Below are 55,918 nucleotides of genomic sequence, written 5' to 3'. Positions count from 1 at the left end.
CACCGAATAGCGCTGGGCGAGCTCCTGGTGCTTGCGGAGGATCTGCTCGTGCGCGGACTCCGGGTCCGACAGCATCAGCTGGTAGTCCACGCCGATCGCGTCCTCGTAGGCCTGATCGACGGCGGGGTGGGCGAGGAGGAGATCGACGGACGAGTCCCTCGTGCTGGCGGACTTCACGACCGGTCGGAACACCCCGACGCGGTCCGAGCTGGAGGCCAGTGCCTCCAGCAGTCCGAAAGCCACGATGGACTTCCCGGTCATCCCCTCAGGGCTGGCGACGTACACGCTCTGCGACACGCTCTCCACCTTAGGCAACGGAGCGCGGCCGCGGAAAGGGAAGGAGTCCCGATCGACGGGGCCGGATCTGTGGTGGGGCCCGTCCGACGGTCGCGAACGTGAGGCAGGGCACCCGTCGGAGCCCTTCCTCAGGAGCCCCTCCTACCATGGGCCCATGCTGCGCGTCGCTCTCCGTCCCCGCTATCTCGGGCTGCTGGCCCTCATGATCGCGGCGACGCTGGTGTGCGGGCTCCTCGCCTCCTGGCAGTGGGATCGCGCCCATCGCAGCATGCTCTCCGAGGCCGCCAAGAGCGCCCTCAGCCAGGAGGACGCGACCGAGCTGACCGACGTCCTCGAGACCGGCGGCGCCGTCACCAACGACCTCGACGGGCTCACCGTCACCGTCACCGGCTCCTTCGCCGCCGACGAGCAGGTGCTCGTCGCGGACCGCAGCATCGACGGCAGGGACGCCGTGATCGTCGTGACCGCGCTCCACGTGACCCTGGAGGACGGCACCGAGGTCCGCCTGCCCGTCGCCCGCGGCTGGATCGCGCGCGAGGACGTCACAGGGGCCGACGGCGGCATCGACCGCTCGCTGGTCCCGGCCGCGCCCGCGGGCGAGGTCACGGTCGTCGGGCTCCTCGAGGCGAGCGAGGCCGCCAGCGCCGGCATCGAGGACGGACTCGCTCCCGAGATCGCGACCCCGCAGCTGGTCAACGTGTGGGGGAGCCCGATGTACTCGGGCTACGTCGGGCAGACCTCCGCGGCCGAGGGCCTGCAGCCGATGCCGGCGGCGGAGTCCTCGTTCTCGCGCGGACTGAACCTCCAGAACCTCGGCTATGCGGCGCAGTGGATCCTCTTCGGCGTCTTCTTCCTCTACCTCTGGTACCGCTCCGTGCGCACGGCATACCTCGACGAGGCCGCCGCCCGGCGCGAGGAGCTCGAGGCGGCCCTCGCCGTCCCGTCCGGCGACGCGGCGGCGTCGGACCCCGACGCTCCGTCGGACCCTGCAGACCTCGGCGCCGCGGGCGTCGACTTCCCCGCCGGCGCCCCGGGCGCCGGTCCCCTTCCCGGCGCCGAGGGCGCCGCCCGTTCACAGGAGGACGCCGATGCCGGCACCCCGGCCGCTCGATGAGATCCAGGCCCGCACCTCGTTCGCCCGCTTCCGCGTCGCGTCGATCGTCGAGGGCATCGCGCTGCTCGTGCTGTGCGTGATCATGGTGATGCGCTACATCGTCTTCTCGGGCACGCCGACGCAGGGGACGTGGGAGCACGTCTCCTCGATCTGGTCCCCGATCCACGGCCTGATCTACATGATCTACGTGATCCTCGGCTTCGACCTGTGGCTCAAGATGCGGTGGAAGCTGCCGCGCATGCTGCTGCTGATGCTCTTCGGCGTCGTCCCCGTCCTCTCCTTCATCGGCGAGCGCTGGACCCACGGCCGCGTCGACGACGACCTGCGCACGCGTCCGACGATCCAGGACGCCGAGCGCGCCGGCGCCTGACGGCGCGGGCCTGCGCCTGCCCCCTGCGGTCGGGCGCCTGACCTGCCGGGCGGGCTCGCGGCCGTCGGCCGGGCGCGGGGCCGACGGCGGAGCGTGACGAACGCGGCGCGTCCGGAAGGCGCACGGGGTCCCGCCCGGAGGCGTCGGCCCCGTACACTCGCGGGGTGACCGATACCGATCAGCGCCCCGTCCTCGTCGTCGACTTCGGCGCCCAGTACGCCCAGCTCATCGCCCGCCGCGTGCGCGAGGCCCGCGTGTACTCCGAGGTCGTGCCGCACACCATGCCGGCCGCGGAGATCCTCGCCAAGGAGCCGCGGGCGATCATCCTCTCCGGAGGCCCGAGCTCCGTCTACGAGCCGGGCGCCCCGCGCCTGGACCGGGCGCTGCTCGAGGCGGGCGTCCCCGTGCTCGGCCTCTGCTACGGCTTCCAGTCGATGGCCGCGGCCCTCGGCGGGACCGTCGCCGCGACCGGCGTGCGCGAGTACGGCGCGACCCGTCTCGACGCGCTCGAGGGCGACTCCTCGCTGCTGAACGCGCAGGACCTCGACCAGAACGTGTGGATGAGCCACGGCGACTCCGTCTCCGAGGCGCCCGAGGGCTTCCGCGTCCTCGCGACCTCCGCCGGCAGCCCCGTCGCCGCCTTCGAGAACACCGAGAAGTGCCTCTTCGGCGTCCAGTGGCACCCCGAGGTCGGCCACTCCGACCGCGGCCAGGAGGTCCTCGAGAACTTCCTCTACCGCGGCGCCGGCATCGAGCCCACCTGGACGACCGGCAACGTCATCGAGGAGCAGCTCGAGCGGATCCGCGCGCAGGTCGGCGAGGGCACCGCGATCTGCGGCCTCTCCGGCGGCGTGGACTCCGCGGTCGCCGCGGCCCTCGTGCAGCGCGCCATCGGCGATCGCCTCACCTGCGTCTACGTCGACCACGGGCTCATGCGCCAGGATGAGTCGGCGCAGATCGAGAAGGCCTTCGGCGAGTCCACCGGCGGCGCGAAGCTCGTCATGGTCGACGCCGAGGAGCAGTTCCTCAGCGCGCTCGCGGGCGTCACCGACCCTGAGACCAAGCGCAAGATCATCGGCCGCGAGTTCATCCGCTCCTTCGAGCAGGCGCAGGCGGACATCCTCCGCGAGCAGGGCGTCATCGAGGGCGCGGAGGGCGACGCGCACACCGCGGGCGAGACGAAGACCTTCCTGGTCCAGGGCACCCTGTACCCCGACGTCGTCGAGTCCGGCGGCGGCGAGGGCGCGGCCAACATCAAGAGCCACCACAATGTGGGCGGCCTGCCGGAGGACCTCTCCTTCGAGCTCGTCGAGCCGCTGCGCGCCCTGTTCAAGGACGAGGTCCGCGCCGTCGGCTCCGAGCTGGGCCTGCCCGACGAGATCGTCTGGCGCCAGCCCTTCCCCGGCCCCGGCCTCGGCATCCGCATCATCGGCGAGGTCACCAAGGAGCGCCTGGACATCCTCCGCGCGGCCGACGCGATCGCCCGTGCCGAGCTCACCGCCGCCGGCCTGGATCGCGACATCTGGCAGTGCCCCGTCGTGCTCCTCGCCGACGTCCGCTCCGTGGGTGTCCAGGGCGACGGCCGCACCTACGGCCACCCGGTCGTGCTGCGCCCCGTCACCAGCGACGACGCCATGACCGCGGACTGGGCGAAGGTCCCCTACGACGTGCTCTCGCGCATCTCGACCCGCATCACCAACGAGGTCAGCGAGATCAACCGCGTCACCCTCGACATCACCTCGAAGCCCCCGGGCACCATCGAGTGGGAGTGAGCCCGCGTCCCTGACGCAGGCTCCCGGCCCGCCTCGGCGGCGGGGCCCGCAGAGAGTCCGATCTCGTTCCCGAGGCATGCCTCGAAAAGAACAGGGTCGGACTCTCTGCGTTCGGTGGACATAGGTGCCCAGCTCGTCATCGATCTCTTCCAGTGAGCGTCAGCATCCGTCTGATGTATGCAGGCGCTCAACAGGAGCATCGGGTCCTTCTCAGGCCGACGGCGGTTCGAGCAGCCGCGAGGGGTGCGAGGGCGCGGTGGAGTGCCAGGAGCGGGTGCGCTCGTAGGTCTCCCAGCCCATCGAGGCGTAGATGCCGTCGGCGCCGGTGGGGGAGTCGTCGTCGACCTCGAGGTCCACGAAGCCGCGCCCCCGCTCGGCGGCGTCGCGCAGGGCGGCGCGCAGCAGGGACTTCGCGATGCCGTGGCCGCGAGCGCTGCGATGCACGCCCAGGTATTCGAGGTAGGTGCCCTCGCCGCGGGTCGCGGTGGCCCGGATCGGCGCGGCGACGAGGCCGCCCGCCGGGAGCCATCGCCCGTCGCGCTCGATCTCGGCGATCCACCAGTGGTCCCAGTCCGCCCGGTCCGGGTTCTCGATGAGGCGCTGGACGAACTCGGCGAAGGACTCCCGGTAGGAGTTGAAGTGGTCGGCGAAGGACTCCTCGAGCATCCGGTGCACGGTGCGGACGTCCTGTGCGACGGGCAGCCCTGAGCTGTGGCGGTGCACCCGTCGCACGCGCGTCCCCTCGCGCGGTGCGGGCAGGGCGGTCGCCTCGTCGGGCGTCACGGGCCGGCGCATGTGCAGCCAGGTGCGGACCATCTCGTAGCCGGCGACGGCGAGCAGCCGCTGCCGGTCCTCGTCGAGCTCGTTCGCATCGGTCGTGAGCTTCGAGGCCTCGACGCCGCGGGCACGCGCGAAGGAGCCGCCGACCTCGACGGCCCAGTCCAGCAGCGCGGAGGCCAGGGCGTCCCGCGCGGGCACGTCCTCGGCGATCACGAAAGCGACGTTCGTGCGTCCGCTCGCGCGATCCTCGAGGGAGATCCAGGCCAGCGGCGGCGCGGTGAGGGAGGCGGTGCCGTCGTCGGCGACCGGCACCACGACCACCTGGCGGCGCGACCAGGACTTCAGCCCCACCATCCGCGATCGCAGCGCTGCCTCGTCCTGGGCGGCGTCCGCGCCGGCCTCCGGATCGATGCGGCGCGCCGCGGCGGTCAGCAGCGCGGCGACGGGCGCGACGTCCTCCGGGAGCGGCAGTCGCGTGGTGAGCCGGCCCTCGAGGTCGGTGGGCATCGCTGGAGGGAAATGGTCGGCGAGCAGCATTCGCCCATCCTTCCACGCGTCGGCGCGGCGGCGCGGGCGCTGGTGAATGCGCGGGACAGCATCGGCCTCCACCACCCGGGGAGGGCGACGGGGGCCGATGCGCACACGATCAGCAGGATCAGCAGGGCCGATCCGCCGGTGCTGGTCAGCGTTCGACGGCGCCGACCGGATCCCGCCCGTCGGGCCCGCGATCGGGGTCGGTCGGATCGGCCGGCGCGGTCCCGGTGACGGAGAGCTCGGCGGCCGCGTCCGTGCTCGCGAGCACCGCGGTCGGGGCACCCGCCGCCCGCTCGTCGGCCGCGTGCTCGCCGTCGGTCGGCTCGCCGCTCGCGGAGTCGCCCGTCGTCTGCTCGGCCGGGTCGTGGAACGAGTCGCGCAGGGGGACCTGCTTGATGAACAGCGAGAGGATCAGCGCGGCGACCACGAAGGGGAGGGCGGTGAGGAAGACGTCGTGCATCGCCAGGCCCATGCCGGTGCGGATCGGCTCGATGAGGAACTCGGGGAGCTTCTCGAGCTCCGCCGGGTCCAGCACCGCGGCCTCGAGGCCGGAGGCGTCGCCGCCGCTCTGCTGGAGCGCGGCGAGCTGCTCCGCAGGGAGCTTCGCGAGCTCGCCCTGGATGGAGGAGGCCATCTGCGCGGTCATGACGGTGCCGAGCACGGCGGTGCCGATGGTCGAGCCGATGTTGCGGAAGAACTGGACCGCGGCGGTCGCGATGCCCAGCTCCCGCTGCGCGACGGCGTTCTGCACGATGAGCGTGTACACCTGCATCGACAGGCCGAGGCCGAGGCCGATGACGACCATCGCGAGGGTCAGCGCCCACTGGGAGTCCCCGTACTGGAGGCGGGCCAGCAGCAGGTATCCGGCGACGAGCACGACGCCGCCGGCGATGAGGAACGGCTTGTAGCGGCCGGTGCGGGTGATCAGCAGGCCCACCACGATCGAGGTGAGGATCATCGCGACCGACAGCGGGATCAGGATCGCGCCCGAGTTCGTGGCGGAGACGCCCATGACGCCCTGCGCGTAGACGGGGATGTAGATGATCGCGCCGAACATGGCGACGGAGATCGCGAAGGAGGCGGCCACCGACAGCGCCACGATCGGGCGGCCCAGCAGGTGCATCGGCAGCAGCGGCTCCTCCACGCGGGTCTCGATGGCCACGAAGGCGGCGATGAACAGCGCGGCGACGGCGTACATGCCGATGATGACGGGGGAGGACCAGTCGTAGGCGTTGCCGCCCCAGGTGGTCGCCAGCAGCGCGATCACCAGGCCCGGGGTCAGCGTGACCATGCCGAGCAGGTCGACCTTGCCGTGCTGGCCGGAGACCGGCAGGTGCAGGTAGCGCAGGATGAAGCCGAAGGCGAGGACGCCGATGGGCAGGGTCAGGTAGAACAGCCAGCGCCAGCCGAGGTTGTCGGTGACGGAGCCGCCGATGAGCGGGCCGATCACGGAGGTGACGCCGAAGACGGCGCCCATGATGCCCTGGTACTTGCCGCGCTGGCGCGGCGGGATGATGTCGCCGATGATCGTCTGGCTCAGCGGCATCAGGGTGCCCATGCCCAGGCCCTGCACGGCACGGGCGAAGACCAGGAACCAGAAGCCCTGGGAGAGGCCGGCGAGGATAGAGCCGATCATGAACACGGCGAGGCCGCCGAGGTAGAACCAGCGGCGCCCGTAGAGGTCGGACAGCTTGCCGACGATCGGGACGGCCACGGCCGAGACCAGCATCGCGGCGGTCGCGATCCAGCTGTAGTGCTCGACGCCGCCGAGCTCGGCGACGATGCGGGGCATGGCGGGGCCGACGATCGTCTGCGACAGGGAGGCGACGAACATGCCGAGCATGAGGCCGACGAAGACCAGCTTGCCCTGCCGGTCGAGGCCGGTGAAGGCCTGGGGCGCCGGGGCTGCCGGCGCCTGGGGGGTGGAAGTGCTCACGTGTACCTCGGGGGAGAAGCGGACGGACGGGTTCGACGGGCGCGCTCCGGCGCACCCGACGGCCTCGGCACGTCCTCGGGCGTCGACCGAGCCATGCTAGCCAACGTCTGCAGTCACTGCACTATTGCATCCACTGCAGAGTGTGAGGCGGGATACCGTCGCCCGTCGGATCGGCCCGGTCCGGGCGCTCTACGATGAGGAGGTGACCGAGACCAGCGCATCCGAGGACGCCCCCGCCCGCGAGGAGAGGGGGCTGCGGGAGCAGAAGAAGGCCAGCGCGCGCCTGGCGATGCACCGCGCGGCGATCGAGCTGGTCGCCGAGGAGGGCCTGTCCGGGGTGACGGTGCAGATGATCGCCCGTCGTGCCGGGGTCTCCACGCGCACCTTCTTCAACTACTGGTCGACGAAGGAGGCGGCGATCCTCGGCGCGGTCGGCGACGAGGCCCCGCGCGCCGTCGCCTCGCTGCAGGAGCATCTCGCCGTCCTGCCGCCCCGCGAGGCGCTGCGGGCGACCCTGCGGGAGGCGATCTCCAGCGTCCCCGTGGACACCGGGCTGCGTGAGCTGAAGAAGCAGATCATGGCCCGCGAACCGAGCCTGCAGCTCATGTCCACGGGCAACTTGCAGGCGATGCAGACGGAGCTCATCGAGGCCCTCGCGGCGGCGCTCGAGGGCGAGCATGCGCACGATCGCGCGATCATCATGGTGCAGGTCGCCTTCGGCCTCACCCGCAGCGCCTTCGCGATCTCGATGCGGCGGGGGACCGACGTCGTGACCGCCTTCGACTGGGTGCTCCAGCAGCTCCCGGACACCGTCTCCGCCGCTCCGGTCGACGCCGGCACCGCGGACGCCGGCACCGCGGCCGTCGGCACGGCGGCCGACGCCGGAGACGTCCCCTCGGTCTGAGCGCTCAGCGCACCAGGCGCCCGGTCCCGCCGGTCCAGCCGCGCCCGTCGGACAGGCGCTCGGCGACGCCCCGCTCGAGGCGGGTGCGACGGGGGAGCGCCGCGAGGTCGACCGGCGGACGCAGCCCGAACACGAAGAACAGCGCCGCATCGTCCATCCGTGCGCGCTCCATCGGCTCCCAGCGCGCCGCGAACCGCGCGAGGTTCGACTCCGCGCCCGCGATCTCCGCGAGCTCCTCGGACAGCAGCCAGGAGTCGCAGACGAGCTCATGCCCGATCCGCGGCTCCTGCGGACCCCGTCCCGCATCCAGATCCGCGTAGTGCGCGCCGAAGTGCGCGGCCGCCTCGTCGAGCGAGGCGTCCACCGCGCCGGGATCGAGCGGGCCGGTCGCCGGGATGTGCACGCCGACGACCCAGCGCTCCCGCCCGTCGGCCGACGACGCGACCTCCCCGTCGGCCGACGACGCGACCTGGCCGTCGGCCGACGGGCGTGCCGCGGCGTCGCCGCCCTCGAGCTCGACGATGCGGCGTCGGTGCAGGTCGAACTGCAGGCGCCCCAGGTGCACGAGGCGGCCCGCCCAGTTCCCGCTGACCCAGTTGCGCTGGTGCAGCCCCAGCCGGCCGGTGCCGGCACGGTGCACCCGCATCTGCTGGCCGAGGTCCGCGAGGACCCGGTCGGACTGCACGGGGCTCAGCCCGCGCGCCGCATGCCAGCGCTCGACGGTCCCGGTGGAGACCGTGAGCGCGAGGATCGGGATCAGCCCCTCCCCGGGCGCCAGTCGCCGCTGGAGCGCGTCGTGGTGCGCGGCGCGGGCCTCGAGGTCGACGGCGGGGACGTCGAGCCCGGCCCCGGCCCCGAGCAGGGCCGCGGTCGCGGTGATCTCGGCGAGGATCTCGGCATCCGCGGCGGCGGCGACGGCCAGCGGCAGCAGCTCCTCGGCGTCGGCGCCCACGATCCCGAGGCGCGCGAGGCGCTCCCTCCGCCGCTCCGGGGACCCTGCGGCGAGCCTCTCCCGGACCTCCTCGGCGCTCAGCGCCCCGTCGGCCCGCACCGCGACGGGCGGGACGGCGCGTTCTGCTACAGCGGGATCAGGGACGGCAGGATCAGGGACGGCGGGATCTGCGGCGACGGGATCTGCGGCGGACGGATGCGAGGGCATGGCGACACGCTAGCGGGTGATGCGCGCCACGATGGATACGATCACGGGGTCGCATCCGCGCAGCAGTCCCCTGAGCGCCCGAGGAGAGTCACCGATGACCAGCACGACGCCGGACCCCACGCCCGAGGCCGAGCGGATCCGCACCGCCTATGCGTTCGAGGGGGCCCGCATCCATCTCGGCGCGATGATCGCCGACGGCGAGCCCGATCCGGCCGTCGCCGTGAACCTCTCGGTCGCGATGCTCAACCGCCACGGCCTGATCGCGGGGGCGACCGGCACCGGCAAGACCCGCACGCTGCAGGTGATCGCCGAGCAGGCCGCGCACGCCGGCGCCGCCGTGTTCGTCGCCGACATGAAGGGCGACCTCTCGGGCATCGCCGTGCCCGGCGCCGCCTCCGAGAAGCTCACCGCGCGCGCCGCCGCGCGCGGCCAGGAATGGGTGTCCCGCGCCGCGCCCACGGAGTTCCTCAGCCTCGGTGGCCAGGGCACGGGCGTGCCGATCCGCACCACCGTCACCGACTTCGGCCCCGTGCTGATGGCGAAGGTGCTCGAGCTGAACGAGACCCAGGAGTCCTCGCTCGGGCTGATCTTCCACTACGCCGACGCGCAGGGCCTGGCGCTGCTGGACCTCAAGGACCTGCGGGCGCTGATCCAGTTCCTCACGTCCGACGAGGGCAAGGGCGAGCTCAAGGGCATCGGCGGCATCTCCACGGCGACGGCCGGCGTCATCCTGCGCAGCCTCACCGCCTTCGAGGCCTCGGGCGCCGACGTCTTCTTCGGGGAGCCCGCCTTCGACGCCCAGCAGCTGCTGCGCACGCAGGACGGCACCGGCATCATCTCCTGCCTCGAGCTGCCCGGGGTCGCGACGCGTCCGGCGCTGTTCTCGACCTTCATGATGTGGATGCTCGCCGAGCTGTACCAGGAGCTGCCCGAGGTCGGCGACGTCGAGGTGCCCAAGCTCGTGTTCTTCTTCGACGAGGCGCACCTGCTGTTCAAGGACGCCTCGAAGGCGTTCCTCGATCAGGTCGTCCAGACGGTGCGGCTGATCCGCTCCAAGGGCGTGGGCGTCTTCTTCATCACCCAGACCCCGAAGGACATCCCCGGCGACGTCCTCGCCCAGCTCGGCAACCGGATCCAGCATGCGCTGCGCGCGTTCACGCCCGACGATGCGAAGGCGCTCAAGGCGACCGCCTCGACCTTCCCGACCTCCGAGCACGACCTCGTGGAGGTCATCCCCGCGCTCGGCACCGGCGAGGCGATCGTGACCGTCATGAGCGAGGACGGCGCCCCCACCCCGGTCGCGATCACCGCGGTGCGCGCCCCGGAGTCCGCCATGGCGCCGGCCGGGGAGGAGGTCATCGCCGCCGCCGTCGCCGCCTCGCCCCTGCAGGCGACCTACGGCACCCCGATCGACCGCGAGTCCGCCCACGAGATCCTGCAGGCCCGGGCCGCCTCCGCCGCCGAGGCCGCGGAGGCCGCCGCCGCGGAGAAGGCGGGCACGGCAGGGGCGGCGGGCACAGCAGGGGGCTCCGCCGCTCCCGCCGCCGCGACGAAGAAGCCCGCTGCGGCGAAGAAGGACGCGGGGATCATGGACAGCCCGGCGGTGAAGTCGCTCCTGCGCTCCGCGGGCACCGTCCTCGGGCGCGAGATCACCCGCTCGCTGTTCGGCACGCGCAAGCGCCGCTGACCCGCCCGTGGGCGCGCTGACCCGCCCGTCGGCGCGCCTGATCGTCGGCCCGCCTGCTCGTCGGCCGGCGCCGTGAGCACGACGAGGCCCCCGGTCCATGGACCGGGGGCCTCGTGCGTCGGGCGGCGCGCTCAGCGCGTCAGTCGCCCGTGAGGGTCACTTGCCCTGGTTGGCGACGGCCTCGGCGGCGGCCTTCGCGGCGACCGGATCGAGGTAGCGGCCGCCCTTCTGGACGGGGCGGAAGTCCTCGTCGAGCTCGTAGACGAGCGGCTGGCCGGTGGGGATGTTCAGGCCCGAGATCTCGTCGTCGGAGATGCCGTCGAGGTACTTCACGAGCGCGCGCAGCGAGTTGCCGTGGGCGGCGATGAGGACGGTCTTGCCGTCGACCAGGTCGGGCTTGATGCCCTCCTCCCAGTAGGGGAGGAAGCGGGCGACGACGTCCTTGAGGCACTCCGACTTCGGCAGCTGGTCGCCGAGGCCCGCGTACTGCGGGTCCTGGTCCTGGCTGAACTCGGTGCCGAACTCGATCTCCGGCGGCGGGGTGTCGTACGAGCGGCGCCAGGCCATGAACTGCTCGTCGCCGTACTTGTCGCGGATCTCGGTCTTGTTCATGCCCTGCAGGGCGCCGTAGTGGCGCTCGTTGAGGCGCCAGTCGCGCTTGACGGGGATCCAGTGGCGGTCCGCCGCGTCGAGCGCCAGGTTGGCGGTCATGATGGCGCGACGCTGCAGCGAGGTGTGCACGACGTCGGGGAGGATCCCGGCCTCCTTGAGCAGGACGCCGCCGCCGGCGGCCTCGCCCTTGCCCTTCTCGGTGAGGGCCACATCGACCCAGCCGGTGAACAGGTTCTTCGCGTTCCAGTCGCTCTCGCCGTGGCGGAGCAGCACGAGTGTGTAGGTCATGCCCCCAGCGTACGTGAGACCGGCCGCTACGATCCCAGGATGACCACCGCGCCGCTCACCGCCCCCGTCGTCCTGCTCGATCTCGACGGGACCGTCGTCGACTCGGCCCCCGGCATCCTCGCCGGCCTCGACCGCGCCTTCGCCGCCTGCGGCGAGGAGAAGCCTGCGCCCGACGTGCTGCGGACCTTCATCGGGCCGCCGCTGAGCGAGTGCTTCGAGGGCGTCCTGGGCATGACCCCCGAGCGCTCCGAGGCGATGCGCCGCGCCTACGTCGCCTACTACGATGTCGAGGGGTACACCGCCTCCGTCCCCTATCCGGGGATGCCGGAGCTCATCCGCGCGCTCGCCGCCGACGGGCGGACCGTCGCGGTCGCCACCAACAAGCCCGAGCCGATCGCGACGGCGCTCCTCGAGCATGTCGGCATCGCCGGGGATCTCGCGCTGATCGGCGGCACCGACCGCGCCGTCGGCCGCAGCGACAAGGCGGCCGTGATCGGCAGCGTCCTCGAGCGGCTCGGCGAGAGCCGGGCCGTGATGGTCGGGGACCGCCTCCACGACGCCCACGGCGCCGCCGTGCACGGCCTGCCGACGGTCCTGGTCGGCTGGGGCTACGGCGGGGAGGCGGAGGAGGCCCATGAGGGGCCCCGCGCGGCGAGCGTGCAGGAGCTGTCCGGCCTGCTGCGCGGCTGATCGGGCCCCGACGGGGATCCTCGCTCAGGCCTCGACGAGGATCGTCATCGGCCCGTCGTTGACGAGGCCGACGCGCATGTGCGCCCCGAACTCGCCCGTCGCGACCTCCACGCCGCGGGCGCGGACCGCGTCGACCACCTGCTCGACGAGCGGCTCGGCGACCGGTCCGGGAGCGGCCGCGGACCACGACGGCCGTCGGCCCTTGCGGACATCCGCGTAGAGGGTGAACTGCGAGACCACGAGCACCGCGGCGCCCGCGTCGAGCACGGAGCGCTCGCCCTCGAGGATCCGCAGCTCGCAGATCTTCCGGGCGATCGTCGCGACCTGCTCCGGCCCGTCGCCGTGGGTCACGCCGATCAGGGCCAGCAGGCCCTCCCCGCGGATCGCTCCGACCTCGGTGCCGTCGACCTCGACGCTCGCGCCGTCGACCCTCTGCAGGACTGCTCGCATGCCCCGATGGTACGGCCCTCGGCCGACGGGTCGCGTCCGCCCGGGCCGACGGGTCGCGCCGCGCCGGCGCCGACGGGTCGGGTCAGGGCCGGTGGATCGAGTCGATCCGGCGCTCCTGGGTGGGGGAGTCGTCGTCGCCCGACGACGGCGGAGCCTGCCCGGCCGTCGGGGCCTGCCCGGCCGGCGGGGGCGTGACCGAGCCGGTGCGGGTCGCCTCCGCGAGCTCGGCCGCATCGAGAGCCGGGAGCGGCACGGTCGGCGGCTCGGCGCCCGGGCGCGCTCCGAGATGGGTGTTGCGGCTCTCGCGCGGAGGCACCACCTGTGGCGCCGCGGCGCCCTGGGGCGCCTGCCCGGCGGGGGCGGCCTGGGGAACGGGGGGCTCCGGCGGCGCCTGCCGCGCGGCCTGCGCCAGCGCCTGAGGCGGCGCGGCGGCGTCGTCGGCCGCAGGACGGCCCTGCGGAGCCTGCGCTCGCGGGGCCTGGTGAGGGGCGACCCGGGGCGGAGCGGACTGCGCCGGAGCGGCGTGGCCCGGAGCGGCCTGCGCTGGCGGGACCTGCGCTGGCGGGACCTGCGCCGGCGGGACCTGCGCCGGCGGGACCTGCGCCTGTGGGGTGGGCCCCTGAGGAGCGTGCCCCTGCGGAGCGGACGGGGGCCGAGAGCCGGTCGGCGGGGGCGCGTCCTGCACCGGCGCCGGAGGAGCGGTGCGGGAGGGCTGGCCCGAGCCCTGGGCGGGAGCCGACCGCGTCGGGAGCACGGGCGGTGCCGGCGCGGCGGATCCTGCGGAGGCCGCCGAACCGGCCGACGGGGCCGCGGCCCGGGCGGCGCGGTGCGCGGCCTCGGCGGCGCGAGCGCGCTCGACCCACTGCTCGGCGACGCGGACGATCGCCTCCGTCGCCGCCTCCCAGGAGGACTCCTGCTGCCGGTGCGGACCGGTGGCCAGGGACAGCACCACCCCGGCGGAGCGCAGCGCCAGCTCGGTCGGGTCGACCCGGTCCACGAAGACGCCGTGCCAGGTGCGGATGGCCTCCTCGACGCGCTGCTGCATGGCACGGTCGATCCGGCCCGTGTTGCCGTAGTCCGCCAGGACGCTGAGATGGGCGAGGAGACAGGCCAGATCGTCCGAGCGACGGCCGGGGCCGACGGTGTCGATGTCCAGCAGACCGACCACCTTGCCGCCGTCGACGAACACCTGCGCCTCGTAGAAGTCGCCGTGGACGACGTCGTGCGCCTGCGTGTCCATCCGCCGGTCGAGCGCCGCGAGGCCCTCGCGGATGGAGCGCACGAGCGCATCCAGCCGCGGCCCCAGCGACGGCAGGGAGGAGGCCACGATCCCGGCATAGAACTCGACCGAGTCGGTCCACGGCGGACGCAGCGGCAGCGAGTACATCGACGCCGGGAGACGATCGAGCAGCGCGACCAGATCCGCGCCGCTGCAGGAGTCGACGCCCTCGTCGACGACCGCGCGCGCGAGCGGCCGGCCCGGCAGCTCCTTGAGGACCACGAGCCCGTCGTGATGCGCGAGCACCTCCGGCACCGGCACCCCGGCCGACAGCAGGCGCTGATGCCGCTCGACGATCTCGCCGCTGCGATGGGGCTGCATGACCTTGAGGAACACGCCGACGGGGCCCTGGCTCGCGCGCAGCACGGCGCGACGGCCCGGACGGTAGGAGACGACGTCGATCGCGATCGGGGCCGACGGATCCGGCCCCAGGGCGACGCCCAGATCGTGCAGGGTGCGGCCGACGACGTCGGGATAGCAGACGTGGGGGAGCATCGGCAGCCACGGATCGTGGGGGTAGCGCCACACCCGGACGTTGATGTCGCCGTCGGTCATGACGAGCGTCTGCTCGGCGACGTAGAGATCCTTCTCGCGCTCGCCGATGTGCGCGCTGGCCCCGAAGAGCTCCTCGCGCGCGGGCGCCTGCGGGCCGTCCAGCTCGGGCCAGGAGACCATCGTGCGGTACAGCGCCTTGGTGCTGCGACCGGGGCGGTGATCGACATGGTCCAGCTGCCAGCTGTGCAGCACCCCACCGGAGTTGCTGACGGCCGAGCGGAGCAGACCCCCCGCGCCGGGCCCGGTGAGAAGCTCCGAGCCGTCCTGCGTACGTGACATGTGGGTGTTTCTACCAGGTGTGAAGGGTCATCTGGGCGTCTATGCCTACGATGCTTGCATGGCTGATCGTACCGACAGCGCCCTCGGCGCGAACCTCCTCGGCATTCCTGAGACCCGCCTTCCCGACGACTTCGTCGACGTGGAGGTCGCCCAGCGGCTCTCCGACGGCGAGGATCCCCTGGAGGCGGCGCGCCGCCATCCTGACTCCCCGCTCGCCTGGGCGACCTGCGCGGAGGAGGCGCTCGCCGACGGCGAGGACGTCACCGCCTACGCCTTCGCCCGCACCGGCTACCACCGCGGACTGGACGCTCTGCGCCGCGCGGGATGGCGCGGCCAGGGCCCGATCCCCGCCGCGCACGCCCCCAACCGCGGCTTCCTGCGGGCGCTCGCGATGCTCGGCGAGGCCTCCCGACGGATCGGCGACGACATCGAGGCCGAGCGCATCCAGGACTTCCTGCGCGAGGCGGATCCGAGCCTGCTGGGCTGACGCGTCGGCCGGATCGGGCCGGTCCGCCGGCTGTTCGGCATGATCCGCCTCCCGGGCGTGTCGGGGGAGACTCTCCCCACGCGCCCGGGACCGCGCCTCGGGAGAGTCGCCCGGCTTGGTACGATCCCCAGGTCCTCAAGCCGCCCTGCCCAGGAGTCGCCATGCCCGCCGTCGTGATCGTCGGAGCCCAGTGGGGAGACGAGGGCAAGGGGAAAGCCACCGACCTGCTCGGAGAGCACGTCGACTACGTCGTCAAGCCCAACGGCGGCAACAACGCCGGGCACACCGTCGTCGTGGACGGCGAGAAGTTCGAGCTGAAGCTCCTTCCCGCCGGCATCCTCTCGCCCCGCGTCACCCCCGTCATCGGCAACGGCGTCGTCGTGAACCTCGACGCCCTGTTCGAGGAGATCGCCACCCTCGAGAGCCGCGGGGTCGACACCACCCGTCTGCGGATCAGTGCGAACGCGCATGTCGTCGCGCCGTACCACCAGACGATGGACAAGGTCACCGAGCGCTTCCTCGGCAAGCGTGCGATCGGGACCACGGGCCGCGGCATCGGCCCGGCCTACATGGACAAGATGGGTCGCCTCGGCATCCGCGTCCAGGACCTCTTCGACGAGTCGATCCTGCGCCAGAAGGTCGAGGCCTCGCTGCGGCAGAAGAACCAGCTGCTCGTGAAGATCTACAACCGGCGCGACATCGACGCCGACGCGATCTCCGAGGGCCTGCTCGCCTACGCCGACCGCCTGCGCCCGATGGTGGTCGACACCGTCGAGCTGCTCAACTCCGCCCTCGATCGCGACGAGGTCGTGCTGATGGAGGGCGGCCAGGCCACCTACCTGGACGTCGACCACGGCACCTACCCGTTCGTGACGAGCTCGAACCCGACGGCCGGCGGCGCCTGCACGGGCTCCGGCATCGGCCCCACCCGCATCGACCGGGTGATCGGCATCGTCAAGGCGTACACCACGCGCGTCGGCGCCGGCCCGTTCCCCACCGAGCTCGAGGACAAGTGGGGCGAGTACCTGCAGACCGTCGGCCACGAGGTCGGCGTGAACACGGGCCGTCCCCGTCGCTGCGGCTGGTACGACGCCCTGATGATCCGCCACGCGGTGCGCATCAACGGCTTCACCGACATCGTGCTGACCAAGCTCGACGTGCTCACCGGCATCGAGGAGGTGCCGATCGCGACCGCCTACGACGTCGACGGCGTCCTGCACCGCGACATGCCGATGACGCAGACCGAGTTCCACCATGCGGTGCCGGTGTACGAGACCCTCCCGGGCTGGACCGAGGACCTCTCGCAGGCCCGCACCTTCGACGAGCTGCCCGAGAACGCGCAGAACTACGTGCGCCGCCTCGAGGAGCTCGCCGGCTGCCGCATCAGCGCGATCGGCGTCGGCCCGGACCGCTCGGACACCATCGAGGTGCACCCGCTGCTGCCCGGCGCCGACGGCTGACCTCGGCGGAGTCGAGCGTGGCGACCCGTCGCACCGACCCGGAGATCGGCCGCGCGGCCCTCGTGCAGTGGGCGCGGGACCCGGCGGCCGCCCGCCGCGCGGTGCTGGCCCCGGCGGTGCGGCACACCCTCGAGCTGTTCGCCGAGGAGTTCCCCGGGGGAGCGGTCGAGCTGCGCGTGCCGCCCTACGCGGCCGTGCAGGCGATCCCGGGCGTTCGTCACACCCGCGGGACCCCGCCCGCCGTCGTCGAGACCGACGCCGGCACCTGGCTCGAGCTCGTGACCGGGTCCCTGGCCTGGTCGAAGGCGGTCTCCGACGGTCGCCTGCGGGCGAGCGGGGAACGCAGCGACCTCGCGGAGCTGCTCCCGCTGACCGGCCCGCGCCGCGTCGTCCGGGATGCTCTCAGGCCGCACGGGGACGATGATCAGGACCGTTCGCAGGACCGCGGACGGCGCGAGGAGAAGGAGCCCGAGGCGTGAGCATCGCCGTGGAGATCGCCGTCGAGGACCTCGCAGGCCTCGAGGTCGCCGCCACCGGCGGAGCCGACCGCGTCGAGCTCTGCGCCGATCTGTCGCGGGGCGGGGTCACCCCCTCCGCGGAGCTCGTCGCCGCGGCCGCCCGCCGCGCCCGCGAGCTCGTCGCCGCCGGTGACGCGCGCCCGCACTTCGACGTGCACGTCCTGATCCGCTCCCGTGCGAGCACCGACGACTTCCTCGGCCGGCCCGAGGAGTTCGTCGTCGCCGCCGCGGACGTCGACCTCATGGCGCAGCAGGCGGCGGAGTCGATCGCCGCCGGCGCCGCGGGCGTCGTCCTCGGCGCTCTCACGAGCACCGGCGCCCTCGACGTGCCCGCGCTGGAGACCATGCGCGACGCGGCCCTCGACGCCGCCCGCGGCCAGCTGCGCGGAGCCACCCTCTCCGCCCACCGCGCGGTCGACGCCCTGCCCGATCGTCGGGCCCGCACCGCGGCCGTCGAGCAGCTGCTCGTGCTCGGCTTCCACCGGGTGCTCAGCTCGGGCGGCGCCCGCACGGCGCTCGAGGGGGCCGACGACCTCGCCGCCATGGTGAGCGCCGGCGAGGACCTCATCAGCATCACCGCGGGCGCGGGAGTGCGACCGGCCGATCTCGCCGAGCTGGTGCAGCGCACCGGGGCGACGGACGTGCACCTCTCCGCCCGCCGACGCCCGGGCGCCGCCGTCGAGGCGGGCGCCCCCGACACCAGGACCGACCCGGCGATCGTCGCCGCGGCGGTCGACGCCGCAGGAGCGCTGTGAACCAGGACCACTCCATCGACCCGACCGCACCGGTGCAGGATCCCGAGGAGGCTGCGACGGCTCCCGCCGCCGCGCCGGCGCCGGAGCCCGCCGCCGCCCCGGACGCCGACGCCGCCGCGAGCGCTCCCGGCGCGACGGCGTCCGACGAGGGGGCGTCCGACGACAGCCCGTCCGACGACAGCTCGTCCGATGAGCCGGAGGCTGTGGAGGCGCCCGTGCTGGAGGAGACGTTCTACGTGCGGCGGCGCCGTCGGCCCACCCTCATCACCTGGGTGATCGCGGCGCTCGTGCTGCCGGTCGTCGTCGGCCTGGCGATCTCGCCGTGGCTGCAGCTCGGCGCTGCGAACGAGGCCCTGAACCTGGCTCTCTTCCTGGGGGTCGCCGTCGGCGTCCCGCTGGCCACGATCGCCTGCATCGTCGACGCCGTGCGGCATCGCGGCGGTCGCTGAGCCGCACGGACTCCCGTCGGGCGACGGCGCCCGGCGTCTCGCGACCGCAGGTCGGACGTGATGAAGGACGCCCCGGCGGACGCGGACGGCCTCCGTCCGCACCCGCGCGCTGTGGCATGATGAGCCGGTGGCACGTGGCGACGGCAATCTTTCCCACGACCTCCTCCCCGGTGAGAAGGGCCCGCAGGACGCCTGCGGCGTCTTCGGCGTCTTCGCCCCGGGAGAAGAGGTCTCGAAGCTCACCTACTACGGGCTCTACGCCCTCCAGCACCGCGGGCAGGAATCCGCGGGCATAGCGACCTCCGACGGCTCGCAGATCCTCGTCTACAAGGACATGGGTCTCGTCTCGCAGGTCTTCGACGAATCCTCCCTCGAGGCCCTGCAGGGGCACATCGCGATCGGGCACACCCGATACTCGACGACGGGCGGCTCGATCTGGTCGAACGCGCAGCCCACGCTCGGGCCGCGCCCCGACGGGACGGTCGCGCTCGCGCACAACGGCAACCTCGTCAACACCGACGAGCTGCTGCAGCTGGTGCAGGAGCGCCAGGGCGAGCAGCGTCGCGGCGAGATCGCGCGCGGCAACACCACCGACACCGCCCTGGTGACGGCGCTGCTGAACTCCGAGGGCTCCATCGAGGAGGCCCTGCGCGACATCCTCCCGCGACTGCGCGGCGCCTACTGCTTCACCCTCATGGACGAGACCACGCTGTACGCGGCGCGCGATCCGCAGGGCATCCGCCCGCTCGTGCTGGGCCGTCTCGAGCGCGGCTGGGTCGTCGCCTCCGAGACCGCGGCCCTGGACATCTGCGGCGCGAGCTTCGTGCGCGAGGTCGCGCCCGGCGAGATGATCATCGTCGACGAGCAGGGCCTGCACAGCGAGCAGGTGCTGCCCCCGCAGCCCAAGGGCTGCGTCTTCGAGTACGTCTACCTCGCGCGCCCCGACACCCGCATCGCCGGGCGCAGCGTCAACGACGCCCGCGCCGAGATGGGGCGCCAGCTCGCCCGCGAGCATCCCGTCGAGGCGGATCTGGTGATCCCGACCCCGGAGTCCGGCACCCCGGCGGCGATCGGCTACGCGCAGGAGTCCGGCATCCCCTACGGCCAGGGCATGGTCAAGAACGCCTATGTGGGCCGCACCTTCATCCAGCCCAGCCAGACGATCCGTCAGCTCGGCATCCGTCTGAAGCTCAACCCCCTGCGCGAGGTCATCGCCGGCAAGCGCCTCGTCGTCATCGACGACTCGATCGTGCGCGGCAACACCCAGCGCGCGGTGGTGCGGATGCTCCGCGAGGCCGGCGCCGCCGAGGTCCATGTCCGGATCTCCTCGCCGCCCGTGCGCTGGCCCTGCTTCTACGGCATCGACTTCGCGTCCCGCGCGGAGCTGATCGCCAACGGCCTGGGCATCGAGGAGATCGCCCGGTCGCTCGGCGCCGACTCCCTGGGATACATCTCCCAGGAGGGCATGGTCGCCGCGACCGGACAGGACTCCTCGAGCCTGTGCAGCGCGTGCTTCACCGGCGAGTACCCGGTGCGGCTCCCCGAGCCCCAGATGCGGGCGCAGGGCATCGCCCCGACGTCCTCGACCCCCGGCGGCGCCGCGGGCTCCGAGGCCGCGGCCGGCCCGTCGACCGTCGAGGCCGTCCCGGCCGCGCCCGCCCCCGTCAAGGAGGATGCATGACCGCCAGCGATCGCGCACCGCAGAGTGCCCCGATCACCTACGCCTCGGCAGGCGTCGACACCGCGGCGGGAGACCGCGCGGTGGATCTGATGAAGGAGGCCGTCGCGGCGACGCACGGTCCCGAGGTCCTCGGCGGGATCGGCGCGTTCGCCGGCCTGGTGGACGTCAGCGCGCTCAAGGACTACCGGCGGCCGCTGCTGGCGTCCTCGACCGATGGCGTGGGCACCAAGATCGCGATCGCCCGTGCCCTCGACGTGCACGACACCATCGGCCAGGACCTGGTCGGCATGGTCGTCGACGACATCGTCGTGGTCGGTGCGAAGCCCCTGGCGATGACCGACTACATCGCCTGCGGGTCGGTGGTGCCCGAGCGCATCGCCGACATCGTCCGCGGCATCGCCGAGGGCTGCCGCCTCGCGGGCTGCGCGCTCGTCGGCGGCGAGACCGCCGAGCATCCCGGCCTGATGGCCCCCGAGGACTACGACGTGGCCGGTGCCGCCGTCGGCGTCGTCGAGGCCGACCGCCTGCTGGGCGCCGAGCGTGTCCGCCCGGGCGACGTCGTCGTCGGCATGGACGCCTCCGGCCTGCACTCCAACGGGTACTCGCTCGTGCGCGCCGTCATCGCCGCCTCCGGTCTCGGCCTCGAGGCGCACATCGAGGACTTCGGCCGCACCCTCGGCGAGGAGGTGCTCGAGCCCACCCGCATCTACGCGGCCGACGTGCTCGCGCTGCTGGACGATCCCCGCACCGCGGAGGGCGTCCACGCCGTCAGCCACGTGACCGGCGGCGGTCTCGCCGCGAACCTCGCCCGCGTGCTCCCCGCCGAGGTCGGCGCCCGCATCGACCGCTCCCTGTGGGAGCCGTCCGCGGTGTTCTCCTCGGTCGCCCGCTGGGGCTCCGTCCCGCAGCTCGACCTCGAGGGCACGCTCAACATGGGCATCGGCATGATCGCCGTGGTGTCCCCGGACTCGGCCGACGCCGCGCTCGCGCTGCTCGCCGAGCGGGGGCTCCCCAGCCGAGCGATCGGCGAGGTCGTCGCACGGGAGATGCTGCCGGAGCCCGTCGGTGCGCTCGAGCGCACCCTCTCGGGCGCCAAGGGCGTCGAGGGCGGCGCCGTGCTCATGGCATCCCAGCATCCGGGGTGGGTCTGATCCTGCCCGTCGCGCATGACGGTCGTCCTGCCCGGAGCCTCCGCTCCGGGCAGGACGACCGTCATGCGTCCAGGGCGTCGTCCGTGCGTGTTGACGGGCGCGTGAGTTCTCGTGCCACCGGGCGCGCGACCACGCGCGACTCCGGGCGTGCGACCTCGGTGACCATCGGGTGCACGAACGATGAGGGCCGCCCCGTGGGGCGGCCCTGTGATTCATCGTGCCGACGACCTGCTGAGGGTCGGCGACCCGGTCCGCTGCCGGGAGGGGCTCGGGACCGGTGGGGTGCGGGGACGGAGCGGGGAGAGGCTCCGTCCGTCGTCGCTCAGCGTCGACGGGTCGAGGGAGAGTGCGATGCGCCCTCGTCGGCCCAATCGTCGCCGTCCTCCTCCGACCAGTCGTCGGAGGAGTCATTCTTCGTGGTGGACTGGAGCTCGCGCTGCAGAGCCGAGAGATCCGTCGGAGGACTGTAGTACTTCAGGTCCCGTGCCACCTTGGTCTGCTTGGCTTTCTGTCGGCCGCGACCCATGGATCTGACCCCCTGTGCGTCGGCTGGCGGGCGCTGTGAACGGGCCCGGAAGATGGCAATGTTTCGGAACCCAAGAGTACATGGAGAGCATGTGCCGAGGCCAACCGTCCGGAGGAGACATTGGCGACGTCGGCCACTGGAGGCTCGCCACCTGGGGTTTCGGTGCGCCAGGAGCCCTTCCGGCGCGCCCTGACGAGGGGCGGCAGAGCGCCCCGGGGGCGGAGTCGGCGGCGGAGGGCGCTCGGCCGCGTCCCGAGGCGTGGACACCGCCGGGAGGCGTCCTGGGCCGCTCGCAGGCCTCGGATCACCGGTTTCGTCAGTGCCTGCCACTATCCGCCCGATCTTTTGGTAGGAACAGGAAGAAGAGTTTGCGAAGGGGCGAACCTTCGTCGATACGCTGTTCCGACGCGTCCGGGCAGTCCGCCCATTGCGGACGCCCATGCTTCCCCTTGCGAAAGGCTTCCTGAGCTGATGAACGGATCCCCGGACCGCACCGCCGAGACCGACGAGCGCGCCGAGCTCCTGACCCCTGCCGAGGTCGCCCAGATGTTCCATGTCGACCCGAAGACGGTCACCCGGTGGGCCCAGGCGGGCAAGCTCTCCTACATGCGCACCCTCGGCGGGCATCGTCGCTACCACCGCAGCGAGGTCATCGACCTGCTCAAGGAGAGCGCCGGCGAGCAGGTCGCCCGAGGCGTGTGAGGCCCGATCCGATCTTCGGCGAGGGCTGCACCGCCCATCGCCTCGACCTGGGCGAGGACGCCGAAGGTCGGCTGATCGCCACCCTGATCCACCGCACGCCGCCTCCGGAGGGTCCGGGCCCTGATCCCGCGCTCGCCCCCGTGCTCGTGATGCACGGCTGGTCCGACTACGTGATGGACCGCGGGCTGCTCGACCATCTGGGGCGGAGAGGGCACGACGTCTTCGCCCTCGACCTGCGCAAGCACGGTCGCTCGCTGCTCCCGGGGCAGACCCCCACCGCGATCGACCACCTCTCGCGCTACGACCGCGAGATCGGCCTCGCACTGCGCATCATCGGCCGACGCCGTCCACCGATCCTGCTCGCGCATTCGACCGGCGGCCTGATCGCCGCGCTCTACGCGCAGCGTCATCCCCGGGCGGTCCACGGGCTCGTCCTGAACTCCCCGTGGCTCGAGATGCATCTCGGGTCGACGACCCGGCACCTGCTCACCGGTCCGATGGGCATGCTCGCCGGGCAGATCCGGGATCGCTCCTTCCTGCCGCTCGCGAAGGACCACGCCGCGCGTGCCACGCACCGCGACTTCGGCGGGCAGTACGACTACGACCTGGCGCTCAAGCCCCCGCAGGGTCATCCGCTGCCGGCCTCGACGCTGGCGGCGGTGCTCGAGGGGCAGGGGCGTCTCGCCGCCGCCGGGCCGCTGGCGATCCCCGTCCTCGTGCTGCACTCCGCCCGCTCGCTGATCGGCCTGCGCTGGCAGGAGGGGATGCGGCGCGCCGACACCGTGCTCGACGTGCGCTCCCTGGCCGCCGCCGCGCGGCGGCTGGGCCCGGACGTCGAGGTCGTCGCCCTGGAGGGCGCCCGCCACGAGGTCTTCCTCTCGGACGCCGACGTACGGGCCGAGGCGCTCGGCGCGCTCGACGACTGGCTCGACGAGAACGGTGCCGCCTCCCCGGGAACGCGGAGCCGGCGGACCTAGGATGAGCGTCGCCGGAGCGTTGCGCGGAGGGAGCACAGCGATGGGGACGAGCACCTCCGATCTGCGCCGCCAGGCGGCCGCGCTGCGTCGCGCCGCCGACCGGATGACGCTCCTGCGGCTGCGCCTCTCCGCCTCGCTGACGCGCCTGGCCGACGTCGAGGAGCCCGCGGCCGCCCGTAGCGGGGCCGCGCTGCGGGCGCGCTGGAACCAGCAGGAGGACGTCGAGCTCGGCCGCGTGGTCGCGGGCCTGCGCTCCTGCGCCGCGCACCTGGAGACGGCGGCGACGGCGGGGGAGCGCGCGAGCGGCCGGCGCATGGGCGGATACCAGGGGGCCGGGTTCCTCGGGCGCGGGGACGAGGCCGTCGCGCAGGTGTGGTCGGCCGTCCACCCCGAGGCCGGGGCGCAGGGCGCACTGATCGGCGGCTTCCCGCTGAGGCCCGAGGCCGAGGGGATGCGGTTCCTCCCGCAGGTCTCCCGGAGCCTCGGCGAGCCCACCCCGGAGTTCGACGACGAGGCCTGAGGGCCGGGAGGCGGGGCCTGAGGCCGGGCGGTGGAGCGCCGGCGCCTCAGCGCCGTCGGGCGAGAGCCGGCAGGGCGGCCGCGCCGCCGAGCACCAGCGGGACCACCAGGGTCGCCACCGCCGCCAGGAGCATGGCGGAGGCCGCGGCCTCCGCGCCCGCGCCGAGCGCGATCAGGGCGGCGGCGCCGGCGGTCTCGGCGATGCCCACGCCGCCCGGGGTGAGGGGCAGCAGCGCGAGGACGCGCCCGAGGGCGAACACGGCGATCACGAGCAGCAGGGGGACGTCGGCGCCGGTGGCGCGGACGGCGAGCGCGAGGGCCGCGCACTGCAGCGCGCGAGCGAGGATCGTCGGCAGCAGGAGGCCCGCGGTGCGGGTGCGCAGGCGCTCCACGAGGGCGTCGCGCTCGGCGAGCACGACGTCGACCAGCGGCCGCCCGCCCAGCGTCGACGGGGCCAAGGGGCCGAGCTGCCCGAGGAAGGCGGTCAGCGGTCCGCGCCGCAGCAGCACCGCCGCCAGGGCGAGGGCGATCCCGCCGACGACGAGGGCGACGAGGACCGCCCAGATCGCTCCGGGGAGGTCGATCGCCTCGGTGCCCGTCGGCCCCGCGAGGGCATAGGCGAGCAGTCCGACGACGGGGACGAGGACGGTGGAGACGACGGTCTCGACGAGGGAGGCCGTGAGGATGCCGGTGACGATCGCGGCGACGGCGATGCCGGTGCGCCGCAGCATCCAGCCCAGCAGCAGCGGGCCGAGCAGGGATCCGCCGGGGATCACCATCCCGAGCGCGCTCGAGGCCGCGTGTCCGGCCAGCGCTGACGGATAGCGGGCGCCGCGCACGGCGGTCCGCACCGTCATCGCCTCGAGGAGGACCGCGCCGACGCCGAGGAGGGCCACGGCGGGCACGGCCCAGGCCGGCATCGCGGCGAGGGAGGCGAGGATCCCGGGCCAGGTCGCGCCGGTGGCCCAGGGGAGCACGAGGCCGAGGAGCACGGCCACCAGGAGCAGGGAGCCGGCGGCGGTGAGGAGCCGACGGGACCCGATGCGCGGAGGGGTCTCGACGTCGATCTCCTCCGGGAGCCAGGACACGTCGCGGTCGGCGTCGTCGGGCTGCTCGCGGGGGTCGGCCATGGGTGAATTCTCGCACGTCACGGGCACAGGCCGTTTCACGACAGGGCGTCGTATCGTAGAGGCATGTCTGCGCTCTTCTCGGCCTTCATCGTCCTCCACATGATCTGCTGGGCGGTCGCCCTCGGCACCTGGGTCGCCGCCGCCAAGACCCGCCGCCCCAACCCCGGCATGGCCCACGCGACCGCCGGCGCGCTCGTCTTCGGCCTGGTCCTGATGATCCTCGCCTCGATCGGCGGGGACGCGAACCAGATGAAGCTGGGCATCAAGTTCCTCATCGCGCTCGCGGCGACGGCCTTCGCGTTCATCGCCAAGAACCGCGGCGAGGAGACTCCGGCGCCGATCTGGTTCGGCATCCCGACGCTGATCATCGCGAACATCATCATCGCGGTCTTCGTCTGACGCCGCCGCCGGAGAGCGCGGCGCTCTCCGGCCGGTCCGTCCGTTCGTCCCCAAGAGGCCCGGCCCGCCCCCGGCGGTCGGGCCTCCCGCCTATCCTGGTGCCCCCATGAGCTCACTCTTCGACGATCTCTCCCTGCCCGACTCCTTCCGCCGCCTCGACGGCGTCCAGGTCGCGCCCGCCGCCGACCGTGCGCCCGCCGACCGGCGCGATGAGCCGGCCTCCGACCCGCGGGCCGATGACGCGTCGCCGTTCGAGGAGCAGCCGTTCGGGGAGCCGTCGTTCGAGGAGCCGCCCTTCGACGACGAGGTCCCGCCCGAGGAGGAGCCGCCGCACGAGGAGTCTCCCTTCGCCGCGGAGCCCCCGGTGCAGCCGGTGCCGTCGACCGGCTCGTCGGCCGGATCATGGGCCCCGTCGTCGGCCCCGCCCGCGGCGTGGGCACCGCGCGCCTCGTCGGCCGAGCTCGAGGAGCTGGTCGCGGATCTGAACCCGCCCCAGCGCGAGGCCGTCGAGCACCGCGGCAGCCCGCTGCTGATCGTCGCCGGCGCCGGCTCGGGCAAGACCCGCGTCCTCACCCGCCGCATCGCCCACCTGCTGGGGTCCGGGCAGGCGCTGCCGGGGGAGATCCTCGCGATCACCTTCACCAACAAGGCCGCCGCCGAGATGCGCGAGCGGGTCGAGGAGCTCGTCGGCCCCGCCGCGCGCCACATGTGGGTCTCGACCTTCCACAGCGCCTGCGTGCGCATCCTGCGGCGCGACGCCGCGGCCGCGGGCCTGAAGAGCTCCTTCACGATCTACGACAGCGCGGACTCCCAGCGGCTGATCACGACGATCTCCAAGGACCTCCAGCTCGACACCAAGAAGCACGCCCCGCGGATGATCGCCTCGCGCATCTCCTCGCTCAAGAACGAGCTCGTCGACGACATCGACTTCGCGGACCAGGCGGAGAGCGCGAAGAACCCCTTCGAGAAGACCCTCGCGCAGATCTACACGGCCTACCAGGCGCGCCTGCGCCAGGCCAACGCCGTGGACTTCGACGACCTCATCGGGCTGACCGTGACGATGCTGCGGGAGAACCCGGCGATCCGCGAGGGCTACCGGCGCCGCTTCCGCCATCTCATGGTCGACGAGTACCAGGACACCAACCCCGCCCAGTACGCGCTCGTGCAGGAGCTCACGGGGGAGGACCCGACCGCGGACCTCACCGTCGTGGGCGACTCCGACCAGTCGATCTACGCCTTCCGCGGCGCGACGATCCGCAACATCGTCGAGTTCGAGCAGGACTTCCCCTCGGCCCGCACGATCGTGCTCGAGCAGAACTACCGCTCCACCCAGACCATCCTCAGCGCAGCGAACGCCCTCATCGCGGGCAACGAGGGCCGGCGCCGCAAGAACCTGTGGACCGACCAGGGCGAGGGCGAGCAGATCACCCTCTACGTCGCCGACGACGAGCAGGCCGAGGCCCGCTACATCGGCCGCCAGATCGACGCGCTGGTCGACGACGGCCGCAGCGCCGGGGACATCGCGATCTTCTACCGCGCCAACGCCCAGTCCCGCGCGCTCGAGGACCAGCTGATCCGCGTGGGCCTGCCCTACCGGGTCGTCGGCGGCACCCGCTTCTACGAGCGCCGCGAGGTCAAGGACGCGGTCGCCTACCTGCACGTCCTCGTCAACCCCGACGACGAGATCAACCTGCGGCGCATCATCAACGTCCCCAAGCGCGGCATCGGCGACCGCGCGGAGGCGGCGATCGCGGCGCTCGCCGAGCGCGACCGGATCTCCTTCGGCGAGGCCCTGCACCGCGCCGAGGAGGCCCCCGGCATCGCCACCCGCTCGCTGAACTCCGTGCGCGCCTTCGTCGCCATGATCGACGAGCTGCGCGCGATCGCCGACGGCGGCGAGGGCCCGGCGGAGCTCCTCGAGGCGATCCTCCAGCGCTCCGGCTACTACGCCGAGCTGCAGGGCAGCGACGACCCGCAGGACGAGTCCCGTCTGGAGAACCTCGCCGAGCTGATCAGCGTCGCCACCGAGTTCGAGGCCCAGCTCGAGGCCGCCGCCGCGGTCGCCAGCGAGATGGAGGACGACGACGAGACCGACGGGCCCGCCTCGCCCGCGACCGTCGGCACCGAGGTGCGCGGAGCGACCCTCGACGTCGCCGGCGACCCCGAGGCGAGCCTCGTGGACCAGTTCCTCGAGAAGGTCTCCCTGGTGGCCGACGCCGACCAGGTCCCCGGCGGCGAGGACCAGTTCGTCACCCTCATGACTCTGCACACCGCCAAGGGCCTCGAGTTCCCCGTCGTGTTCCTCACCGGCATGGAGGACGGCACCTTCCCCCACCAGCGCACCCTCGGCGATCCCGGGGACCTCGAGGAGGAGCGGCGGCTCGCGTACGTCGGCATCACCCGTGCCCGCGAGAAGCTCTACCTGACCCGTGCGCAGATGCGCGCGACCTGGGGCGCCCCCCAGTTCATGCCCGCCAGCCGCTTCCTCGAGGAGGTCCCCGAGGACGTCCTGGACGTCGCCCGCGCCGGCTCGACCCTCAGCGGCGTCGGCTACGGCGGAGGCTACGGGGGCGGCGGCTACGGAGGCGGAGGCTACGGCGGCTCCTCCCGGTCGGACGCGCAGCGCGGACCGTCCTTCTCCGGCGGCATCGGCGGCGGACGCAGCGACGTCAAGCGCACCAGCAGCTTCGGCTCCGGTCGGAAGCCGACCCCGGCCGCGGCGATGCCGCAGCTCGCCGTCGGCGACCGCGTCACCCATGACTCCTTCGGGATGGGCACCGTCACCGAGGTCGCCGGCATCGGCGACAAGACGCAGGTCGAGGTCCAGTTCCGCGACCCGCACGGCCGCAAGCGCCTGCTGCTGCGGTACGCGCCCGTCACGAAGCTCTGAGCTCACCAGGGCTCACGGAGCGGCGACGACCTCGACCTCCACGCCCTCGGCGCTCTCGCCGTACCAGGCGAACTGCTCGGCGCCCCCGGCGTGAGGATAGCGCTCGGCGAACAGCTCCGACCAGCCGTGCGCGGGGGCCTGCGCGCGCAGGGCGTCGAGGAGCTCGCGGGCCACGGCGGCGGGTGCGTCCAGGCGCAGCGCGACGTGGTTCATCCCCGGCCGGGTCCGCTCCGTGCGGGTGCCGGTGACGTCAGCGGACTGCTCGAGCACGACGTAGGAGCCGTCGGCGTGCCGCCAGATCTGGACGTCCTCCCAGCTCGGCACCTCCTCGGCCCTCCAGCCGAGCGTGCCCAGCAGCCAGTCCCAGGCGGGCTCCGCGGCGTCGAGGTCCGCCGTCCACAGCTCCAGGTGGTGCAGGCCCGTCGGGTCCTCCAGCGGCCGCGAGAGGATCGCCGCGGTGCTTGTGACGGTGCCATCCGCGAACGGCCGCACCTCGCCCGTCGGCCGGTATCCGAGCCGCTCCCAGAACGGGCTCGCGACCCGCGCGTTCGTCGCGACGATCCCGATCCGGAGGCGCTCGATGCCGCCGAGCCGACGCAGCTGCGCACGCAGGCTGTCGTGCAGCAGGCGGCCGAGGCCCTGTCCCCGGCGGTCCTCGCGGGTCAGCAGCAGGCCGATGTGGGCGGTGCCGGGCTCGGGCCAGTGCAGGACCACGTCGACCAGGCCCACGAGAGCGTCGGCATCGGCGGGGGAGAAGAGGCCCAGCACGAGCTTCGCCGCGGGGTCCACCCCTGGCGGCAGGGCGGTGAGCACCTCGGGACCGTCGCCGGGCGCGGGCGCGCTCCCACGGATCCGGTCGGTGTACCCGCCGTCCCTCTCGAGGAGCTGCTGCACGGCGTCAGCGTCGGCAGGGGTGAGGGGGCGGATGGTGCAGGGCATGCGGCGATCGTAACCGTGACGACCTCGGCACCATTCCGGAGCGTCGTCATCAGGTGACGGTGATCAGCGCCCGTGCCCCGCGCTCGAGGTCGGAGAAGGAGTGGTTCACGGCCGTGTACGTGCCGGGCTCGTCGAACACGAGCTCCACGAAGCCGCCCTGCGCGGCGCCGAGATGCAGCGCCTGCGAGCCGCCGCCGGTCTCCGCATCCGGACGCAGCAGGTACTCGCCCTCCTTGAAGACGGTGTCGAAGATCCCGCCGACGACGTGGAAGGAGATCCCGCGCGAGGGCCCCGCGGCGAGGACCCACAGCCGCACGCGCTCGCCGACCTTCGCGGTCAGCGGCGCGCCCACGTACTGGCTGGCATGGCCGTTGAACACGGTGAAGTCGGGGCGGTCGGCGGCGATCTTCGCGGGGCTCACCGGGTGCGCGCCCTCGTGCATCGCCTCGTCGGAGCCGGTGGCGCCGTCGGGCACGAGATAGTGGTCGGACTGGACGAGCACGTACTCGCGGTCGGCGGCGGCGAGGCCCGCGGGCGGGACGATCAGGGCGCCGAGCATGCCGGCGGCCAGATGCACCGTCATCGGCATCGTCGAGCAGTGGTAGAGCCACACACCTGCATGCTCGGTGGTGATCGGGTACTCGAGGGTCTCTCCGGGGGCGATGGTGCGCATGACCTGATCGGGGGCGATCCGGCCCGCGTGCATGTCCAGGGAGTGGCCCATGGAGCCGTTGTTGACGAGCTCGACCGTGAGCTTCGCGCCGAGCTCGGAGCGGATGACCGGGCCGACGACGGTGCCGTTGAAGGTCATCGCATCGAGGAGCACGCCCGGGGCGATCTCGAGGGCGGCCTCGGTGACCTCGAGGGTCAGCCGCTGGTCGCCGTCGACGGCCTCCGGGAGCCGAGCGTCCCGGACCGGGTGGTCGTCACCGGCGCCCTGCATGAGATCGGCCGTGACCGCGGTGAGGTCGTCGACCGTCGAGGAGGCGGCCTCGGAGGAGCCGGAGGAGTGGTCGTGCTCGCCGGCGCTCGCGCCATCGGCGACGATCTGGAGGGTCATGCCCATCGAGCGGTGCCCGACGATGGAGCACCAGCCGGCGAGATCATGGCCGATCACGCCGACCTCGAGGGTCGTCGAGGCGCCCGGCTGCAGGCGTCCCGAGTTCGCGCCGTTGGCGATCACGAGGTCGTGCACGTCATGCTCGTCGTCGTTGCTCAGCTCGATGACCAGCGCGTTCCCGGCGGGGACGCGGAGCTCATCGGGGGAGAAGCGCATATCCGCCATGCTCACGGCGATCGTGGTGGTCTCGCCGGTCGCGGCGGCCTCGCCGGTGCCGGCCGCGGTGCCGCCCGACGACACCGCGTCGACCGACCCGTAGGCGCGGTCCAGGGCGGAGCCGACGGCGTTGATGCCGAGCACCGAGCCGAGGCCGACGAGCGCGCCGGTCAGGGCCCGACGGTCGACCCCGCGGTCCCCCTCGGCGGCTGCGGCGCGCGTGCTCGCCGCGGGCGGCGCCGCGAGTCCGGCCGCCGTCGGCGCGGATCCCGCGGCCGTCGGGGGCGCCCCGATCGGCAGTCCGCCGGGTGCGCGTCCGCCGCCCGCCGTCGGCGCAGGGCGACCGATCGTCGGCATCCCGAGCGCGGAGTCCTCGCGGCGCGCCCGGGAGCTGGCGACGACCCCCAGCATCATCAGCACGAGGAAGGACACCAGCACGACGAAGCCCAGGAGCGAGACGAGGACGCGGGAGAGGGAGCCGAAGGAGGCGACGTCCCCGGTGCCGAGGGTGAGGCCCGCGAAGAGGGCGCCGCCGACGGCGGTGTCGACCCCGGCGAGCACGAAGAGCGCGACCACCAGGTTGTACGCGACGACGCGGGGGACGGCGAAGCGGTTCATGATCTCGTTCGCGGCCTTCACCGCCCGCGGCCCGCCGCGCATGCTCACCGGCAGCAGGTAGGTCATCGCCCCGAGCAGCACCTGCAGCAGGAAGCCCGCGACGAGGGGGACGGTGAGGCGCTGGACGTCGTCGGCGAGGAGCGAGGAGGTCAGCTGGCCGTCGGCGGACCCCCACCACATCGCGAGCATCCGCAGCTGGGTGAGCAGGAACCACAGCAGGCCCGCCGAGATCGACAGGATCGGGAAGGCGGGCAGCGGGATCCGGTGCTCCTGCCGGGCGGAGCGCAGGGCGAGGCGCACCAGCAGCACGGCGACCCACAGGAACGAGCCGATGTAGACCGCGAGGAAGACGACGCCGACGAGCACGGCCCCCGTGATGGCTCCCGCGGTCGCTCCGACGACGCCGATGACCATCCCGATCAGGCCGCGGGAGGCGCGGTGGGCGGAGGGCAGATCGATCTTCGTGCGCAGGATCGTCGGCCACAGGCTCAGCAGCGTGCCCGTGACCGTGATGCCCACGAAGCCCAGCACGTTCAGCACCTGGTGCGCGAGCAGGAGACGGCCCTGCCAGGGCTCGGGCGGGCTGAAGGCGAGGATCGCCCCGAGGGACGCGCCGATCGGGAGCAGGCAGGAGGCGGCGATGTACGCCTTGACGGTGAACACGAAGCGGGGGGCGATGGCCGCTCGCACCTGGGATCCCAGGGCGACGGCGTACCACAGGATCGCCCCGGAGATGATGAGCGCGCCCGCCACCACGAGCCACGGCCATCCGGGGAGCATGCCGACGATCGTGACGACGATGCCGCCGGTCAGCAGCCAGATCCGCCCGACCTGGATCGCCCGGGTCTCCTCGCCCAGACGGGTCTTCAGCAGCGCCTCGGTGAAATGCTGGCCCCACACCATGATCGAGGTGGTGATGAGCCCCAGCGTGACCATGTGGACCATCAGCCACCGCGACTGCGGGAGCCACTGGTGGATGAGGACCACGACGATCAGCGCGACCATCCACAGCGTCACAGGGCGGCTCGCGCGCCGGTGCCAGGACTTCCGCGAGGTCGACGCCGGCCGGGGCGGCCCGGAGGAGAGCCCCGAGGGCGATGCGGACGAACCGGCGGAGGGGGACGGAGCGGAGAGTTCGGGCACCCGATCAGGGTACGGCCGGTCCTGGACGCCCGTCCGGCGGAGGTCCCGACGGAGCGGGCGGCGAGCCCGCTGAGCCCGCCGAGGCCGACGGCGGCCCCGACGACGCGACGGCGCGGGCCGCGCGTCGTCCGAGGATCAGTCCTCGGAGCCCTCGTCGTCGGCGTCGTCGGATCCCGGTGCCGGTCGGCGCTTGAAGTTCGCGTAGAGGGTGCCGACGAGCGCGATCACCACGATCACGGCGACGAAGACGATCATCGCGGAGAACGGGATCGGGACGCCCGCGGCCGAGAGCACGAACCAGATCGCCAGGAGCGAGCCGCCGATGAGGAGCGCCTCGCGGATGGCCTTGAGGATCGTGCCGCCGATGTTCGCCTGCTTCGCATGCTTCCCGGCGACCGCCGCATAGGCGACGGCGTCCTTGCGCAGCTCCCCGGCGTCGAAGCGCGAGCGCTTCGACCCTGAGTCCCGCTCGTCCCGGTCCGCGCGCTCGCGGCGCTCCTGCTGGTCGAGCCGGTCGCGCTCGTCGCGGGGCTCCTCCCGGCGGGCGCCCTCGACCGCCTTGCCCGCGGCGCGGGCGTAGTCGCCCGTGCGGCGGGCCGCGCCCTCGACGCTCTCCTTGGCCGCGCGCCCGACCTCGGGCGCCTGCTTGCGCGCGGTGTTCTGCGCCGCCTTGACGTAGGTCTTCCAGTCGGCCACGGGGCCTCCTCCGATGCTCTCCGGCGTCGAGGACGGCGGCGTCAGCGCCGCTCGTCCTCGCTCCAGCGGATGTCGCCCCCGCCGCGGGCCGGTCGCGAGGGCCGACGGCCGCGCCGTGCGCGCTGGTCGTAGTAGTAGGACAGGCCGACGTTCAGCGCGAGGGTGATCAGGACGCTGAGGAGCAGACCCGTGAGGGTCGAGCGGAAGCCCAGCAGGCGCAGCACGACGAACAGGACCACGATCGCTCCGACGCTGAAGCCGAGATGGTCGCGGATGCGCTGGACGAGCCCGCGCTGGGGGGCGGGGCGGGGCCGGGTGCTCATCGCTCCATCGTAGCCGCGCAGGATGGGAGCGAGCAGGGGAGGTCGCCGGTCCTCACCGCATCGTGACATCGCGGCGGGAAGCTGGGAGGACGCCGCCCGTCGGAGGTTCGGGAAGCGTTACCCTGGCAGCGTTCACAGGGGCGGCCCCGAGGCCGAGTGCGGCCGGTCGCCCGCTGCCGAATTCGAGAGGAATCACCCCGTGGACCTGTATGAGTACCAGGCCCGCGATCTCTTCGAGAAGCACGGGGTTCCCGTGCTCGGAGGAGTCGTCGCGGAGGACGCCGCCACCGCCAAGGCCGCAGCGGAGCAGCTGGGCACGCCGGTCGTGGTCGTCAAGGCCCAGGTCAAGACCGGCGGCCGTGGAAAGGCCGGCGGCGTGAAGATCGCCAAGTCGCCCGAGGAGGCGGAGGCGCGAGCCTCCGAGATCCTCGGCATGGATATCAAGGGGCACACCGTGCACCGGGTGATGGTCGCCGCCGGTGCCGACATCGCCGAGGAGTACTACTTCTCGCTGCTGCTGGACCGCGCGAACCGCAACTACCTCGCCATGTGCTCCGTCGAGGGCGGCATGGAGATCGAGCAGCTCGCGGTCGAGCGTCCCGAGGCCCTCGCGCGCGTGGCCGTCGACCCCAACGTCGGGATCGACGAGGCGAAGGCGCAGGAGATCGTCGAGGCCGCGCGCTTCGACGCCGAGACCGGGGCGAAGGTGGCCCCGGTGCTGCAGAAGCTCTGGGACGTCTACCGCGAGGAGGACGCGACCCTTGTCGAGGTCAACCCGCTGGTGAAGACCGGCGCCGGCGACATCGTCGCCCTCGACGGCAAGGTCTCCCTCGACGACAACGCCGAGTTCCGCCACGAGGACCACGCGGCCCTCGTCGACTCCCGCACCGAGGACCCGCTCGAGGCGAAGGCCAAGGCCCTCGACCTCAACTACGTCAAGCTCGACGGCGAGGTCGGCATCATCGGCAACGGTGCGGGCCTGGTCATGTCGACCCTGGACGTCGTCGCGTACGCGGGGGAGCAGCACGGCGTCAAGCCTGCGAACTTCCTCGACATCGGCGGCGGCGCCAGCGCCGAGGTGATGGCCAACGGCCTCGACGTCATCCTCGGCGACGAGCAGGTCTCCGCGGTGTTCGTCAACGTCTTCGGCGGCATCACCGCCTGCGACGCGGTCGCCAACGGCATCGTCGGCGCCCTGCAGAAGCTCGGCGACGCCGCCACCAAGCCGCTCGTGGTGCGCCTCGACGGCAACAACGTGGAGGAGGGGCGCCGGATCCTCGCGGAGTTCGCCCACCCCCTCGTCACCCAGGCCGACACCATGGACGGCGGGGCGGCGACGGCCGCGCAGTTCGCCGCCGGAAAGTGAGGGACCGCCATGTCGATCTTCCTCGATGAGAACAGCAAGGTCATCGTCCAGGGCATGACGGGCTCGGAGGGCATGAAGCACTCCCAGCGCATGCTCGCCTCCGGCACGCAGATCGTCGGCGGCGTCAACCCCCGCAAGGCCGGCCAGTCGGTCGCCTTCGAGGGCGGCGCCGAGGTGCCGGTCTTCGGCACCGTCGCCGAGGCCATGGAGGCCACCGGAGCGAACGTCTCGGTCGTCTTCGTGCCGCCGAAGTTCGCCAAGGATGCGGCGCTCGAGGCCATCGACGCGGAGATCCCGCTGCTCGTGGTCATCACCGAGGGCATCCCCGTCAAGGACTCCGCCGAGTTCTTCAACCACGCCCAGGCGAAGGGCACCACCCGCATCATCGGCCCGAACTGCCCGGGCCTGATCAGCCCCGGGAAGTCCAATGCGGGCATCACCCCCGCGAACATCACCGGCGCGGGGAAGCTGGGCCTGGTCTCCAAGTCCGGCACCCTGACCTACCAGATGATGTACGAGCTGGCGGACATCGGCTTCACCACCGCCATCGGCATCGGCGGGGACCCGGTCATCGGCACCACCCACATCGACGCCCTCGAGGCGTTCGAGAACGACCCCGACACCGTCGGCGTCGTGATGATCGGCGAGATCGGCGGCGACGCCGAGGAGCGCGCCGCCGCGTACATCAAGGACAACATGACCAAGCCGGTCGTCGGCTACGTCGCGGGCTTCACCGCCCCCGAGGGCAAGACGATGGGCCATGCCGGCGCCATCGTCTCCGGCTCCGCCGGCACCGCGCAGGCGAAGAAGGAGGCCCTCGAGGCCGCCGGGGTCAAGGTCGGCAAGACGCCGACGGAGACCGCCGAGCTCATGCGCGGGATCATCGCCGCGCTCTGATCGCGAACGGCGCCGGGACCTCCGGGAACCGGTCCGACGCAGCGGCCCCGGGGCGAGAGCCCCGGGGCCGCTGCGCGTCCGGCTCCCGTGCGCCGACGACGGCTTCCCAGCAATCCGCCCGTCGGGCGTCGGACCCGGCACTAGGATGGACAGAGTCAAGATTCCGTGCCGTGGACCGGCAGAACGATGATGGAGGGGGAGCTCGTGAGCGGCGATCTCATCGACACCACCGAGATGTACCTGAAGACGGTCTTCGAGCTGCACGAGGCGGGGATCTCGCCGATGCGCGCCCGCATCGCCGAGCGGCTCGGCCACTCGGGGCCGACGGTCTCGCAGACCGTCGCCCGCATGGAGCGCGACGGCCTGCTGCACCTCGACCCGCAGCGGCAGATCCGTCTGACGGATCAGGGGCGCGCGGTCGCGACCGCCGTGATGCGCAAGCACCGCCTGGCCGAGCGCCACCTCCTCGACGTGATCGGGCTGGACTACGCCCACGTCCACGAGGAGGCCTGCCGCTGGGAGCACGTGATGAGCCTCGAGGTGGAGAAGCGCATCGCCGAGAAGCTCGAGCCGCCGTTCCTGGACCCCTACGGCAACGCGATCCCCGGGCTCGAGGAGCTCGGCATCCCGGCGGAGCGGATCGGAGATCGCAGCGCCGCGGGCCGGCCCGACGCGGACCTCCCCGAGGTCGTCGGCGATCGCCGGACCGTCCCGGTGCGCCTCGAGCGCATCGGCGAGGTGCTCCAGTCCGATCCCGAGCTCCTGGGGGATCTCGCCGAGCGCGGCATCGTCCCCGGGGCCGAGCTGACGGTCGAGCGGGTCGCGGACAGCTACCTCCTGCAGGGCCCTGACGGGGGCCAGCTCGCCATCGCGAAGGACAGCGCGAGTCAACTCCACGTGACCCCCATCACCGCAGGGTAAAGCCAAGGTCAAGTTCTCCTCCAGACACTATGTGTCCGACTGACCAGACGGCTTTCTCCCCCTATGGTCGTACTCGTGCCCGGGCGAGATCCTCGGGCATGTCCGACCGGGCCCCCGACTGCGCGCCGGTTCTGGACGACGAGAGGACCAACGCGCAGGGCGTCAGCCCGGGGGACGGGAGCCCAACGTGTCGAAGACTGCGAGCAACACCCACCGCCGCGCCATGCGGCCGGTGACCCCCGCCGTCCATGCAGGCCGCGTCGCCGCCGGCGCCGCGATCGCCGCCGGCGTGCTGCTGGGCGGCGCCTCCGCCGCGACCGCGGAGAACTCCGCAGACTCCGGCGCCGCGCCCCAGGCCGAGGGGACCACCACGGCCCTCCTGACCCCGGTGACCGCTCCGGCCGTCGGCATCCCCGCGGCCACCGCCTCCACGGACGGCGACTCCGCTGCGACCACCACGACGGCCCTGGTCGTCACCGCTCCGCAGGACGGCGACATCACCATCGCCGCCCCGGAGCCGGAGCCGGAGCCGGAGCCCGTCGTCGAGGAGACCGCCTCGACCGAGACGCGCGACGACTCCAGCACCTCGAGCCGCGACACCGAGCGCACCTCGACCTCCGAGTCCTCCTCGTCCTCCAGCTCCTCCTCGAGCAGCTCCAGCGACTCCTCGTCCTCCTCGAGCGAGTCCTCCTCGAGCGAGTCGTCCTCCTCGTCGAGCGACTCCGACTCGAGCGAGTCCAGCTCCTCCGCGTCCACCACCTCGAGCGCCTCCTCCAACGGCCTCAGCTCCTCGCTGCTGGCCACCGCCCGCTCGGGCATCGGGACCCCCTACGTCTACGGCGGCTCCTCCACCTCCGGCTGGGACTGCTCCGGCTTCGTGCAGTGGGTCTACGCCCAGAACGGCATCTCGCTGCCGCGCACCGCGAGCGCGCAGGCCGCGGCCGGCACCGTCATCTCCCGCTCCGAGGCGCAGCCCGGCGACCTGGTCTACAAGCCGGGCCACATCGGCATCTACGTCGGCGGCAACACCTTCATCGACGCCGGCAACACCCGCGTGGACACCTCCGAGCGCAACATCTACTCCGGCAGCTGGACCTTCATCCGCGTCAACGGCTGATCCTCCGGTCTCCGACACCCGGCCCCGCACCTCATGGTGCGGGGCCGTTCCCGTTCCAGCGCCCGACGCGTCGGAGGCATCGGATCCGTCGACCCGATTCCTTCACCGGATGCGCTCGTGCCCTCTCGATCCTCTCCGCGATCCGCAGGGCTCGGGACGGTAGCGTGACCCCGTGAGCGCTCTCCGTGACCTGATCTCCTTCGCCCTGCTGCTGGCGGCCCTCGTCCTCGGCACGCTGTGGCTGCCCGCCGTCTGGATCGAGGACAACGTCGTCGACCAGGACGGCTTCCTCGCGGTCGCCGAGCCGCTGGCCGACGACGCCGCCCTGCAGCGCACCCTCAGCGACTCCGCCGTCGACGAGCTCCTCGACAGCGATGTCGTGCCCGGTTGGATCACCGAGCAGCTCACGCCCATCGCGCAGGAGCAGGCCGCCAAGGCCGCCGACACCGAGGCCTACGCGACCACCTGGCGCACCACGATGGCCTCCCTGCACACAGCGCTGTTCACGGCGGGGGACTCGCCGCTGGACGTGGATCTGGCGCCGACGATCGACGTCATCCTCACCGGCGCCGAGGACTACCTCCCCATCGATCTCCCGCGGCCGGACAGCGCCGTCGTCACCCTGGCGACGGTTCCCGACGTGCCGCTGCTGCGGTATGCGACGGTGCTGGACCCCTGGGCGGGCCGCCTCGGGCCCATCGCCCTCGGGCTCGCGGTCGCCGCCCTGCTCATCGCCCGGCATCGCCGCACGATGCTCCTGCTGGCGGGCGTCGCGGCCCTCGCCGCGGGCGGCCTCACCTACGTGATGGCCGCGAACGTGGAGACGCTGATCCCGGATGCCGCGGACCAGGCGAGCTTCATCGGTCCGATCATCCAGGTGTTCGAGCAGCAGCTGGCGGCCGACGTCACGGCACCCGCCGTGATCCTGGCCGGGGCGGGTGCCCTGGCGGCCGCGGCAGGGCTGGTCCTGATGGGTCTGCACCGCCCCGACCGCCGGAGCTGACCCGCTCCGGCGGGACCCGCGCCGGCGCTCAGACCAGCTCGAGGCTCTCGAAGGCGGTGACGAGGCCGTGGCGCGCGGGCGGCGGGATGACGAGGTCGGCGACCTCCAGCAGCGGCGCCGGCGATCCCTCGACCGCGACCGCGGTGCCCGCGGTGCGCAGCATCCCGAGGTCGTTCATGCCGTCGCCGATGCCGATCGTCGCGTCGATCCCCAGCCCCAGGTGCTCGGCGATGCGCCGGACCCCGTCGGCCTTGTCGAGATGGCGCAGGAAGATCTCGCCGGAGCTGGTGCCGTCGTCGGCGATGGAGTTCGGCAGCGTGGCGAGCTCCGGGCCGACGGCCGCGGCGAGATCGTCGACCGGCACGGGCGAGCCCCACAGCGCGATCTTCGCGAAGGAGCGGGAGCGCAGGTCCTCCGCCTCGACGACGGCGTCGACGAGGTCGCCGATCCCGCCGCCGATGTCGCCGGGGCGGGCCTCGACGGTCCGCGGCCGTGCGGTCAGGTACGGGCGGGTGCTCGGCGGGCAGTACAGCGCCTCGGGGGCCTCGAGGGCGAAGACGACCTCGTGCTCCAGCATCACGTCGACGATGCGCTCGGCGACGCCGCGGGGGAAGCGCTCGTCGCGGAGGACCTCCCCGCCGATGCGCATGTGCGCGCCCGCCGAGGTCACGGCGCCGTCGAACAGGGCGAGGACCTCGTCGGCGACGATGGCCTCCGAGCGGCCGGTGCAGAGCACGACCGCATGGCCGGCGGCGCGGACGCGGGAGATCGCCTCCACGTGGGCGGCGGGCACGATGCCCTGATCGGCGATCGTGCCGTCGAAGTCGATGAGAACGCAGCGGCGTCCGGTCACAGCAGTCCCTTCCTCGCAGGAGATGTCCTCCCAGCCTAGGCGCGGTCCCGCCGCACTGCGCCGATGCCCGTGCGGAGGACAATGGCGTCATGATCGATCGCTCCTCGGCTCCGGCCCATGGCACCACCACGCTCGCCCTGCTGTCCCCGGCGCATGCGGAGCGGCTCGCCGAGCTGGAGCGGCGCAACCGCGAGGAGCTCCTGGTCGGCGCGCCGCTGCGCACGGAGTCCTGGTTCACGCCGGAGGGGCAGGAGTCCGCCATCCGCGGGCTCCTGCAGCAGAAGCAGGAGGGCCGCTGCCTGCCGCTGGTGATCCTCCATGACGACGGGTCCGGGGCGGGCTCCCGGGTCGTCGGCCGGATCAGCCTCAGCGGCATCCAGCGCGGTCCGGTCGAGGCGGCGTCCCTCGGCTACTGGGTCGACAAGCAGGTGACCGGACGGGGGATCGCGACGTTCGCCGTCCGGGCCGCGGTGGCGATCGCCTTCGGGGCGCTGGGTCTCCACCGGCTGCAGGCGGAGGTGCAGGTCGGCAACGACGCCTCCGTCCGGGTCCTCGAGCGCTGCGGCTTCGTGGAGTTCGGTCTCGCGCCCGGTTATCTGCGCCTCGGCGGGCGCTGGGCCGACTGCCGGATGCTCCAGCTCCTCAACGGCGCGTGGGAGGACCCGGCCGGGCCGACGGACTCGGCCGGGCCGACGGACTCGGCCGGGCCGACGGACTCGGCCGGGCCGACGGACTCGGCCGGGCCGACGGACTCGGCCGGGCCGATCGACCCGGCCGGGTCCCCTGCGGTCGGCTCCTGACGGGATCCTCAGGCCGCCGAGCGGCGTCCGAGGAGCAGGAGGCTCAGCACGGCGAGCGCCGCGCAGCAGACCATGACGATCGCGAGCGGCAGGGCGGTGATCCCGCTGCCGAGGCTCACCAGCGGCGAGACCAGGGCTCCGAGCCCGAACTGGAAGGCGCCCAGGACCGCGGAGGCGGTGCCCGCCGCCTGCGGCACGGCGCCGAGGGCGAGCGCCGTCGCGTTGCCGAAGATCAGGCCCATGGAGGAGATCGCGGTGAACAGGGGAACCATCAGCCAGATCGAGGGGGCGCCCAGCAGCACGAGCGCGAGGATCGCCAGTGCGGAGATCCCGATCGCGGCGAGGCCCATCCGCAGCATGCGGTCGGGGCCGACGGTGGTGACGCGCTGGGCGGAGATCGCGCTGACGATCATGAGCGCGATCGCGTTCACCCCGAAGGCGAGGCCGTAGCCGACGGTGCTGAAGCCCATCAGGTCCTGGTAGACGAAGGGCGAGGCCGAGATGTAGGCCATCATGACCGCGAAGGCGAAGCCGAAGCACAGCGCGTGGGCGAGGTAGGCCCGGTCGCGCAGGAAGTCGAGCGCGCTGCCTGAGTCGCGGCGCGCGGCGAGCAGCTCGGCGCGGCGGGCGGGCGGCAGGGATTCGCGCACGCCCGCGACGACGGCCACGAGCATGATGGCGCTCAGCGCGAGGACGATGCCGAGCAGGCCCCGCCAGCCGATGACGCCGGTGAGCACGCCTCCCATGACGGGTGCGACGACGGGGGCGACGCCGCCGATGATCATCATCAGGCTGAAGGCGCGGGCCGCCGCGGGCCCCTGGGCGAGGTCCGAGACGATCGCGCGGGCGAGGACCATGCCGGCCGCTCCCGCGAGGCCCTGGACGAGCCGGGCGGCGATCAGGAGGCCGACGGTCGGTGCGAAGGTCGCGGCGATGCTGGCGACGACGAACAGGGCGGAGCCCACCAGGAGCGGCAGGCGGCGTCCGGTGCGGTCCGAGAGCGGTCCGAAGACGAGCTGGCCGATGGTCAGGCCCGCGAGGAAGGCCGTCAGGGTCAGCTGGACCTGCGAGGCGCCGGTGCCGAGATCGGTGGTCATCTCGGGGAACGCCGGGAGATAGAGGTCGGTCGCGAGCGGGGCGGCTGCGCTCAGGAGCCCGAGGATGGCGAGCAGTCCGATGCTGATCGGGGCGCTCGGAGGGGCGGCGGCGTCGGCGGGCGCGACGGAGGCTGCGATGGCGGAAGCGGTCGGGGGAGAGGTGCTCATGGGTGGTTATGAAAGCATAATTATCGAGGTGATGTCGATACGATGGGACGGTGATCTCCACCGGCTCCGGCACCTCCGCGTCGTCGTCCCCCGAGGACGACGACCTCCTGCTCGAGCTGGGCGAGGCGGTCGTCGACCTCGCTCGACGCCTGCAGCTCGACGCGCATGCGCTGCCCGACGTCGTCCCGCTCACGGGCACCGAGGTGATGGTCCTGCGCTACGTCGACCATCACCCGGGGACGACGCCGAGCCTCGCCGCGGAGGGGACCGGGCTCCGGCGCTCGAACCTCAGCGCCGCGCTGCGGGCGCTGACGGCCCGGGGGTTCGTGGTGCGGGAGAAGGATCCGGAGGACTCCCGGATCACGCGCCTGCGCACCACGGAGCTCGCGGGGGCGAGCCGCGACGGCATCCGGGCGCACTGGGCGGGAGTGCTCGCCGAGAGCCTCCCGCGCCTCGATGCCGAGCAGCGCGAGATCCTCCGCCGCGCCGCCGAGATCCTGCGCGCCGCCGCCGACTGATCAGCTCGCGCCGCCGGTTGTCGTCCGCCGGCTGTCGTCCGCCGGCTGTCGTCCGTCGGCCGACGGACGCTGGCTGCGGATCGATCGGTGCGTCATGCCGCCCGATGGGCGCGGTCCGCCGACCGGGTCAGAGCGGCGCATGGGCGCTGATGATCATCGCCGCGCTCACCCGCAGGCCGTCCTCGAGCGATGCGGCGAGGAGGTCGGGATCCACGTGTCGGGCGCTCGGGGTCATCGCGACGAGGTCACGGGCGCTCTGCGCGGACAGGTCCATCGTGAAGCGCAGCTCGCGGACGGCGACGGTGCGGAACAGCGGATCGAGCGCCGTGCTCAGCCGCTCCTCCTTGCGGGGGTCGACGGCGACCATCCCGGGGATCGCCGCGCGCAGCTCCGCCAGATGGTCCGCGGCCGGGCGCGCGACGAGGAGGAGGCCGCCGGGCCGCAGCACGCGGGCGAACTCGGGCGGGTTGCGCGGGGCGAACACGTCCAGCAGGACGTCGACGGAGTCGTCGCGCAGAGGGAAGGGGGCGAAGGAGTCGCCGCGCCAGACCGCCGCGCGCTCATGGGCGCGGGCGGCGAATCTCAGGGAGCGCGGCGATGTGTCGAAGCCCACTCCCGAAACGTCCCGAAAACGTCTCAGGACGTGGGACAGATAGTGGCCGGAGCCACATCCGGCGTCGAGGATCCGAGACGGAGGGGCGTCCGACGGGCGCATCGCGCGGTCGTCCGCGGGCTCCAGGACGGGTGCGGAGAGCTCCGCGAGAGCATCCGCCAGGGGGTCGTAGGACCCGGCGGAGAGGAACCGCTCGCGGGCGCGCGCCATCTCGTCATCGTCGGAGGTGACGGCGCCCCGCCCGGTCAGCAGCGAGACGTAGCCGGCGCGGGCCACGTCGAAGCTGTGCCGGGCGGGGCAGGCCAGGGAGCCGTCGGCCGGGGTGAGCGCCTGGCCGCAGGCGGGGCATCGCAGGATGTCCAGCGATGCGGCCAGCGCCGGCGGGAGCGGTCGCCCCATGGGTGCGCGCCTCTCCGTCGCGGAGAGGGCTCAGCCCTCCTGGCGGGCGGCCTGCTCGCCGTCCTGCTCGGCGGCGGAGGTGGGGACGTCGTCGATGATGTCGGCGTCGACGGACTGCTCCTCGGCCGCGGGCTGCTCCTCGACGGCAGGCTGCTCCTCGTCGGACGCGGCCTCGACGGCCTCCTCGCCCTGGTCGGAGGCCTGCAGGATCAGGGAGAGCTCGAACTCCAGCTGGATGCGGTCGCCGATCAGCAGGCCGCCGCCGGCCAGCGGAGCGTTGTAGGTGATGCCCCAGTCGCGGCGGTCCAGGCGGCGGGTCCCCTCGAAGCCGGCGCGGACGAAGCCGAAGGGATCGGTGTTGATGCCCATGAAGCGCAGCGGGATCGAGATGTTGCGGGTCTTGCCCATGATCGTGAGGTCGCCGGTGACGATGTAGCCGTTCTCGTCGACCTCCTCGAGGGAATGGGAGATGAAGGTCATCTCGGGGTGGTTCTCGACGTCGAAGAAGTCCGCGCCGCGCAGGTGCTCGTCGCGCTGGGTGTTGCGGGTGTCGATGCTGGCCATCTGGACCGTCACGGAGACCGTGGCGCCTTCGGTGCCGGCGTCGGTGAACTCCGCGATGCCTGCGATGTCGTTGAAGGCGCCGCGCACCTTCGTCACCATGGCGTGACGGGTCGCGAAGCCGATCCGGGTGTGGGTCGGGTCGATGGCCCAGGTGCCGGCGAGGGACGGTTCGGTCATGGATGTTCCTCTTCAGAAGGGACGGCAGGGTACCAGAGCGCCTGCCGCGCTGAGGGTGCGACGGCGGCATCAGGGAACTGGCGATGCCCGCCGTATTTTTGGCTCGGACCGGAACCTATCAGGTCGACGCCCCTCATGCGCGAACGGATCTACTTTCCGGTCACTGTGGACGAATCGGTCACTCTACGCGAACTCCCTGTGGCATGAGAGCGGTCTCAGGCGGGGTGCGGCAGGAGCGGCGCTCCTGCCTCGGGAACGATCGCGGCAGGCGGCGGGACGCCGTCCGGTGCACCCCGCCGGGGAACAGGTCGGAGCACTAGCCTGGAGCGGTGACCCACTATGACATCGCCCTCATCGGCTCCGGCTCCGTCAACTCGTTCCCCGGTCCGGATCTCGCAGGCCGCAGCATTGTCCAGATCGATCGCGGCGTCGGGCCGGATCGCGTCTTCGGAGGGACCTGCCTCAACCTCGGCTGCATCCCCACCAAGATGTTCGTCCGCACCGCGGATCTCGCGCTCGCGCCGTCGGAGTCCTCCCGCTTCGGCGTCGACGAGACGCTCGACGCGGTGCGCTGGCGTGATGTCAGGGACCGGATCTTCGGACGGATCGATCCGATCTCCGCGGGCGGCGAGGAGTACCGCCGTGATCATGACGACAACGCGAACCTCACCCTGCTGCGCGGCACAGCGCGCTTCACCGGCCCCCGCGCTCTCGAGGTCGACCTCGGCGACGGCCGCACCGAGGCCGTCACCGCCGACGTGATCGTGCTCGGCGCCGGCTCGCGGCCCATGATCCCCGCGATCGAGGGGCTCGCCGAGGCGGAGCCCCACACCTCCGACACGATCATGCGCGTGGACGAGCTGCCGTCCTCGCTGCTGATCCTCGGCTCCGGCGTCGTGGCGGTCGAGATGGCGCATGTGCTGTCCGCCCTCGGCGTCGACGTCACCGTGGTCGCGCGCTCGGGGCAGCTGCTGCGCCACGCCGACGTCGACGTCTCCCGGCGCCTCACGGAGATCCTCGGTGAGCGCGTGCACCTGGAGACGGAGCTGGCGACGACGTCGGTCGTCCGCACCGCCGACGGCATCGAGCTGCGCGGGCGGCGCGGACCCTCGGACGAGACCGAGGAGGTCGTGCTGCGGGCCCAGGAGATCCTGGTGGCGACCGGCCGGCGCCCCAATTCCGACCTGCTGGAGGTCGAGGTGGCGGGGATCGGCCTCGACGACGCCGGACGCGTGCGCGTCGACGCGCACCAGCGGGTGCTGAGCGCGGCGGAGGGGCACCCGGTGCTCGAGGGGATCTGGGCGCTCGGGGACCTCTCGAGCCCGGATCAGCTCAAGCATGTGGCGAACCACGAGCTGCGGATCGTCCGGCACAACGTCCTGCATCCCGAGGACCTGCGGCGCTCCGACACGATGCCGGTGCCCAACGGCGTCTTCACCCATCCGCAGGTCGCCTGGGTGGGGCTCGACGAGCAGGCCGCTCGCGCGCAGGCCGAGGCGGAGGGGCGCGAGATCGTCGTCGCGGTCCAGGAGTACGCCTCGATCGCCTACGGCTGGGCCCTGGAGGACACCACCGGCTTCGCGAAGGTCATCGTCGACGCCGAGACCACGCGGATCCTCGGTACTCACCTCATCGGCCCGGAGGCGACGACCCTCATCCAGCTGCTCATCCAGGCCATGAGCACCGGCCAGACCGCCCGCGACATCGCCCGCACCCAGTACTGGATCCATCCGGCCATGCCGGAGCTGATCGAGAACGCGCTCCTGCAGGTCTGCGACTGACGGACCGGCCGTCGGTCGCCGACGGGCCCGGTGGGCCGCCGACGGGCCCGGTGGGCCGCCGACGGGCCGGTGGGGACCCTCGGACGCGCGGAGGCCCGTCCTCCCGCCTCGCGGCGGCAGGACGGGCCTCCGTCTCCCGGCAGAGTCCCTCAGCGGAGGTCCCGGGGACTCACTGCTCCGAGGAGGGCAGGCAGGACTGCAGCGGATCGTCGTTGATGACGACCTCCTGCTCGGCGGCCGTGGACTCCTCGCCCGTGGACGGTTCGGTGGTCGCCTCCTCCGTGGGATCGTCGGTGGGCTCCTCCGTCGTCGTGGCATCGGTGCCGTCGGTCCCGTCGGCGCCGTCGGTCGTCGTCTCCCCGGAGTCGCCGGGATCGGCCGACGCCGTCGTCTCCGAGCCGTCGACCACCGAGGCGGTCTGCACGTTCTCCAGCGAGTCGTCGATCGAGGCCGCCACCCACTTCTTGAGGTAGTCCCAGTCGGCGTCGTACGACGGGGTCACCTCCTCGGTGATCGGGTACGAGTTGTAGCCGGCGCTCTTGATCTTCAGGGCGAGCTCGACGAAGGCGTCGAGGTCGCCCACCGGGATGTCGGACTCGATGTTCGCCTCGGTCGCCGACACCAGCTGCGGGAAGGCGAGCGCCAGGGTCGCCGGATCGGCCTCCTGCGTCACCACGCGCACCATGCGCTGCTGGCGGCAGATGCGGTTGAAGTCGTCGGATCCTTCGCGCGAGCGGGCGTACCAGAGGGCGTGGTAGCCGTCGAGCGTCTGCAGGCCGGGTTCGATGTACCCGGTGATCGGGTACTTCCCGCCGGTGGACTGGTTGGTGCCGCCGCCTATGGGGATCCGGCGCTCGACGTCGATCTGGACGCCGCCGATCGCGTCGACGAGGTCCTCGAAGCCCTGCAGGTTCACCATGGCGTAGTAGTCGATGTCGAGACCGAGGGTCTCCTCGACCGCCCAGGTGGTGGCCGTCAGGCCCGGGTCGTCGTCCCCGGGGAAGAGGTCCGGGCGGTCGTTCGCCCAGGTCCACACGGCGTTGATCAGGTTCTGGTTCGTCCCGAAGTAGTCGAAGCCGTCGGGGAACGCCTCGGCGGCGCTCGTGCCCTCCGGGAAGTGCACGTTCTCGAGGTTGCGGGGGATCGAGAAGAGCGCGGTGCGACCGGTCTCGGTGTCGATCGAGGCGACCATGATCGTGTCGGGCCGGGTGCCCGTGCGGTCCTCGCCGGCGTCCTGTCCCAGCAGCATGATGTTCAGCCGGCCGACGCCCGCCCAGGGATCGTCGCCGTCGGAGATGACGCTGTTGGACTCCGAGGAGCTCGCGAACACGGACTCCGAGCCCAGCAGGCCCTGCGCGGCCCACAGCGACTGCACGCCGCGGCCGAAGGGGACGGCGACGAGCAGCACCATCACCGCGGCGATGACGAAGGACGCCGTGCGACGGCTCCCGCGGAGCCGCTGCAGGGTCGCATGGGAGAGGTTCGTCAGCACGACCTGGAGCATCCACACGATGCCGACGACCGCGACGACGAGCATCAGCCCGATGATGATCGAGCGCTTCGTCAGCCATGTCACGAGCGTCATGAGCGGGTCGCCGATGATGAACCATCCGGCGATGCCGACGACGGTGAGGATCAGCGCGGCCAGCATCGCCCAGCCCAGGCCGCGCAGACGCGTGGTCAGCAGACCGGTCCCGGGCACCAGCGAGGAGGCCGCGGTCCAGAGGGCCACGATCGGGAGGGAGCCCGTGCGAGGGGGGTCGGGCCGGTCGGTGCGCAGCGGCAGCGGGGACTTCCCCGAGCCGTCGTCGACGGCGAACCCCTCGTCCGCCGCGGAGAGCGGGGAGTCGGCGATCCACCGGTTGGGGGAGGAGAAGTCGTTGTGCGGCGACCGCGGGGTGCGGACGGTCCGCGCTCCGGTGGGCGTGCGCGGCCTCTGCTCCGCCGGGGACGGGGCGGCCGACGCGGCGGCGGCCACGGCGACGTCCTCCGCCCCCGGGGGCTGCGGATCGGCGACGGTCCAGGTCCCGCGGCGCGCGGGACCGCCGGTCGTCGGAAGGCCCGACGGCTGCCGCGGCGCGGGGCGAGCCGGCGCCTCGTCGGCGACCGGAGCGTCCGCGACGGGGGCCTGCTGCATCGTCGGCTGCTCGGTGCGGGCCGCGGGACGCTGCCCGGTGAGCGGGAAGGTCGGAGTCCAGGAGTCCGTGGCGGACGACGGACCGGTCGAGGCGGCGGACCCGCTCGGGGACGGGGCCCGCTGCCCGGTCGGCGCGTCCGGTGCGGAGGGCGCGGCGGGCGCCGCGGCGGGTGCACGGCGCGCCGTCCGGCTCGTCGACGGAGGGGCGGGCTGCACCGGATCGGCCGACGGGAGGTCGGCACCCGCCTCCGGGGCCGGGCGGGCGGGGCTCGCGGGACGGCCCGCGGGGGACGCGGACGGTCCCTGGCCGACGGCGCTGCGTGCAGCAGCGGCCGCCGCGGCGGCGGCACCGGCTGCTGCGGCGGCGGCACCGGCCGCTCCGGCGCCGGACGCCGGGCGTGCGCCGCCCGGACGCGCACCGCTCGAGGGCGCGGCGCTCTCGGCCGCGGCGCCTGCGGAGATCGGGCCCGTCGGCGCGAAGGGAGAGGTGTCGCCGGCCGGCCGGGCGGCGCGCCGCCCATGGGCCCGACGCACGGGCGCGCCGGAGGCGGAGGATGCTGACGCAGGTGCAGGTGCAGGTGCAGGTGCAGGTGCAGGTGCAGGTGCAGGTGCAGGTGCAGGTGCAGGTGCAGGTGCAGAGGGCCGCGCCGCGGGGGCGGGGGCCGAGGGCTCTGCGGGGGCCGGTCGGGCGGGAGGCCGAGAGGCGGGGGCCGGAGCGGCAGGAGGCCGGGCGGCGGGAGCGTCCGCCGGGGCCGAGGGCCGACCGGCGGGCAGTGCGGTGGGGGGTGCAGCGGGTGATGCGGCGGGAGAAGCAGGGGCGGGAGAAGCAGGAGCGGGGGGCGCTGTCGGCTCTGCCGCGGGCGCGGGATCGGCTTCGGTCGATCCCAACCACGATCGCGCAGAAGTGCCGAATGCCTGGTCACGGGTCTTCTTCGCCGCCTCAGGCGTCTGCGGGCGCGCTTGAGCGCGTCGGATCGGCTCCTGGTGCCTGCCTCCCCGACGTCGTCTGCGCCACGAGGCCGAGGACGGGTCCGTCATGCGGCCATCCTAGATTCTCGTTCCTGTGCGGCCCGGCATCCTCGCGTGCGGGTCTCGTGGAGGTCGTGCGGAACGGACGAAACGCCGCTGGCAGAGCGCAGGGGAGGGCGGCGTCCTAGGGTGGGGGCATGCGTCTGATCCATACTCCGACCACCGACCTGACCTATGACGACTGCTTCTTCCTGCCCGCGAGGTCGGCGGTCACCTCCCGCTTCGACGTCGACCTCTCGAGCGACGACGGCACCGGCACGACGATCCCCCTCGTCGCGGCCAACATGACCGCGGTCTCCGGGCGCCGCATGGCCGAGACCATGGCCCGTCGCGGCGGGCTGGCCGTGCTGCCGCAGGATCTGTCCCCCGAGCGGATCGACTCGATCGTCCGCTCGATCAAGAGCCGTGACCTGCTCGTCGACCATCCGCTGACGCTGGGTCCCGAAGGCACCCTCGGCCAGGCCGCGGCGCTGCTGCCCAAGCGCGCCCACGGCATCGTCGTCGTGGTCGACGAGGCCCGTCGGCCGCTCGGTGTGGTCTCCGCCACCGAGATCGCCGGACGCGACTCCTTCTCCGCCGTCGGCGACGTCCTGAACACCGAGCATCTCGTCCTCCGCCCGTCGGACCTCGAGGCGGAGCCGGCCGTGCTCCACGCCCGCATCGCCGCCACCCATGACGATGCCGCCGTCGTCGTGGAGGCCGACGGCACGCTGCGCGGCGTCCTCACCGCCGACGGCGTGCTGCGCTCGACCATCTACCGTCCGGCCGTCGACGCGGAGGGCAGGCTGCGCACCGCGGTCGCCGTCGGCATCAACGCCGACGTCTCCGCGCGCGTCGAGGCGCTCGTCGGCTCCGGGGCCGACGTGATCGTCCTGGACACCGCCCACGGGCATCAGGACAAGATGATCGACGCCCTGCGCGCGGCCCGCGCCGTCCTCGGCGATCGCGAGGGCACGACGGTGCGCCTGGTCGCCGGGAACATCGTCACCGCCGAGGGCACCCGTGAGCTGATCGAGGCCGGAGCCGACATCGTCAAGGTCGGCGTCGGCCCGGGCGCCATGTGCACGACCCGCATGATGACCGGCGTCGGACGCCCGCAGTTCTCCGCGGTCCTCGAGTGCGCCGCCGAGGCGCGCCGGCTCGGCGGCCGCATCTGGGCCGACGGCGGGGTCCGCCACCCGCGCGACGTCGCCCTCGCGCTCGCCGCCGGCGCCTCCAACGTGATGATCGGCTCCTGGTTCGCCGGCACCTACGAGTCGCCCGGCGACATGCGCGTCGACGAGCGCGGACGCCGCTACAAGGAGAACTTCGGCATGGCCTCCAAGCGCGCCGTCTCGAACCGCACCGCTCACGAGGACGCCTTCGCGCGCGCCCGCAAGGGCCTGTTCGAGGAGGGCATCTCGACGTCCCGCATGTTCCTCGCCGAGAACGGCGGCGGCGTCGAGGACCTCCTCGACGAGATCACCGCCGGCGTGCGCTCCTCCTACACCTATGCGGGCGCCTCCTCGACCGAGGAGTTCCGCGAGCGCGCGGTGATCGGCCTGCAGGGCGCCGCGGGCTACGCCGAGGGCCGCCCGGTGTCGAGCTCCTGGAGCTGACGCGGGCCGACGCGGTCTTGCCGGTAGGCTCGGGGCATGACGACTCTCGTGATCGGTGGTGCCGGGTACATCGGGTCGCACGTTGTGCGACTCCTCGTGGAGAAGGGCGAGCGCGTGCTCGTGGTGGATGACCTCTCCACCGGTCTCCGTGAGAGGACGGAGGGCGCCGAGCTCATCGAGCTCGACGTCACGCAGTCCGATGCGGCCGAGAAGCTGGCCTTCCACCTCACCGCCTCCGGAGCGGACTCGGTCATCCACTTCGCCGCCCACAAGCAGGTCGGCGAGTCGGTCGCGAACCCGGAGATGTACTGGCACGACAACGTCGGCGGGCTCGCCAACGTGCTGTCGGCCTGCGCGACCGCGGAGATCCGCGACGTCGTGTTCTCCTCCTCCGCCGCCGTCTACGGCGTGCCCGATGTCGATCTCGTGACCGAGGATCTCGCCCCGGCGCCGATCAACCCCTACGGCGCCACGAAGTTCGTCGGCGAGTGGATGCTGGCCGACGCGGAGCGCGCCCACGGCATGCGCACCGTCGCCCTGCGCTACTTCAACGTCGCCGGCGCGGGATGGCCCGAGCTCGCGGACACCGCGGTGATGAACCTGGTGCCGATCGTGCTGGACCGTCTCGAGCAGGGCAAGGCGCCCGTCGTCTTCGGCGACGACTACGACACCCCCGACGGCACCTGCATCCGCGACTACGTGCACGTCCTCGATCTCGCGCATGCGCACATCGCGGCCCTCGACTACCTGCGCGGCGAGGATCGTCCCCACCGCGTCTTCAACGTCGGGACCGGTGAGGGCTCGAGCGTCCTCGAGGTCATCGACGCGATCGCGCGCGCCAAGGGCATCGAGATCGTCCCCGAGATCGGTCCCCGCCGCGCCGGCGACCCGGCGCGCCTGATCTGCTCGGGCGACCGCATCGCCGAGACCCTCGGCTGGAAGTCCGAGCACGGCCTGGACGACATCGTCCGCTCCGCCGTCGAGGCCCGTCAGGCCTGATCCTCCTGATCCTCGCGAGGGATCCCCGCGCAGGGCGTCCCTCGCACGACGCACGACCCGAGGGGGCCGCCGGCGATCCGCCGGCGGCCCCCTCCTCGTCCCTGCGGATGCCGTCTCAGGTGAGGTAGCGGTACATCGGATCCTCGGGATCGATCCGCTCGATCTCCATGTTGGACGCGGCCATGCGGGCCATCAGCGGCTCGAAGTCCTCGCGGCGGCCGATCTCGAGGCCGACGAGCGCCGGACCCGATTCGCGGTTGTTGCGCTTGATGTAGTCGAACAGGACGATGTCGTCGTCGGGGCCGAGCACCTTGCCGAGGAACTCCCGCAGCGCGCCCGGCTCCTGCGGGAAGGTCACGAGGAAGTAGTGCTTGAGGCCCTCGTGCACGAGCGAGCGCTCGACGATCTCGTTGTAGCGCGAGACGTCGTTGTTGCCGCCGGAGATCACGATGATCACGTCGCCGTCGGAGTCGAGGGTGGCGTCGTCCTCAGCGCTGTCGCCGGCGGGGCCGGCGCCCGCGCCGTCGTACGTCGGAGCGGGACCCGCCGTGGAGCCCGGCTCGCCCGCCGGACGCAGGGGGCCGAGGACCCCGGTCGCGACGGCCGTCGCGGCCAGCGCCCCGGCGGGCTCGGCGATGATGCCGTCCACCTGGTAGAGCTCCAGCATCTCGGTGCAGACCGCGCCCTCGTCGACCGCGACGAGCTCCGGCGCCATGGCCTGGACCATCCGCAGCGGCGCCGCGCCCACGCGGCGCACGGCGGCGCCGTCGACGAAGCGATCCAGCTCGTTGAGCGTCACGGGGCGTCCCGCGCGCATCGCCGCCGCCATCGACACCGCCCCCGCGGGCTCGACGCCGACGATCCGCACCGACGGGGTGCGCTCGCGCAGCCAGGCGCCGCAGCCGCCCAGCAGGCCGCCTCCGCCGACGGGCAGCACGACCGTGGCGGGCTCGCGCCCGTGCTCGGTGCGGAGCTGCTCGACGGCCTCGAGCGCGACCGTCCCCTGGCCGGCCATGATGAGGGGGTGGTCGAAGGGCGGCACCGGCGTTGCGCCGGTGCGCTCGGCGTCGTCGGCCGCGGCCTCGGCGGCGTCGTCGAAGGTGTCGCCGACCAGGACGAGCTCGACGTCGTCCCCGCCGATCGCGACGATGCGGTCGCGCTTCTGGCGCGGGGTCGTGCCGGGCACGTAGATGCGGCCGCGGATGCCGAGGTCCCGGCAGGCGCGGGCGACGCCCTGCGCGTGGTTGCCGGCGCTCGCGGCGACGACCCCGGCCTCGCGGGCCGCATCGTCGAGCGAGGCGAGGAACAGGTAGGCGCCGCGCAGCTTGTACGAGCGCACGGACTGCAGGTCCTCGCGCTTGAGCCAGACGGGGACGCCGGCGATCTCGCTCAGCCGCTCGCTGCGCTGCAGCGGGGTGCGTCGCAGCACCGGGGCGAGCCGCTCGGCGGCCGCCTCGACGTCCTCGGCGGTCAGCGGCAGCGCGGAGGCCGACGGCGCCTGCTCGGTCGTGCTCATGCGGTCTCCTCCTGAGGGGTCGTGGCGGTCGTCGGGACGACGAGCGCGGTGGCGATCGCGGCCACGCCCTCGCCGCGGCCGGTCAGACCGAGACGGTCGGTGGTGGTGCCGGAGACGGCGACCGGTGCGCCGGCGGCCGCGCTGAGCACGGCGCAGGCCTCGTCGCGCCGGGCGGAGAGCCGGGGACGGTTGCCGATCACCTGGACCGACACGTTCCCGACCGCGAAGCCGGCGGCGCGCACGAGCCGCGCGGCCTCCGCCAGGAGCGTCGGCCCCGAGGCGCCGGCCCACTCCGGGCGGTCGGTGCCGAAATGGGTGCCGAGGTCCCCGATCCCCGCGGCGGAGAAGAGCGCGTCGCAGGCGGCATGGCAGGCGGCATCGCCGTCCGAATGACCGGCGAGGCCCTGCTCGCCCTCCCAGGCGAGCCCGGCGAGGAACATCGGACGCGGGGACTCCGCCGGGGCGAAGGCGTGCACGTCCACCCCGGTCCCGACCCGGGGCAGCGGCGGCACGGGGGACGCCGACGACGGCGACGACGGCGATGGCTGCGACGACGGCGACGGGGCGGCGGGCGCCGTCCGGGGAGCGCGGTCGGCGGTCATCGGTCCGCCGTCCGTCCATCGAGCCGCGCGATGACGCGGTCGATGTCGGCGTAGGTCACCTGGGGGCTCGTGCCCAGCAGCAGCGGCATGCCCGAGACCTGCGGGATGCCCAGGGCGTCGGGGAGGTCCACGGTGCTCACCACGAGGTCGGCGGTGAACTGGGGCGAGAGCAGATCCATCACGGTCGCCTGCACGACCGCCGCCTCCCGCCCCTGAGCGGCGAGATGGCCGCGCACCTGATCCGCGATGAGCGCGGAGGTCGCGATCCCGGCACCGCACACGATGGCGATGGTGAGCATGGGCAGGGTCTCCTGACAGGATCGACGGCGGGGCGCACGGCGCGGGCGCCCGGGAGGCCCGGACGCACGGAAACACCGGCGGGGGACGATTCTCCCATGTGAGCGGCCACGTGGCCATGGCATCCCGCCGGGCGTCTACGATGCCCGGGTGAGCCAGTCCCGACTTCGCCGAGCCCCCCGTCTGCGCGGGAGCGCTGCGGGCATCGTCCTCGCCGGGGGATCCGGCACCCGCGTCGGCGCCGACATCAACAAGGCCTTCCTGCCGCTCGCGGGGCGCAGCATCGCCAGCTGGGGCCTGAACACATTGGCCTCGGTCGACGGCGTGGGCCTGCTGGTGTTCGTCGTCCGCCCCGAGGACCGCGAGCACGCGCGCTTCGTCGCGACCCGCGAGACCGACCATCCGCTGGAGATCATCACCGGCGGCGACACCCGCCAGGAGTCGGAGCTGCTGGCCCTGCGGCATCTCGCCGACCGCATCGACTCCGGGGCCGTCGACACGGTCCTGATCCACGATGCCGCCCGCCCGCTGGTCTCGCACGGCCTCGTCGCCGCGGTCCTGCACACCGCCCGGGAGGTCGGGGGAGCGGTGCCGGGGATCCCCGCCTCCGCGATCGCCCCCGTGGGATCGGAGGAGACGCTCGCGACCGGCGCGTTCCGCCCCGACACGCTGCTGCGGGTGCAGACCCCGCAGGGCTTCCGGGCGGCGCCGATGCTCGACGCCTACGAGCAGGCCGCCCGCGACGGCTTCGTGGGCACCGACACCGCCTCCTGCGCGGAGGAGTACACGGACATCCCGGTCGCCTGGGTCCGCGGCGAGGAGACCAACTTCAAGATCACCTATGCGCAGGACCTCCTGCTGGCACAGGACGTGGTCACGGCACTAGGTTTGAGGTCCGGGTGAGGAGGAGATGATGGCCGTCGAGGAGAGCTTCCTGCGCTGCACAGCATGCGACAGGGAGGCCGAGCACGTCGTCGTGTACGCGGGACGGTTCGTCTCGGAGATCCAGTGCACGGGCTGCGGCGCCGTGACGCGCCTCGACGTCAGCGAGGACTACCTCCCCGACCTCAAGCAGCGGATCTCCAGCAAGCCCGGGCGCCTCATGCGCCGCTTCCGCGCCGATCCCGGCGAGCTCGCGACCAGCCTGCCGGTGCGCACGCTCTCGAAGCCCAAGCGCATGGCCGAGGAGTTCCGCGCGGTCTGGCGCAGCCGCCGCGGCTGAGGTCGGCGCCCTCGTCCTCGTCCTCGCCCGCTCCCTCGCCTCAGGAGCGGCGCGAGAGGCCCTGCCGCTGCGAGGTGTCGCGGGCCAGGCCGAGCGCGATCTGCGCCTGCCAGAGGCTGAGACGGTCCACGACCGCGAACCCGGAATGGGAGCCCTGGACCGTGCGCACGCGGGCGCCGGCGGCGAGGGCGGCCAGGATCTCGTCATCGGCCTCCGCGGGGGCCGCGGTCCCGGAGCCCGCCGGGTCCGGCGCCGCCTCCCGGACCGACGACGGTGCTCCGGCGAGCAGGAGCTCGCGGCGGATCAGGCGCGGGCACTGCAGGCCCGCGAGGGTCGAGCGGTCGACGTTGCGCAGACCTCCGGGGAGGATCTGCTTGACCGAGTCGGTCACGTCGATCGCCGGCAGGACGGCGTCGACCCGCTCGGCGCCCGCACGACCATCGGTGCTGCGGAGGATCTCGGCGTGCTCGGCGAGCACCTCCTGGATCACGCGCAGCGGAGTGAGGGCGCGCTCGGCGTCGTGCACGAGCAGCCAGGGGGAGTCGGTCGCCGCGGCCGCCGCGGCGAGCACAGCGCGCCGTGAGCCGGGCGCGGAGACCACGGGCAGGCGATCGCCCACGGCCGACCGCAGCGCGGCGGCGCTGGCCTCCGCAACGGCGAGGATCGGCTCGGCCAGCCCCGCCTCGGCGAGGGTGCCGAGCAGACGGTCCAGCAGCGTGGCGCCGCCGAGCCGCGTGAGCGCCGGCAGCTCGGGATCGCGGGAGCCGCCCGTCGTGGCGATCACCAGGACGAGGGGGCGGATCAGCGGACGGCCGCCCTCGGTGAGGGCGGCCGTCGCGGCGATATCGATCATGGGAGGGAGCTCCTCAGGAGGCGAGGACCTCGTCGAGGATGGACTC

The 55,918-nt window shown here is 73.1% G+C and carries 53 protein-coding genes (2 of these 53 cut by a window edge); 30 read left to right on the top strand and 23 right to left on the bottom strand.

From position 1 onward, the window contains the following. On the bottom strand, positions 1-297 hold the beginning of the coding sequence (gene pta / locus ACXET9_RS02280; protein WP_457884474.1) for a phosphate acetyltransferase. 1,812 nt of this gene lie to the left of the window's left edge; the window shows 297 of its 2,109 coding nt (coding positions 1-297); its start codon is at positions 295-297; its stop codon lies beyond the left edge, outside the window. Between the two features lie 154 nt (positions 298-451). On the opposite strand from pta, the gene ACXET9_RS02275 reads away from it, so the two are divergent. The 3 genes from ACXET9_RS02275 to guaA all read left to right on the top strand — a co-directional run bounded on the left by ACXET9_RS02275 (position 452) and on the right by guaA (position 3,553). Continuing rightward, positions 452-1,411, top strand: a complete 960-nt coding sequence (locus ACXET9_RS02275) for an SURF1 family protein (protein WP_457884472.1) — start codon at positions 452-454, stop codon at positions 1,409-1,411. Continuing rightward, the gene (locus ACXET9_RS02270; RefSeq protein ID WP_457884471.1) at positions 1,386-1,781 is read left to right on the top strand and encodes a DUF3817 domain-containing protein; all 396 of its coding nucleotides are present in this window, start codon (positions 1,386-1,388) and stop codon (positions 1,779-1,781) included. Before ACXET9_RS02275 ends, ACXET9_RS02270 begins: the two co-directional genes overlap by 26 nt. A gap of 164 nt (positions 1,782-1,945) precedes the next feature. Then, a complete protein-coding gene (gene guaA, locus ACXET9_RS02265) occupies positions 1,946-3,553 on the top strand; it encodes a glutamine-hydrolyzing GMP synthase (protein WP_457884469.1) in 1,608 nt (535 codons plus the stop codon). A 210-nt stretch (positions 3,554-3,763) separates the two neighbouring features. Here the strand turns inward: guaA and ACXET9_RS02260 are convergent, their stop codons facing one another. Both ACXET9_RS02260 and ACXET9_RS02255 read right to left on the bottom strand, forming a co-directional pair. Further along, entirely contained in the window at positions 3,764-4,840 is a 1,077-nt protein-coding gene (locus ACXET9_RS02260) for a GNAT family N-acetyltransferase (protein ID WP_457884467.1), read from the bottom strand. A 175-nt stretch (positions 4,841-5,015) separates the two neighbouring features. Continuing rightward, the gene (locus ACXET9_RS02255) at positions 5,016-6,803 is read right to left on the bottom strand and encodes an MDR family MFS transporter (RefSeq protein ID WP_457884466.1); all 1,788 of its coding nucleotides are present in this window, start codon (positions 6,801-6,803) and stop codon (positions 5,016-5,018) included. Between the two features lie 202 nt (positions 6,804-7,005). Here ACXET9_RS02255 and ACXET9_RS02250 point away from each other — a divergent pair, with 202 nt between their 5' ends. Then, positions 7,006-7,707: a TetR/AcrR family transcriptional regulator gene (locus tag ACXET9_RS02250; protein ID WP_457884465.1), complete on the top strand. Its 702-nt coding sequence runs from the start codon at positions 7,006-7,008 to the stop codon at positions 7,705-7,707. 4 nt (positions 7,708-7,711) lie between these two features. Here ACXET9_RS02250 and ACXET9_RS02245 read toward each other — a convergent pair whose 3' ends face one another. Continuing rightward, positions 7,712-8,866, bottom strand: coding sequence for an acyltransferase domain-containing protein (locus ACXET9_RS02245; protein ID WP_457884463.1), 1,155 nt, complete (start codon positions 8,864-8,866; stop codon positions 7,712-7,714). 94 nt (positions 8,867-8,960) lie between these two features. Here ACXET9_RS02245 and ACXET9_RS02240 point away from each other — a divergent pair, with 94 nt between their 5' ends. Further along, entirely contained in the window at positions 8,961-10,553 is a 1,593-nt protein-coding gene (locus ACXET9_RS02240; protein WP_457884461.1) for a helicase HerA-like domain-containing protein, read from the top strand. Between the two features lie 156 nt (positions 10,554-10,709). On the opposite strand, the gene ACXET9_RS02235 is transcribed toward ACXET9_RS02240, so the two are convergent. Further along, the gene (locus tag ACXET9_RS02235; protein ID WP_457884459.1) at positions 10,710-11,453 is read right to left on the bottom strand and encodes a phosphoglyceromutase; all 744 of its coding nucleotides are present in this window, start codon (positions 11,451-11,453) and stop codon (positions 10,710-10,712) included. 39 nt (positions 11,454-11,492) lie between these two features. Between ACXET9_RS02235 and ACXET9_RS02230 the strand changes: the two genes are divergently transcribed. Next, positions 11,493-12,143, top strand: coding sequence for an HAD hydrolase-like protein (locus tag ACXET9_RS02230; RefSeq protein WP_457884458.1), 651 nt, complete (start codon positions 11,493-11,495; stop codon positions 12,141-12,143). Between the two features lie 24 nt (positions 12,144-12,167). On the opposite strand, the gene dtd is transcribed toward ACXET9_RS02230, so the two are convergent. Together dtd and ACXET9_RS02220 are read right to left on the bottom strand one after the other, a co-directional pair. Continuing rightward, the gene (dtd, locus tag ACXET9_RS02225; RefSeq protein WP_457884456.1) at positions 12,168-12,593 is read right to left on the bottom strand and encodes a D-aminoacyl-tRNA deacylase; all 426 of its coding nucleotides are present in this window, start codon (positions 12,591-12,593) and stop codon (positions 12,168-12,170) included. Positions 12,594-12,675: 82 nt separating this feature from the next. Continuing rightward, entirely contained in the window at positions 12,676-14,706 is a 2,031-nt protein-coding gene (locus ACXET9_RS02220; RefSeq protein WP_457884455.1) for a phosphotransferase, read from the bottom strand. Between the two features lie 58 nt (positions 14,707-14,764). On the opposite strand from ACXET9_RS02220, the gene ACXET9_RS02215 reads away from it, so the two are divergent. From ACXET9_RS02215 to purM, 7 genes are all read left to right on the top strand, one after another. Further along, complete coding sequence (locus ACXET9_RS02215; RefSeq protein WP_457884454.1) at positions 14,765-15,193, top strand: DUF3151 domain-containing protein; 429 nt, start codon at positions 14,765-14,767, stop codon at positions 15,191-15,193. A 161-nt stretch (positions 15,194-15,354) separates the two neighbouring features. Next, positions 15,355-16,653, top strand: coding sequence for an adenylosuccinate synthase (locus tag ACXET9_RS02210; RefSeq protein ID WP_457884452.1), 1,299 nt, complete (start codon positions 15,355-15,357; stop codon positions 16,651-16,653). A gap of 17 nt (positions 16,654-16,670) precedes the next feature. Next, positions 16,671-17,132 carry a sterol carrier family protein gene (locus tag ACXET9_RS02205; protein ID WP_457884451.1) on the top strand — a complete coding sequence of 154 codons (462 nt, stop codon included), beginning with the start codon at positions 16,671-16,673 and terminating at the stop codon, positions 17,130-17,132. Next, positions 17,129-17,926, top strand: a complete 798-nt coding sequence (locus ACXET9_RS02200; protein WP_457884449.1) for a copper homeostasis protein CutC — start codon at positions 17,129-17,131, stop codon at positions 17,924-17,926. The genes ACXET9_RS02205 and ACXET9_RS02200 overlap by 4 nt, the downstream gene beginning before the upstream one ends. Then, a complete protein-coding gene (locus ACXET9_RS02195) occupies positions 17,923-18,375 on the top strand; it encodes a hypothetical protein (RefSeq protein WP_457884447.1) in 453 nt (150 codons plus the stop codon). The genes ACXET9_RS02200 and ACXET9_RS02195 overlap by 4 nt, the downstream gene beginning before the upstream one ends. A 127-nt stretch (positions 18,376-18,502) precedes the next feature. Continuing rightward, positions 18,503-20,056 (top strand): amidophosphoribosyltransferase, encoded by a 1,554-nt coding sequence (gene purF / locus ACXET9_RS02190; RefSeq protein WP_457884445.1) that lies wholly within the window; start codon positions 18,503-18,505, stop codon positions 20,054-20,056. Next, positions 20,053-21,207 (top strand): phosphoribosylformylglycinamidine cyclo-ligase, encoded by a 1,155-nt coding sequence (gene purM / locus ACXET9_RS02185; RefSeq protein ID WP_457884443.1) that lies wholly within the window; start codon positions 20,053-20,055, stop codon positions 21,205-21,207. The genes purF and purM overlap by 4 nt, the downstream gene beginning before the upstream one ends. Before the next feature lie 322 nt (positions 21,208-21,529). Here the strand turns inward: purM and ACXET9_RS02180 are convergent, their stop codons facing one another. Beyond that, positions 21,530-21,733 carry a DUF3073 domain-containing protein gene (locus ACXET9_RS02180; RefSeq protein ID WP_457884441.1) on the bottom strand — a complete coding sequence of 68 codons (204 nt, stop codon included), beginning with the start codon at positions 21,731-21,733 and terminating at the stop codon, positions 21,530-21,532. 471 nt (positions 21,734-22,204) lie between these two features. Here ACXET9_RS02180 and ACXET9_RS02175 point away from each other — a divergent pair, with 471 nt between their 5' ends. From ACXET9_RS02175 to ACXET9_RS02165, 3 genes are read left to right on the top strand one after another with little or no spacing between them, the layout of a single operon-like run. Next, the gene (locus ACXET9_RS02175) at positions 22,205-22,435 is read left to right on the top strand and encodes a BldC family transcriptional regulator (RefSeq protein WP_457884439.1); all 231 of its coding nucleotides are present in this window, start codon (positions 22,205-22,207) and stop codon (positions 22,433-22,435) included. Continuing rightward, positions 22,432-23,412 carry an alpha/beta hydrolase gene (locus ACXET9_RS02170; RefSeq protein ID WP_457884437.1) on the top strand — a complete coding sequence of 327 codons (981 nt, stop codon included), beginning with the start codon at positions 22,432-22,434 and terminating at the stop codon, positions 23,410-23,412. Before ACXET9_RS02175 ends, ACXET9_RS02170 begins: the two co-directional genes overlap by 4 nt. A gap of 40 nt (positions 23,413-23,452) precedes the next feature. Further along, positions 23,453-23,932 carry a hypothetical protein gene (locus tag ACXET9_RS02165; protein ID WP_457884435.1) on the top strand — a complete coding sequence of 160 codons (480 nt, stop codon included), beginning with the start codon at positions 23,453-23,455 and terminating at the stop codon, positions 23,930-23,932. A gap of 46 nt (positions 23,933-23,978) precedes the next feature. Here the strand turns inward: ACXET9_RS02165 and ACXET9_RS02160 are convergent, their stop codons facing one another. After that, positions 23,979-25,061: a lysylphosphatidylglycerol synthase domain-containing protein gene (locus ACXET9_RS02160; RefSeq protein WP_457884433.1), complete on the bottom strand. Its 1,083-nt coding sequence runs from the start codon at positions 25,059-25,061 to the stop codon at positions 23,979-23,981. 63 nt (positions 25,062-25,124) lie between these two features. Here ACXET9_RS02160 and ACXET9_RS02155 point away from each other — a divergent pair, with 63 nt between their 5' ends. Together ACXET9_RS02155 and ACXET9_RS02150 are read left to right on the top strand one after the other, a co-directional pair. Further along, a complete protein-coding gene (locus tag ACXET9_RS02155) occupies positions 25,125-25,460 on the top strand; it encodes a hypothetical protein (RefSeq protein WP_457884431.1) in 336 nt (111 codons plus the stop codon). Between the two features lie 106 nt (positions 25,461-25,566). Next, positions 25,567-28,350 carry a UvrD-helicase domain-containing protein gene (locus tag ACXET9_RS02150; protein ID WP_457884429.1) on the top strand — a complete coding sequence of 928 codons (2,784 nt, stop codon included), beginning with the start codon at positions 25,567-25,569 and terminating at the stop codon, positions 28,348-28,350. Positions 28,351-28,362: 12 nt separating this feature from the next. Here ACXET9_RS02150 and ACXET9_RS02145 read toward each other — a convergent pair whose 3' ends face one another. The 4 genes from ACXET9_RS02145 to ACXET9_RS02130 form a co-directional block, all read right to left on the bottom strand. After that, positions 28,363-29,289, bottom strand: a complete 927-nt coding sequence (locus ACXET9_RS02145) for a GNAT family N-acetyltransferase (protein ID WP_457884428.1) — start codon at positions 29,287-29,289, stop codon at positions 28,363-28,365. Between the two features lie 49 nt (positions 29,290-29,338). Continuing rightward, entirely contained in the window at positions 29,339-32,326 is a 2,988-nt protein-coding gene (locus tag ACXET9_RS02140; RefSeq protein ID WP_457884426.1) for a cupredoxin domain-containing protein, read from the bottom strand. Positions 32,327-32,461: 135 nt separating this feature from the next. Then, a complete protein-coding gene (locus ACXET9_RS02135; RefSeq protein WP_457884424.1) occupies positions 32,462-33,022 on the bottom strand; it encodes a hypothetical protein in 561 nt (186 codons plus the stop codon). Positions 33,023-33,063: 41 nt separating this feature from the next. Further along, positions 33,064-33,345 (bottom strand): hypothetical protein, encoded by a 282-nt coding sequence (locus ACXET9_RS02130; RefSeq protein ID WP_457884422.1) that lies wholly within the window; start codon positions 33,343-33,345, stop codon positions 33,064-33,066. Positions 33,346-33,544: 199 nt separating this feature from the next. Between ACXET9_RS02130 and sucC the strand changes: the two genes are divergently transcribed. The 5 genes from sucC (at position 33,545) to ACXET9_RS02105 (ending at position 38,649) form a co-directional block, all read left to right on the top strand. Continuing rightward, a complete protein-coding gene (gene sucC / locus ACXET9_RS02125) occupies positions 33,545-34,711 on the top strand; it encodes an ADP-forming succinate--CoA ligase subunit beta (RefSeq protein WP_457884420.1) in 1,167 nt (388 codons plus the stop codon). Positions 34,712-34,720: 9 nt separating this feature from the next. Further along, positions 34,721-35,608, top strand: coding sequence for a succinate--CoA ligase subunit alpha (gene sucD, locus ACXET9_RS02120; protein ID WP_457884419.1), 888 nt, complete (start codon positions 34,721-34,723; stop codon positions 35,606-35,608). A gap of 204 nt (positions 35,609-35,812) precedes the next feature. Continuing rightward, on the top strand, positions 35,813-36,529 hold the full coding sequence (locus tag ACXET9_RS02115; RefSeq protein ID WP_457884417.1) for a metal-dependent transcriptional regulator: 717 nt from the start codon (positions 35,813-35,815) through the stop codon (positions 36,527-36,529). A 187-nt stretch (positions 36,530-36,716) separates the two neighbouring features. Then, on the top strand, positions 36,717-37,646 hold the full coding sequence (locus tag ACXET9_RS02110; protein WP_457884415.1) for a C40 family peptidase: 930 nt from the start codon (positions 36,717-36,719) through the stop codon (positions 37,644-37,646). A 172-nt stretch (positions 37,647-37,818) separates the two neighbouring features. Further along, complete coding sequence (locus ACXET9_RS02105; RefSeq protein WP_457884414.1) at positions 37,819-38,649, top strand: hypothetical protein; 831 nt, start codon at positions 37,819-37,821, stop codon at positions 38,647-38,649. 28 nt (positions 38,650-38,677) lie between these two features. On the opposite strand, the gene ACXET9_RS02100 is transcribed toward ACXET9_RS02105, so the two are convergent. Continuing rightward, positions 38,678-39,502 carry an HAD-IIB family hydrolase gene (locus ACXET9_RS02100; RefSeq protein WP_457884413.1) on the bottom strand — a complete coding sequence of 275 codons (825 nt, stop codon included), beginning with the start codon at positions 39,500-39,502 and terminating at the stop codon, positions 38,678-38,680. Between the two features lie 89 nt (positions 39,503-39,591). On the opposite strand from ACXET9_RS02100, the gene ACXET9_RS02095 reads away from it, so the two are divergent. Then, on the top strand, positions 39,592-40,302 hold the full coding sequence (locus ACXET9_RS02095) for a GNAT family N-acetyltransferase (RefSeq protein ID WP_457884411.1): 711 nt from the start codon (positions 39,592-39,594) through the stop codon (positions 40,300-40,302). A gap of 8 nt (positions 40,303-40,310) precedes the next feature. Here ACXET9_RS02095 and ACXET9_RS02090 read toward each other — a convergent pair whose 3' ends face one another. Next, positions 40,311-41,567, bottom strand: a complete 1,257-nt coding sequence (locus ACXET9_RS02090) for a multidrug effflux MFS transporter (protein ID WP_457884409.1) — start codon at positions 41,565-41,567, stop codon at positions 40,311-40,313. Between the two features lie 50 nt (positions 41,568-41,617). Here ACXET9_RS02090 and ACXET9_RS02085 point away from each other — a divergent pair, with 50 nt between their 5' ends. Then, positions 41,618-42,085: a MarR family winged helix-turn-helix transcriptional regulator gene (locus ACXET9_RS02085; RefSeq protein ID WP_457884407.1), complete on the top strand. Its 468-nt coding sequence runs from the start codon at positions 41,618-41,620 to the stop codon at positions 42,083-42,085. A gap of 127 nt (positions 42,086-42,212) precedes the next feature. Here ACXET9_RS02085 and ACXET9_RS02080 read toward each other — a convergent pair whose 3' ends face one another. Both ACXET9_RS02080 and ACXET9_RS02075 read right to left on the bottom strand, forming a co-directional pair. Further along, the gene (locus ACXET9_RS02080) at positions 42,213-43,097 is read right to left on the bottom strand and encodes a putative RNA methyltransferase (RefSeq protein WP_457884405.1); all 885 of its coding nucleotides are present in this window, start codon (positions 43,095-43,097) and stop codon (positions 42,213-42,215) included. 30 nt (positions 43,098-43,127) lie between these two features. Further along, positions 43,128-43,838, bottom strand: a complete 711-nt coding sequence (locus ACXET9_RS02075) for a YceI family protein (protein WP_457884403.1) — start codon at positions 43,836-43,838, stop codon at positions 43,128-43,130. 329 nt (positions 43,839-44,167) lie between these two features. Between ACXET9_RS02075 and ACXET9_RS02070 the strand changes: the two genes are divergently transcribed. Further along, positions 44,168-45,619, top strand: a complete 1,452-nt coding sequence (locus tag ACXET9_RS02070; protein ID WP_457884402.1) for a mycothione reductase — start codon at positions 44,168-44,170, stop codon at positions 45,617-45,619. 169 nt (positions 45,620-45,788) lie between these two features. Here ACXET9_RS02070 and ACXET9_RS02065 read toward each other — a convergent pair whose 3' ends face one another. Beyond that, on the bottom strand, positions 45,789-47,756 hold the full coding sequence (locus tag ACXET9_RS02065; protein WP_457884400.1) for an LCP family glycopolymer transferase: 1,968 nt from the start codon (positions 47,754-47,756) through the stop codon (positions 45,789-45,791). Positions 47,757-48,922: 1,166 nt separating this feature from the next. On the opposite strand from ACXET9_RS02065, the gene ACXET9_RS02060 reads away from it, so the two are divergent. Both ACXET9_RS02060 and galE read left to right on the top strand, forming a co-directional pair. Further along, a complete protein-coding gene (locus ACXET9_RS02060; RefSeq protein WP_457884398.1) occupies positions 48,923-50,383 on the top strand; it encodes a GuaB1 family IMP dehydrogenase-related protein in 1,461 nt (486 codons plus the stop codon). A 36-nt stretch (positions 50,384-50,419) separates the two neighbouring features. Further along, a complete protein-coding gene (gene galE / locus ACXET9_RS02055) occupies positions 50,420-51,382 on the top strand; it encodes a UDP-glucose 4-epimerase GalE (protein ID WP_457884396.1) in 963 nt (320 codons plus the stop codon). Positions 51,383-51,497: 115 nt separating this feature from the next. Here the strand turns inward: galE and ACXET9_RS02050 are convergent, their stop codons facing one another. The 3 genes from ACXET9_RS02050 to ACXET9_RS02040 are packed head-to-tail and all read right to left on the bottom strand — an operon-like array spanning position 51,498 to position 53,799. After that, the gene (locus ACXET9_RS02050) at positions 51,498-52,898 is read right to left on the bottom strand and encodes a threonine ammonia-lyase (protein WP_457884394.1); all 1,401 of its coding nucleotides are present in this window, start codon (positions 52,896-52,898) and stop codon (positions 51,498-51,500) included. Further along, positions 52,895-53,500: a 2-C-methyl-D-erythritol 2,4-cyclodiphosphate synthase gene (ispF, locus tag ACXET9_RS02045; RefSeq protein WP_457884392.1), complete on the bottom strand. Its 606-nt coding sequence runs from the start codon at positions 53,498-53,500 to the stop codon at positions 52,895-52,897. Before ispF ends, ACXET9_RS02050 begins: the two co-directional genes overlap by 4 nt. Continuing rightward, positions 53,497-53,799, bottom strand: a complete 303-nt coding sequence (locus ACXET9_RS02040; protein WP_457884390.1) for a PTS sugar transporter subunit IIB — start codon at positions 53,797-53,799, stop codon at positions 53,497-53,499. The genes ispF and ACXET9_RS02040 overlap by 4 nt, the downstream gene beginning before the upstream one ends. 148 nt (positions 53,800-53,947) lie before the next feature. Here ACXET9_RS02040 and ACXET9_RS02035 point away from each other — a divergent pair, with 148 nt between their 5' ends. Both ACXET9_RS02035 and ACXET9_RS02030 read left to right on the top strand, forming a co-directional pair. Then, the gene (locus ACXET9_RS02035) at positions 53,948-54,700 is read left to right on the top strand and encodes an IspD/TarI family cytidylyltransferase (RefSeq protein ID WP_457884388.1); all 753 of its coding nucleotides are present in this window, start codon (positions 53,948-53,950) and stop codon (positions 54,698-54,700) included. 7 nt (positions 54,701-54,707) lie between these two features. After that, complete coding sequence (locus ACXET9_RS02030) at positions 54,708-55,019, top strand: hypothetical protein (RefSeq protein ID WP_457884386.1); 312 nt, start codon at positions 54,708-54,710, stop codon at positions 55,017-55,019. A 40-nt stretch (positions 55,020-55,059) separates the two neighbouring features. On the opposite strand, the gene ACXET9_RS02025 is transcribed toward ACXET9_RS02030, so the two are convergent. Continuing rightward, on the bottom strand, positions 55,060-55,872 hold the full coding sequence (locus ACXET9_RS02025) for a 2-C-methyl-D-erythritol 4-phosphate cytidylyltransferase (protein WP_457884384.1): 813 nt from the start codon (positions 55,870-55,872) through the stop codon (positions 55,060-55,062). A gap of 13 nt (positions 55,873-55,885) precedes the next feature. Next, positions 55,886-55,918, bottom strand: partial view of a CarD family transcriptional regulator gene (locus ACXET9_RS02020; RefSeq protein WP_457884383.1) — the 3' portion only. It continues 450 nt past the right edge of the window; the window shows 33 of its 483 coding nt (coding positions 451-483); its start codon lies beyond the right edge, outside the window; its stop codon occupies positions 55,886-55,888.

Source organism: Brachybacterium netajii (SeqCode), assembly GCF_054114245.1.
Note: the sequence above shows the minus strand (reverse complement) of the source record. Positions and strands in the feature narration are given on the sequence as shown.

What these genes read in the sequence shown, in the direction of transcription:
- ACXET9_RS02235 (WP_457884459.1), bottom strand. Translation starts at nt 11,453, where the DNA reads ATGACCTACACACTCGTGCTGCTCCGCCACGGCGAGAGCGACTGGAAC.
- ACXET9_RS02060 (WP_457884398.1), top strand. Translation starts at nt 48,923, where the DNA reads ATGCGTCTGATCCATACTCCGACCACCGACCTGACCTATGACGACTGC.
- ACXET9_RS02130 (WP_457884422.1), bottom strand. Translation starts at nt 33,345, where the DNA reads ATGAGCACCCGGCCCCGCCCCGCCCCCCAGCGCGGGCTCGTCCAGCGC.
- ACXET9_RS02080 (WP_457884405.1), bottom strand. Translation starts at nt 43,097, where the DNA reads ATGGGGCGACCGCTCCCGCCGGCGCTGGCCGCATCGCTGGACATCCTG.
- ACXET9_RS02275 (WP_457884472.1), top strand. Translation starts at nt 452, where the DNA reads ATGCTGCGCGTCGCTCTCCGTCCCCGCTATCTCGGGCTGCTGGCCCTC.
- ACXET9_RS02180 (WP_457884441.1), bottom strand. Translation starts at nt 21,733, where the DNA reads ATGGGTCGCGGCCGACAGAAAGCCAAGCAGACCAAGGTGGCACGGGAC.
- ACXET9_RS02025 (WP_457884384.1), bottom strand. Translation starts at nt 55,872, where the DNA reads ATGATCGATATCGCCGCGACGGCCGCCCTCACCGAGGGCGGCCGTCCG.
- ACXET9_RS02240 (WP_457884461.1), top strand. Translation starts at nt 8,961, where the DNA reads ATGACCAGCACGACGCCGGACCCCACGCCCGAGGCCGAGCGGATCCGC.
- dtd (WP_457884456.1), bottom strand. Translation starts at nt 12,593, where the DNA reads ATGCGAGCAGTCCTGCAGAGGGTCGACGGCGCGAGCGTCGAGGTCGAC.
- ACXET9_RS02260 (WP_457884467.1), bottom strand. Translation starts at nt 4,840, where the DNA reads ATGCCCACCGACCTCGAGGGCCGGCTCACCACGCGACTGCCGCTCCCG.
- purM (WP_457884443.1), top strand. Translation starts at nt 20,053, where the DNA reads ATGACCGCCAGCGATCGCGCACCGCAGAGTGCCCCGATCACCTACGCC.
- ACXET9_RS02065 (WP_457884400.1), bottom strand. Translation starts at nt 47,756, where the DNA reads ATGCAGCAGGCCCCCGTCGCGGACGCTCCGGTCGCCGACGAGGCGCCG.
- ACXET9_RS02030 (WP_457884386.1), top strand. Translation starts at nt 54,708, where the DNA reads ATGATGGCCGTCGAGGAGAGCTTCCTGCGCTGCACAGCATGCGACAGG.
- ACXET9_RS02095 (WP_457884411.1), top strand. Translation starts at nt 39,592, where the DNA reads ATGATCGATCGCTCCTCGGCTCCGGCCCATGGCACCACCACGCTCGCC.
- ACXET9_RS02155 (WP_457884431.1), top strand. Translation starts at nt 25,125, where the DNA reads ATGTCTGCGCTCTTCTCGGCCTTCATCGTCCTCCACATGATCTGCTGG.
- ACXET9_RS02215 (WP_457884454.1), top strand. Translation starts at nt 14,765, where the DNA reads ATGGCTGATCGTACCGACAGCGCCCTCGGCGCGAACCTCCTCGGCATT.
- ACXET9_RS02050 (WP_457884394.1), bottom strand. Translation starts at nt 52,898, where the DNA reads ATGAGCACGACCGAGCAGGCGCCGTCGGCCTCCGCGCTGCCGCTGACC.
- ACXET9_RS02150 (WP_457884429.1), top strand. Translation starts at nt 25,567, where the DNA reads ATGAGCTCACTCTTCGACGATCTCTCCCTGCCCGACTCCTTCCGCCGC.
- sucD (WP_457884419.1), top strand. Translation starts at nt 34,721, where the DNA reads ATGTCGATCTTCCTCGATGAGAACAGCAAGGTCATCGTCCAGGGCATG.
- ispF (WP_457884392.1), bottom strand. Translation starts at nt 53,500, where the DNA reads ATGACCGCCGACCGCGCTCCCCGGACGGCGCCCGCCGCCCCGTCGCCG.
- ACXET9_RS02145 (WP_457884428.1), bottom strand. Translation starts at nt 29,289, where the DNA reads ATGCCCTGCACCATCCGCCCCCTCACCCCTGCCGACGCTGACGCCGTG.
- ACXET9_RS02160 (WP_457884433.1), bottom strand. Translation starts at nt 25,061, where the DNA reads ATGGCCGACCCCCGCGAGCAGCCCGACGACGCCGACCGCGACGTGTCC.
- ACXET9_RS02220 (WP_457884455.1), bottom strand. Translation starts at nt 14,706, where the DNA reads ATGTCACGTACGCAGGACGGCTCGGAGCTTCTCACCGGGCCCGGCGCG.
- ACXET9_RS02210 (WP_457884452.1), top strand. Translation starts at nt 15,355, where the DNA reads ATGCCCGCCGTCGTGATCGTCGGAGCCCAGTGGGGAGACGAGGGCAAG.
- ACXET9_RS02270 (WP_457884471.1), top strand. Translation starts at nt 1,386, where the DNA reads ATGCCGGCACCCCGGCCGCTCGATGAGATCCAGGCCCGCACCTCGTTC.
- ACXET9_RS02175 (WP_457884439.1), top strand. Translation starts at nt 22,205, where the DNA reads ATGAACGGATCCCCGGACCGCACCGCCGAGACCGACGAGCGCGCCGAG.
- ACXET9_RS02040 (WP_457884390.1), bottom strand. Translation starts at nt 53,799, where the DNA reads ATGCTCACCATCGCCATCGTGTGCGGTGCCGGGATCGCGACCTCCGCG.
- galE (WP_457884396.1), top strand. Translation starts at nt 50,420, where the DNA reads ATGACGACTCTCGTGATCGGTGGTGCCGGGTACATCGGGTCGCACGTT.
- ACXET9_RS02230 (WP_457884458.1), top strand. Translation starts at nt 11,493, where the DNA reads ATGACCACCGCGCCGCTCACCGCCCCCGTCGTCCTGCTCGATCTCGAC.
- ACXET9_RS02090 (WP_457884409.1), bottom strand. Translation starts at nt 41,567, where the DNA reads ATGAGCACCTCTCCCCCGACCGCTTCCGCCATCGCAGCCTCCGTCGCG.
- ACXET9_RS02245 (WP_457884463.1), bottom strand. Translation starts at nt 8,866, where the DNA reads ATGCCCTCGCATCCGTCCGCCGCAGATCCCGTCGCCGCAGATCCCGCC.
- ACXET9_RS02165 (WP_457884435.1), top strand. Translation starts at nt 23,453, where the DNA reads ATGGGGACGAGCACCTCCGATCTGCGCCGCCAGGCGGCCGCGCTGCGT.
- ACXET9_RS02075 (WP_457884403.1), bottom strand. Translation starts at nt 43,838, where the DNA reads ATGACCGAACCGTCCCTCGCCGGCACCTGGGCCATCGACCCGACCCAC.